This window comes from Vasconcelosia minhoensis LEGE 07310 (genome assembly GCF_015207255.1).
Taxonomy (GTDB): Bacteria; Cyanobacteriota; Cyanobacteriia; order Phormidesmidales; family Phormidesmidaceae; genus Vasconcelosia; species Vasconcelosia minhoensis.
In genome coordinates, this window is sequence record NZ_JADEXG010000005.1 from 1 (window position 1) to 57671 (window position 57671).

Annotated in this window: 50 protein-coding genes and 1 pseudogene; 37 read left to right on the plus strand and 14 right to left on the minus strand. The window is 50.8% G+C overall.

The genetic code is table 11. The features are described from left to right. Positions 1-11: 11 nt before the first annotated feature. Complete coding sequence (locus IQ241_RS03220; protein ID WP_322743561.1) at positions 12-569, minus strand: DUF3038 domain-containing protein; 558 nt, start codon at positions 567-569, stop codon at positions 12-14. Positions 570-684: 115 nt separating this feature from the next. Next, positions 685-1407, minus strand: a complete 723-nt coding sequence (gene nfi / locus IQ241_RS03225; RefSeq protein WP_193904981.1) for a deoxyribonuclease V — start codon at positions 1405-1407, stop codon at positions 685-687. A 259-nt stretch (positions 1408-1666) separates the two neighbouring features. Between nfi and IQ241_RS26115 the strand changes: the two genes are divergently transcribed. Then, positions 1667-2476 carry a lipase family protein gene (locus tag IQ241_RS26115; RefSeq protein ID WP_193904982.1) on the plus strand — a complete coding sequence of 270 codons (810 nt, stop codon included), beginning with the start codon at positions 1667-1669 and terminating at the stop codon, positions 2474-2476. Continuing rightward, positions 2442-2789 (plus strand): hypothetical protein, encoded by a 348-nt coding sequence (locus tag IQ241_RS03235; protein ID WP_193904983.1) that lies wholly within the window; start codon positions 2442-2444, stop codon positions 2787-2789. The genes IQ241_RS26115 and IQ241_RS03235 overlap by 35 nt, the downstream gene beginning before the upstream one ends. Here the strand turns inward: IQ241_RS03235 and IQ241_RS03240 are convergent. Beyond that, the gene (locus IQ241_RS03240) at positions 2786-3880 is read right to left on the minus strand and encodes a polysaccharide biosynthesis/export family protein (protein WP_193904984.1); all 1095 of its coding nucleotides are present in this window, start codon (positions 3878-3880) and stop codon (positions 2786-2788) included. The two genes, IQ241_RS03235 and IQ241_RS03240, sit on opposite strands and share 4 nt — an antisense overlap. A gap of 791 nt (positions 3881-4671) precedes the next feature. Here IQ241_RS03240 and IQ241_RS03245 point away from each other — a divergent pair. The 18 genes from IQ241_RS03245 to IQ241_RS03330 all read left to right on the plus strand — a co-directional run bounded on the left by IQ241_RS03245 (position 4672) and on the right by IQ241_RS03330 (position 26796). Next, positions 4672-5811, plus strand: coding sequence for a glycosyltransferase (locus IQ241_RS03245; RefSeq protein ID WP_193904985.1), 1140 nt, complete (start codon positions 4672-4674; stop codon positions 5809-5811). A 54-nt stretch (positions 5812-5865) separates the two neighbouring features. Beyond that, the gene (locus IQ241_RS03250) at positions 5866-8091 is read left to right on the plus strand and encodes a GumC family protein (RefSeq protein ID WP_193904986.1); all 2226 of its coding nucleotides are present in this window, start codon (positions 5866-5868) and stop codon (positions 8089-8091) included. A gap of 80 nt (positions 8092-8171) precedes the next feature. Beyond that, positions 8172-9107, plus strand: coding sequence for a heterocyst development glycosyltransferase HepC (gene hepC / locus IQ241_RS03255; protein ID WP_193904987.1), 936 nt, complete (start codon positions 8172-8174; stop codon positions 9105-9107). Between the two features lie 440 nt (positions 9108-9547). Next, entirely contained in the window at positions 9548-10318 is a 771-nt protein-coding gene (locus IQ241_RS03260; protein WP_193904988.1) for a sulfotransferase family 2 domain-containing protein, read from the plus strand. A gap of 46 nt (positions 10319-10364) precedes the next feature. Then, on the plus strand, positions 10365-11801 hold the full coding sequence (locus IQ241_RS03265; protein WP_193904989.1) for an MOP flippase family protein: 1437 nt from the start codon (positions 10365-10367) through the stop codon (positions 11799-11801). Positions 11802-11827: 26 nt separating this feature from the next. Beyond that, positions 11828-12421, plus strand: a complete 594-nt coding sequence (locus IQ241_RS03270) for an acyltransferase (RefSeq protein ID WP_193904990.1) — start codon at positions 11828-11830, stop codon at positions 12419-12421. 163 nt (positions 12422-12584) lie between these two features. Beyond that, positions 12585-13505: a sulfotransferase family protein gene (locus tag IQ241_RS03275; RefSeq protein ID WP_228021334.1), complete on the plus strand. Its 921-nt coding sequence runs from the start codon at positions 12585-12587 to the stop codon at positions 13503-13505. Positions 13506-13571: 66 nt separating this feature from the next. Then, positions 13572-14513, plus strand: a complete 942-nt coding sequence (locus IQ241_RS03280) for a glycosyltransferase family 2 protein (RefSeq protein WP_193904992.1) — start codon at positions 13572-13574, stop codon at positions 14511-14513. Next, on the plus strand, positions 14510-15601 hold the full coding sequence (locus IQ241_RS03285) for an agl cluster protein AglQ (RefSeq protein WP_193904993.1): 1092 nt from the start codon (positions 14510-14512) through the stop codon (positions 15599-15601). The genes IQ241_RS03280 and IQ241_RS03285 overlap by 4 nt, the downstream gene beginning before the upstream one ends. 123 nt (positions 15602-15724) lie before the next feature. Continuing rightward, on the plus strand, positions 15725-16642 hold the full coding sequence (locus IQ241_RS03290; protein ID WP_193904994.1) for a glycosyltransferase: 918 nt from the start codon (positions 15725-15727) through the stop codon (positions 16640-16642). Between the two features lie 154 nt (positions 16643-16796). Next, positions 16797-17771, plus strand: coding sequence for a glycosyltransferase family 2 protein (locus tag IQ241_RS03295; protein WP_193904995.1), 975 nt, complete (start codon positions 16797-16799; stop codon positions 17769-17771). A 2-nt stretch (positions 17772-17773) separates the two neighbouring features. Then, positions 17774-18724, plus strand: a complete 951-nt coding sequence (locus IQ241_RS03300) for a glycosyltransferase family 2 protein (protein WP_228021335.1) — start codon at positions 17774-17776, stop codon at positions 18722-18724. 94 nt (positions 18725-18818) lie between these two features. Next, complete coding sequence (locus IQ241_RS03305) at positions 18819-20279, plus strand: O-antigen ligase domain-containing protein (RefSeq protein ID WP_228021336.1); 1461 nt, start codon at positions 18819-18821, stop codon at positions 20277-20279. 101 nt (positions 20280-20380) lie between these two features. Further along, complete coding sequence (locus IQ241_RS03310) at positions 20381-21682, plus strand: hypothetical protein (protein ID WP_193904996.1); 1302 nt, start codon at positions 20381-20383, stop codon at positions 21680-21682. A 117-nt stretch (positions 21683-21799) separates the two neighbouring features. Beyond that, entirely contained in the window at positions 21800-22963 is a 1164-nt protein-coding gene (locus tag IQ241_RS03315) for a glycosyltransferase (protein WP_193904997.1), read from the plus strand. Continuing rightward, a complete protein-coding gene (locus IQ241_RS26120; protein WP_193904998.1) occupies positions 22963-24027 on the plus strand; it encodes a glycosyltransferase family 4 protein in 1065 nt (354 codons plus the stop codon). The genes IQ241_RS03315 and IQ241_RS26120 overlap by 1 nt, the downstream gene beginning before the upstream one ends. Positions 24028-24158: 131 nt before the next feature. Continuing rightward, positions 24159-25298, plus strand: coding sequence for a glycosyltransferase (locus IQ241_RS03325; protein ID WP_193904999.1), 1140 nt, complete (start codon positions 24159-24161; stop codon positions 25296-25298). Between the two features lie 31 nt (positions 25299-25329). Next, complete coding sequence (locus IQ241_RS03330) at positions 25330-26796, plus strand: hypothetical protein (RefSeq protein WP_193905000.1); 1467 nt, start codon at positions 25330-25332, stop codon at positions 26794-26796. Positions 26797-26859: 63 nt separating this feature from the next. Here IQ241_RS03330 and IQ241_RS03335 read toward each other — a convergent pair whose 3' ends face one another. Beyond that, complete coding sequence (locus tag IQ241_RS03335; protein WP_193905001.1) at positions 26860-27768, minus strand: glycosyltransferase family 1 protein; 909 nt, start codon at positions 27766-27768, stop codon at positions 26860-26862. An 818-nt stretch (positions 27769-28586) separates the two neighbouring features. On the opposite strand from IQ241_RS03335, the gene IQ241_RS03340 reads away from it, so the two are divergent. Beyond that, the gene (locus tag IQ241_RS03340) at positions 28587-30470 is read left to right on the plus strand and encodes a hypothetical protein (protein WP_193905002.1); all 1884 of its coding nucleotides are present in this window, start codon (positions 28587-28589) and stop codon (positions 30468-30470) included. Between the two features lie 80 nt (positions 30471-30550). Here IQ241_RS03340 and IQ241_RS03345 read toward each other — a convergent pair whose 3' ends face one another. Together IQ241_RS03345 and IQ241_RS03350 are read right to left on the minus strand one after the other, a co-directional pair. Beyond that, positions 30551-31192 carry a cysteine hydrolase family protein gene (locus IQ241_RS03345; RefSeq protein WP_193905003.1) on the minus strand — a complete coding sequence of 214 codons (642 nt, stop codon included), beginning with the start codon at positions 31190-31192 and terminating at the stop codon, positions 30551-30553. A 529-nt stretch (positions 31193-31721) separates the two neighbouring features. After that, positions 31722-32129, minus strand: a pseudogene (locus tag IQ241_RS03350) (cysteine hydrolase family protein); the annotation flags it as partial. 127 nt (positions 32130-32256) lie between these two features. Here IQ241_RS03350 and IQ241_RS03355 point away from each other — a divergent pair. The 3 genes from IQ241_RS03355 to IQ241_RS03365 all read left to right on the plus strand — a co-directional run bounded on the left by IQ241_RS03355 (position 32257) and on the right by IQ241_RS03365 (position 34660). Further along, positions 32257-32454, plus strand: coding sequence for a hypothetical protein (locus IQ241_RS03355; protein WP_193905004.1), 198 nt, complete (start codon positions 32257-32259; stop codon positions 32452-32454). Positions 32455-32600: 146 nt separating this feature from the next. Beyond that, entirely contained in the window at positions 32601-32792 is a 192-nt protein-coding gene (locus IQ241_RS03360; protein WP_193905005.1) for a hypothetical protein, read from the plus strand. Between the two features lie 278 nt (positions 32793-33070). After that, positions 33071-34660, plus strand: a complete 1590-nt coding sequence (locus tag IQ241_RS03365) for a BamA/TamA family outer membrane protein (RefSeq protein ID WP_228021337.1) — start codon at positions 33071-33073, stop codon at positions 34658-34660. Between the two features lie 48 nt (positions 34661-34708). Here the strand turns inward: IQ241_RS03365 and IQ241_RS25360 are convergent, their stop codons facing one another. Next, positions 34709-34930 (minus strand): HAMP domain-containing sensor histidine kinase, encoded by a 222-nt coding sequence (locus IQ241_RS25360; protein WP_322743566.1) that lies wholly within the window; start codon positions 34928-34930, stop codon positions 34709-34711. A 9-nt stretch (positions 34931-34939) separates the two neighbouring features. Next, positions 34940-35476, minus strand: a complete 537-nt coding sequence (locus IQ241_RS03370) for a histidine kinase dimerization/phospho-acceptor domain-containing protein (RefSeq protein WP_228021339.1) — start codon at positions 35474-35476, stop codon at positions 34940-34942. On the opposite strand from IQ241_RS03370, the gene IQ241_RS03375 reads away from it, so the two are divergent. Both IQ241_RS03375 and IQ241_RS03380 read left to right on the plus strand, forming a co-directional pair. Next, the gene (locus IQ241_RS03375) at positions 35453-35818 is read left to right on the plus strand and encodes a response regulator (RefSeq protein ID WP_322743567.1); all 366 of its coding nucleotides are present in this window, start codon (positions 35453-35455) and stop codon (positions 35816-35818) included. The genes IQ241_RS03370 and IQ241_RS03375 overlap by 24 nt on opposite strands. Positions 35819-35964: 146 nt before the next feature. After that, entirely contained in the window at positions 35965-36102 is a 138-nt protein-coding gene (locus tag IQ241_RS03380; RefSeq protein ID WP_193905008.1) for a hypothetical protein, read from the plus strand. Positions 36103-36321: 219 nt separating this feature from the next. Here IQ241_RS03380 and IQ241_RS03385 read toward each other — a convergent pair whose 3' ends face one another. Then, positions 36322-37617 (minus strand): phospholipase D-like domain-containing protein, encoded by a 1296-nt coding sequence (locus IQ241_RS03385; RefSeq protein ID WP_193905009.1) that lies wholly within the window; start codon positions 37615-37617, stop codon positions 36322-36324. Between the two features lie 554 nt (positions 37618-38171). Between IQ241_RS03385 and IQ241_RS03390 the strand changes: the two genes are divergently transcribed. The 7 genes from IQ241_RS03390 (at position 38172) to IQ241_RS03420 (ending at position 46364) form a co-directional block, all read left to right on the plus strand. Continuing rightward, the gene (locus IQ241_RS03390) at positions 38172-39779 is read left to right on the plus strand and encodes a metallophosphoesterase family protein (RefSeq protein WP_193905010.1); all 1608 of its coding nucleotides are present in this window, start codon (positions 38172-38174) and stop codon (positions 39777-39779) included. Positions 39780-40019: 240 nt separating this feature from the next. After that, positions 40020-41171 (plus strand): ABC transporter ATP-binding protein, encoded by a 1152-nt coding sequence (locus IQ241_RS03395; RefSeq protein WP_228021340.1) that lies wholly within the window; start codon positions 40020-40022, stop codon positions 41169-41171. Further along, a complete protein-coding gene (locus IQ241_RS03400) occupies positions 41168-41857 on the plus strand; it encodes an ABC transporter permease (protein WP_322743562.1) in 690 nt (229 codons plus the stop codon). The genes IQ241_RS03395 and IQ241_RS03400 overlap by 4 nt, the downstream gene beginning before the upstream one ends. Positions 41858-41871: 14 nt before the next feature. After that, the gene (locus IQ241_RS03405; protein ID WP_193905011.1) at positions 41872-42957 is read left to right on the plus strand and encodes an ABC transporter permease; all 1086 of its coding nucleotides are present in this window, start codon (positions 41872-41874) and stop codon (positions 42955-42957) included. A 55-nt stretch (positions 42958-43012) separates the two neighbouring features. Further along, positions 43013-43924, plus strand: a complete 912-nt coding sequence (locus tag IQ241_RS03410; protein ID WP_228021341.1) for a glycine betaine ABC transporter substrate-binding protein — start codon at positions 43013-43015, stop codon at positions 43922-43924. A gap of 39 nt (positions 43925-43963) precedes the next feature. Continuing rightward, entirely contained in the window at positions 43964-45931 is a 1968-nt protein-coding gene (gene glsA, locus IQ241_RS03415; protein WP_193905012.1) for a glutaminase A, read from the plus strand. Positions 45932-45989: 58 nt separating this feature from the next. Next, on the plus strand, positions 45990-46364 hold the full coding sequence (locus IQ241_RS03420; RefSeq protein ID WP_193905013.1) for a DUF2237 family protein: 375 nt from the start codon (positions 45990-45992) through the stop codon (positions 46362-46364). A 4-nt stretch (positions 46365-46368) separates the two neighbouring features. On the opposite strand, the gene IQ241_RS03425 is transcribed toward IQ241_RS03420, so the two are convergent. Continuing rightward, positions 46369-47007 carry a DUF4347 domain-containing protein gene (locus IQ241_RS03425; RefSeq protein WP_193905014.1) on the minus strand — a complete coding sequence of 213 codons (639 nt, stop codon included), beginning with the start codon at positions 47005-47007 and terminating at the stop codon, positions 46369-46371. Positions 47008-47571: 564 nt separating this feature from the next. Here IQ241_RS03425 and IQ241_RS03430 point away from each other — a divergent pair. From IQ241_RS03430 to IQ241_RS03440, 3 genes are all read left to right on the plus strand, one after another. Beyond that, positions 47572-47838 carry an AbrB/MazE/SpoVT family DNA-binding domain-containing protein gene (locus IQ241_RS03430; protein ID WP_228021343.1) on the plus strand — a complete coding sequence of 89 codons (267 nt, stop codon included), beginning with the start codon at positions 47572-47574 and terminating at the stop codon, positions 47836-47838. Then, positions 47831-48214, plus strand: coding sequence for a type II toxin-antitoxin system VapC family toxin (locus tag IQ241_RS03435; RefSeq protein ID WP_193905015.1), 384 nt, complete (start codon positions 47831-47833; stop codon positions 48212-48214). The genes IQ241_RS03430 and IQ241_RS03435 overlap by 8 nt, the downstream gene beginning before the upstream one ends. Positions 48215-48287: 73 nt before the next feature. Continuing rightward, entirely contained in the window at positions 48288-48725 is a 438-nt protein-coding gene (locus IQ241_RS03440) for a 2TM domain-containing protein (RefSeq protein ID WP_193905016.1), read from the plus strand. Positions 48726-48732: 7 nt separating this feature from the next. On the opposite strand, the gene ygfZ is transcribed toward IQ241_RS03440, so the two are convergent. Then, positions 48733-49689 (minus strand): CAF17-like 4Fe-4S cluster assembly/insertion protein YgfZ, encoded by a 957-nt coding sequence (gene ygfZ / locus IQ241_RS03445; RefSeq protein ID WP_193905017.1) that lies wholly within the window; start codon positions 49687-49689, stop codon positions 48733-48735. A 157-nt stretch (positions 49690-49846) separates the two neighbouring features. Between ygfZ and IQ241_RS03450 the strand changes: the two genes are divergently transcribed. After that, positions 49847-50530 (plus strand): DUF1028 domain-containing protein, encoded by a 684-nt coding sequence (locus tag IQ241_RS03450; RefSeq protein ID WP_193905018.1) that lies wholly within the window; start codon positions 49847-49849, stop codon positions 50528-50530. Between the two features lie 7 nt (positions 50531-50537). On the opposite strand, the gene IQ241_RS03455 is transcribed toward IQ241_RS03450, so the two are convergent. The 3 genes from IQ241_RS03455 to IQ241_RS03465 form a co-directional block, all read right to left on the minus strand. Next, a complete protein-coding gene (locus IQ241_RS03455) occupies positions 50538-51917 on the minus strand; it encodes a cytochrome P450 (RefSeq protein ID WP_193905019.1) in 1380 nt (459 codons plus the stop codon). Positions 51918-52077: 160 nt separating this feature from the next. Then, positions 52078-53049, minus strand: coding sequence for a response regulator (locus tag IQ241_RS03460; protein WP_193905020.1), 972 nt, complete (start codon positions 53047-53049; stop codon positions 52078-52080). 12 nt (positions 53050-53061) lie between these two features. Further along, positions 53062-57369 (minus strand): PAS domain S-box protein, encoded by a 4308-nt coding sequence (locus IQ241_RS03465; protein ID WP_193905021.1) that lies wholly within the window; start codon positions 57367-57369, stop codon positions 53062-53064. Positions 57370-57671 lie beyond the last annotated feature (302 nt).

Below are 57671 nucleotides of genomic sequence, written 5' to 3' on the forward strand. Positions count from 1 at the left end.
CCACCACCCCATCACCCCGCCCGGTCCACCAAACTCAACCACAGCCGCCTCACTCCGCCTGGACTGCTGTAAAAGAGCAGGTCGATTAGCAGCTGCAGCGCTAGCTGAGCCAATTCTGTCGGTTCAGGCGTTTTGGCAGCGGGCAAAGCGGAGTCATCGACCATCCGCTCTAAATAGGTATTGCTAAAGTTATCTAGATAGTCGCCCAGGACGGCGGCTCGGTGAGGCGGCTGTCCCTGTTCCGTCAGCTGCTCCAGGCGGGCAACGGCCTGGCGAATCAGACCGTGGTGCGCCGTGGCTAGCCGACAGGTAATCAGCACCAGGGCTCTGGCTTCGTCCACGTCGAGCTTTTTGCGACCCTGCCCCTTACGCAGCGGGCTGGACTGGCGCAGCCGCCACAGGCTAACCCGATCGGGCAGCAGGCTGTCGAGCTGCAGTTCCTGAGCTGCGGCTAAAATCGCTTCCGAACCAATGCCGACCAGCGCCTCTAAGGCCAGCAGCACCAGATCGAGCTGGGCTTTGATACTGCTCAGCTGGGCCGGGGGTCGATCGGTCCGGGAAGAATCCACAGTGAAACTCAGCGCAGGGTTAGGCCAATTCTGCCATAGCTGGCAATAGATTTATCGATCTTGATAGGAGCTTCATAGGAATGCCCTAACGGAATGGCCTTCACGCATGCACAGTTTAAAACAGACTCTTTTGCTCTAAGACTGGCTCGGTAGCCGCTGCGATCGCGGGCATCGCTCGCCGCCGAGAGGCCAGCCGATCGGCGAGTCGGGTGGTTTCCGGCAGGCGATACTTTGGCGTGCACTGCAAGACATAGCGGAGCGCCGTTTCTAGACTGATCTGATGGCCCGCTGAGACGTACAGCGGTTTCGTCGCTGACCGGCTGCGCAGCACCGCGCCGATTGTCTCACCCTGGTCGAGCAGCGGCACCCAGGCTCCTTTTTCTTCAGGCAGGTCTGAATGCTGGCCGACCAGCCGCGATTTGGCGACGCCGATGGTGGGCCGTTGCAGAATCAGCCCCAGATGGCAGGCGATACCCAAGCGGCGGGGATGGGCGGTCCCCTGACCGTCGCAGAGGATCAGGTCGGGCTCGGTTTTGAGCTGGGCCAACGCTGCCAAAACGGCTGGAATTTCGCGAAAGGAAAGCAGACCCGGGATGTAGGGAAAGTCCGTTGGGCGGCGAGCTAGCTGATACTCCAGCGGCGCTAGCTGGGGAAAGCTGAGCACGACCACGGCTGCCCGGGTAACCGCGCCGTCTTGCTCGAACCCGACATCAACCCCCGCTACGGTTGACACCGAGTCGAAACGATCTACAGTGACAATCTGCGATCGCAGCTGGTTTTGCAGCGCGATCGCGCTTTGGGCATCGGTCGGCCAGCGGTTAGGAAAGTTAATCTTCACAGGGTCTAACGGGGCAAAAGGTCAGGGTTAGGATTGGGGCATACGGGCCTGCAATCGGCCCAAAACAGGGCAGAACAATGCGGTTAATCACAATTGTGGCAGGGGGACTGACATTCTTGAACCTAGGCTGGGGGCACCCGGTCGTCGTCCAGGCCGCCCGGCCGATTGAAATTGTAGCGTCATCGCCAATGCCAGGCGCTGCCGAGTCTTCTCAGCCCGCTGCATCAGCTGGAATTGTGGCAGCTGAGTTTGCCCCACAGTGGGCAATAGCGCTGGGGCTGCTGCTGGGCGCGGGCGGATTGGCGACCCGGCCTGCCGCCGCGAGGGCACCTCTAAGTTCTACGACGCCCTCTATAGCTACATCCACAGCTACGGCTTTAGTGGCGTCCAAAAGCTGTTCGAGCGGTTTGGCTATCGAATTCTGCCGTCTCCCTACAAGGAGAACGACCTGACGGCTTTAAAAGTGACGCCCGACTACAGCACCCGGCTTGCTCTCAGCCTGGCGAAAATCGCCTATTTAAGCTATCAGGACAAAAAAACTGTGGCAGAGATTGTCCGCCGCTGGGGGATCGATATCAAACATGACTTTCGCTATTTCAACAACCAGGGGCGCGATACTCAGGCCTTCATGTTTCGCAGCGAACAGTTTATGGTGCTGGCCTTTCGCGGCAGTCAGGAACCCCAGGACTGGGTAACCAATTTCAGTACCCAGCTGCGCAGCTTTACCATTCGCCGAGACGGAGCAACAACGCTTTCTTCTTACAAAGGCCGGGTGCATACCGGATTTTTTCTCGCCTGGGCCATTATCGAGCAGTCGGTTCTGCACCAGCTCGATCGCTGGCAGCAGCAGGCGTTCCTTCAGGGTAAATCGCTGCCACCGCTGTACCTCACCGGCCATAGCCTGGGCGGTGCGCTAGCGTCCATGGCCGCCGCGGCTCTCTCTGACAATCAGATCGAGGTGGCCGGGCTGTATACCTTTGGCCAGCCTCGGGTAGGCGATCTCACCTTTACCCGTCAGCTCAGTCAGCATCTCGATGGCAAAGTTTTTCGCTTCGTCAACAATATATGACATCGTGCCCCACGTACCGCCGCCGCTCTCGCTGCTGAACCTCACTCGGTTCTATGGGCACTTCGGCAAAATCAAGTATTTCAACGCTCGGGGCATGATCGTGGCCAACTACCGGCTCACAGCCCGTTTGTTGGACGCGGCGGCAATCGGTTTTATCAAAGGACTCTTTGACCCGGGCCTCGACCTGATTAACGATCATCGTATGGAATATTACATCAGCCATCTGAATATGGCCCTGCGACAAGAGCTCGAAGACCTGGCCAGCCAAATGCTAGACACGGCTACAGGCACTAGTCCCAGCCGCCGGCGCTAAAAAATACTGAACAGTCGCAAGATACCGAACAGGGGCGAGAGCACGGCCCCGGTCGTATCTGAGGCTCGGGCTAGGCCGGAGCGATTGACCACGACGGCGTCATTTGGCCGCAGGGGCGGATTGTTTTCTTCATTGACTCCGGCCGCCAGGTCAACCTCGATGGTGCGCTGAGTGGCTGTCCCGTCGGGATTGAGGCGAACCAATTCTACCGTCCCGGTTCTCGCCCGATTGGTAAATCCTCCAGCCGCCAAAAGCGCCTGATTTAAGGGTGTGTTCGGCGGCACCTCAACCGCGCCCGGCGACTCGACTTCGCCAACCACGTTGATGCTGATCACATCTGGAGAGAAGCTAGCCGAAGCCAGGGCTGCCGTTTCGCTGGCCTCCAGCGCCGTGGCGGTCGGGATGACCACTGTGTCGCCATCTCGCAGGGCTAAATCCTGGCTGAGATCGCCGGTCTTGAGCAGCTCCCACAGGTTGACGTCAATCAGCTGGGCCGCTCCCGGGCGGTTGGGCTGAGTGCGAAACACCTGAATCTCCCGAATATTGGCCGACTGGGTGATCCCACCCGCTAGTTGCACCACGTCGGTGACGGTGGCCGGGCCGGGCTCTTCAGTACTGTTGAGCTCGTAGGAGCCGGGCCGGTGAACTTCGCCCGCGATCGCAATTCTCACCGGACGAGCTTCCAATAGGCTCAGCGTGACTACCGGCCGCTTGACATAAACCGAATAGCGCTGGGTAATCTCTTCCTTGGCCTGCTGCACAGTCATCCCCCCCACCGCCACCGGGCCAATCACCGGCGGATTGATATGCCCGTCGGCAAGGACCTGGTATTCGCCGCTGTAGTCGGGAATGCCGAGCAGGTTGATGCTGATGCGATCGCCAGTCCCTAAGACATATCCCTGGTCATTGAAAACAGGCGTCAGGGGTGACGTCTGAGCTTCCGCATTGGCTGCGGGAATCGCAGGAACATCCGGAGATAGCCCACCGTTCTCATCTATTTCGGAATCTATCCCAGAGCTGCTGCCTGGGTTGATTTCGGGAAGTTGCGCCTGAGCCGGATAGGCCAACAGCAAGCCTGCCCCACTGACCAAGGCAAAAACACTTAGATATTTGTAGTTAAGATCACTAAAAAATCGGACGAACCGCATAGTCACAAAGCCGAATGAAGACGAAAATAAAGGGAAGCAGCTGAGGTAAAAGGCTAGCGATGACAGTAAGTAGCCCCTGGAATCTAGATAAGATAACGCTCTCTATACTCCTATAGAGGACGTTAATCATTTTGCCTTGTTCCTCATATATACAATATTAGCGAGAAGCGTTAGCCGCGAAATGAACTGTAGTCGCAGATACCTACTTTTTGAATCGATATGAAGTAGATTGAAGTAGGTTTAGGACGGTACGTTTAGCTACAAAAGCTCACACAGCTTTGATTAAGCTGAGCACTTGGACCGTAAAAAAACTTTGCATATTTCTTAAAAAGCTAAAAATTATACATTTAAATAAGGGCTATGTCAAGTCAACAGGGTTAGAAATATCAAAAACAAGCATAATTCAGCCGTTTTTATTAAAAGTCTACTAAACTCCGTGAAGTATATTTTTCGCTCGCTTTACGAAAACTTTATAATTATTAAGCGATATTACTGCTAAAAATGGCGTTATAAAGTCGTCTGTAGTTCAGAAGCTCGTTACTGACGATGTCTTAAATTGGATGTCTTGAATACGACATTTTTCACTAGGCTAGCGAAAAACATTGGATTCGAAGGCGCTCAGGTATCTATCAATTTGAGTATAATTTCAAGGATTTAGCGCATTCGATTATACGAGTCCAAGCTACGGCAGCAGGCTGTAGTTTCATATACAGAGATGGACAAAAAGGTTTGCTATGAAGATAGCTTTAGTGCATGATTATTTAACCCAAAGAGGCGGGGCAGAGCGTGTATTCGAACTGCTTTGCAAGCGTTTTCCAGAAGCCGATATATTTACTTCCCTATATGCCCCGGAAAGTACCATTGATCTCAGCAATCGCGCTGTTCAGACCACCCGGCTACAGAGCCTCCCAGGCGCATCGAAGTATTTTAGACTGCTGGCCCCGTTTTACTTTCAGGCGTTTCAGGCGCTAGACCTGCAAGATTACGACCTGATTCTCAGTAGTACATCCGCTTTTGCCAAGGCGGTGCGGTCTCGCCGGGATGCCAAGCACATCTGCTTTTGTCACAATACAACCCGCTTCCTCTGGGACACTCGCACCTATTTGCGGGAGTACGGCACTTACCGCCTTCTGTATCCGGCTATTGAGAAGGTGTTTAGCCTGCTCAGAGATCAGGATTTGCAGTTTGGTCAAACCCCTGACCTTTATATTGCTAACTCGACGACGGTGGCCAAGCGGATTCGCCGAATCTATGGGAAAGACGCGATCGCGATTAACTACCCGATCGACAGCCGCCGCTTTACCTTCTCGGATCAAAAGGAAGGGTTTTACCTGGTGTCGGCTCGCTTACTGAGTTACAAGCGGGTAGACATCATTGTGGAAGCCTTCAACTGGTTGGGGTTACCCCTGATCGTCATCGGCGACGGCCCTGAACGCAAGCAGCTTGAGTCTAGAGCTCTGGGGAACATTCGCTTCCTCGGCCATGTCAGCGATACGATGCGAGCGCAGCTGATGGCCAAAGCCAGCTTCGTGCTGGTGGCAGCCCTGGAAGATTACGGCCTGGTGCCGATTGAAGCAAACGCCAGCGGCACGCCGGTCATCGCCTACGGGGCCGGAGGCGTGCTAGACACTCAAATTCCGAGACAGACGGGGTTGTTCTTCATGCGACAAACGCCAGAAGATTTGCAGGCAGCAGTCCTTGAGGCTAGTCAGATGATCTGGGATCACGCCAAAATTCGAGACCACGCGCTCAGCAATTTTAGCGAATCCGTATTTTTTGACAAAGTCGATCAGACGGTCAAAGCGGCCTGTGGCGGAGTCTTCTACGGGAACACGTCAGAGCGCGAAAAAGTCAACCATTTAATCAGTTTGTAGCAGAGCCGCCCAGCCTACTTCAAACTGCCAGCTATGGGTTAAGTAGAACAAACTATGATTTCGTCCAATATTGATAAAACAACAGAGCCAGAATTAGGTTACGGTCAGCTGCTCGCGGTTCTAGTCCGACGGGGGAGCTGGTTACTAGGCGTGCTGGCAGTTACTCTGGCAGCAGCGATTGTTTTTACCCTGAGAGAAGAGCCGACCTATGAAAGCTCAATGCAGCTGCTGGTAGAGCCCAACTATCAGGGAGAACAAGACCCAGACGACCAGTTAAATCGCAGGCCAGATCGCAAGTCAGAGCAGGATTACGCAACTCAGATTAATCTGATGCGCAGCTCACAGTTTACGGAACAGGCCGTAGCCCAGCTGAAACCCCGATACCCCGATCTGACAGCGAGGGAGGCCCAGAATTCGCTAACGCTGCGTCAGGTGGCTGAAGACGACGTCGATACTCAGATTTTTGAGCTGACCTATGTCAGCGAGGATCCGGTCAAGTCGAAGGCATTTCTCGATACGCTCCAGGGGATCTACCAGGACTACAATCTTCAGCAGCAGGAGCTCAGGCTCTCTAAAGGCGTCAGCTTCATCAACAGTCAGCTGCAGGCCGCTCGTGAAGACGTCACTCAAACCCAGACTGAGCTAGAGCAGTTCCGCCAGAACCAAAACCTGATTGATCCCCAGCAGCAGGCGATTGCCCTGACCAATGCACTAAACCAAATTGAAGAGCAGCAGCAGGACATTCGGTCTGAATATTCTGGGGTTCAGGCCCGCTATCAGGCCTTGCAGCAGCAGGTTAGCCTGAATCCGGGGGCGGCCCTGATGGCAGCCCGGCTGAGTCAGTCTTCGCGCTACCAAACCCTGCTGAATGAGCTACAGGCAACCGAGCTGGAGCTGGCACAGCTGCGCTCGGTCTACACCGATGCTGACCCCAAAGTTCAAACCCTGCTCGACCAGCGACAAAATCAGCTAAACCTCTTACAGCAGCAGGTTTCCGAGGTTTTAGGAGATATTCCGGCTGACCTCGACACGTCACCCGAAAGACTTTTGGAACAGGGGCAGCTCAGCCAGGTTGATCTAGAGATCGTTAACAACCTGGCTGCGGCAGAAGCGGATCTCGTCAGCCTAGAAGCTCGGCAGCAGAGCCTGGCTGCCTCCTCCCAGGATCTGCGGGGGCAGCTAAATCAGTTTCCCAGCCTGATTGCCCAATACGATCGCTTGCAGCCCGAGTTAGAAATCGGACGGACGGTGGTTGAAAAACTTTTAGAAGCGCAGCAGGCACTCAGAGCCCAGCTGAGCCGGGGCGGTTTTAGCTGGCAGGTGGTGGAGTTTCCGAATTTAGGCCGAAAGACTGGTCCTAATCCTAAGCAGAATCTGCTTTTGGGCGCTATTGTTGGAATCTTTCTAGGCGCGATCGCGGCTTTTATTCGTGAGGCAATTGATGGTGTCGTTCACACCTCCGATGAACTAAAACAGCAAACGGCTCTACCGCTGCTGGGAATTGTGCCGAGCCTGCCGTCAGCCAGAGCGGGCCATTTCCCTATCGGCCTATCCCTGTTCTCTGGCCAGAATGGCGCCAATCAAGTTCAAGCCTACAGCTGGCAGCCCTTTCAGAATGCTCTCGATTTAATATACAAAAATATTCAGTTTCTCAACCCGCTGTCTGCTGTTAAATCTCTGACGATCACCTCAGCCCTCGAAGGTGAAGGCAAAACCACTCTAGCGGTGGGGTTAGCCCTCAGCGCCGCTCGTGCCAACCAGCGAGTGCTGGTGATTGATGCCGACCTGCGTCGGCCCTGCCTGCATCGTTATCTCAGCCTGCCTAACGAGCAGGGGCTGGCAGAGAGTTTAGAGAGCAGTTCTATCAGTCCCAATCCGGTTGAGGTGACGCTGCTCGGCTCAAATTTCGACGTCTTGACCGCAGGCAGCGTGTCGTCAGAGCCGGTCAGGCTGCTGAACTCCCAGCGGATGCAGACGCTGATGACGACTTTCGTCGCTCATTATGATCTGGTCATACTCGACACGCCACCAGTTCTAGGCGTGGTCGATGCGGTTCAGGTCGCCTCCTTGACCAGTGGCACCATTCTAATCGGGCGACTCGACCGGGTCACTCAGGATGAGCTCAACCAGGCCGCCGAGGCCCTGAGCCGACTTAACGTTCTAGGAATTGTTGCAAATGGTTCTAAAAAACGCTCGAATCAGTACACCTACCTGCCTGAACGCAACGGCAACACGCCAACGCTGGGGCTTTTAGCCGCTAGCAGTCCAAGCAGAAACTAGTAAAAATAGGATTCAGGATTCTCTAAGTTTTCTAGGTTTAAATTTTCACTTATTGATTACCAATCAGGGCTTATCCTCTCATGACCAAATCTCACCTCCTCTTGACCACATCTAGAATTTCTCTTTTAGAAACTCTCGAAGCCGACAGCGGTCAACGTTCTATTCCTAACTATACGCTCAAGTGGAAGGCCCGGCGGCTCTGGGTGAGCTGCAAATTGAACGAAACTGTTCGCGTTCCAGCGCTTAAGAGCAAACAGTGGCTTCAAGACTGTCTCAATCGGTCTTTTATTCAGGCCGTTTACATTGACTTGAGTGCTGGTGAAGCTGAACTTAAACAGTGGGCAGAGTCCTGCCATCAGGCTAATCTGCAGGCTTTTGTGCGGCTACCTACGCTGTCGAAATTGCCTCAAAAGCAATGGCCGCTAAAGTGGGTACTGAAGCGATCCAGCGACTGGCTGGTAGCAGCTCTGTTACTGCTGCTCTTGAGCCCGCTAATGCTTATTTTAGGGTTTCTTGTTCGGTTTACCTCCTCAGGTCCAATATTTTACCGACAGTGGCGAGTAGGCCATCGGGGCAAGCTTTTCCAAATCATCAAGTTTCGAACTATGAAAGCCGATGCTGAAAAGCTCCATAATCAGGTCATGGCAAACCAGCCAGGACTCCATAAGTGTAAGGACGATCCCCGAATTACCCAGATAGGACGCTGGATGCGAAAATTTAGCTTGGACGAGCTTCCACAGCTCTTGAATGTACTGCGCGGTGAGATGAGTTTAGTAGGGCCAAGACCCTGGGCGCTGTATGATGCCGTACGGATTGAACCAGAGCTACAAGGTCGGTTAAATGCAGTACCGGGGATTACAGGGGCATGGCAGGTGACAACGCGATCTCATAACTGCGATTTGGCATCTGTAAACCGAATGGACTTAGATTATCTTCATCAATGGACTTTTCGAAAAGATTTAAAGTTCCTATTGCTGACGGCACCCAAAGTTTTTACGGGGTTTGGGGCTTACTAAATCGGCTACCGATTGATGTTTTAGCTAGATAAACTCTTTCACTAGTTTCAATATGAACCAGCAAGTCACTGGGACTGCACATTTTCAAAGTTTAGATAAAGCTCTAAGGGATCATACCAACTTCGAAGATTCACAAACTTGGAGCCAAAATACTACAGTGAGTCAAACGCTTAAAACAGGAATTTTCGTTCGTAAGTACCAATTCCGGTTGCAAACCTGACATATTAAGTGCATCCCAATCTTGTAAGTCTAGGATTGAGACAGGCTTTCAATACCCTTGATTTGAATATGTTAAGCCCCAGAATATTTATGCTTATTGCAAAACTGGGATGCACTCAACTTACTCCTAAGATTCAACGAACATGAGATAAGAAAACGAACATGAGACAAGAAATTGAAGGCTTTTGATTCCTGTTCTAAAAACGCGACTTAGGATAAAGATGAATCTACAATCAATTAGTGATAAAGCCAAAAAACTTTTAGTCTTAAACAAACCACACATATTTTTTATGCGCATTCCAAAAACAGGAAGTACCTCTATCGATCTTGCAATAAGCCGGCATTATCCTGCAAATTCTTATGAAATAGATTCATTAAAATCCTTGCAAGCGACTGAAGCAATGCATTACGGTGAAAACATAGATTTCAATCAGTGTCTACAGTTACGAGAAGCATTAGCTGCTTATGCTATGTCAAAAGACATAAAATACATTTCCGGACACGTACCATATTTGAAGGCTCTTGCAGAGGCTCACCAAGAAAAATACGTATACGTAACTCTATTAAGGGACCCTGTTAAGCGGTTGATTTCGAAGTATTTTTTTAATTTTCAGAAGTCTGACAATCACTGCAGTATCGACATAAGTTTGTCAGAATATCTCGACTCAGAAAAAGGTATTCAGTCAGGTTGCGAATACATTAAGTATCTTAAAGGAATATCGAAAGCAAATAGCTACTCTCTTGAATCTGAAATTTCAATAGCGAAAAATAATTTGTCTAAGTTTAATGTCGTGGGCACTTTGGAAAATCTTGAAAAATTTGTTTCAGACTTTTATGGAAAAACCGGCATTCAATTAAAAATCCCTCACAAAAATGCAAGAGAAGGAGCTAATGCAAAACCACAGCTAGATAAAACTACCTTAAAGAATATAGAGAGTGTATGTCGGCCAGACATTGAATTATATGAGTACTTAACTCACATCAAAGGCTGATTATACAAAATAGAGCAGTGTTCTTCATTTAAGCAAGATTTCATACATGAGTTTACGACAGAAAGCAATTCGAGGAGCAATGTGGTCTGCAGTAGAGAAATGGGGCGCTCAGCTTGCTTCAACGGCTGTCTTTCTAATTTTAGCTCGACTACTGGGTGCTGAGGCGTTTGGGCTAGTGGCTCTCGCAAATGTATTTTTAGCCTTTATGCAAATCTTCTTAGACCAAGGATTTGCTCAAGCAATTATTCAAAAAGAGGAACTAAACCCAGAGCATTTGGACACAGCCTTCTGGACGAGCGTGCTGACGAGTATTCTGTTTGTTCTAGCGATGTTTACTGGAGCTGGATTTGTCGCGGATTTCTATGATGAGCCAGACCTAGCGCCGATTATTCGATGGATGTCGATTAGCTTCTTTTTTGGAGGAATGAGTAGCGTTCAGTCAGCCATACTGAAGCGGAACATGCTGTTTAAAGCTTTTGCGACTCGTTCTATAATTGCAACGGTGGCTTGTGGTATAGCTGGAGTGTGTGCGGCAGTATTAGGTTTGGGAGTGTGGAGTTTAGTTGTTAAAGAACTTGTCTTTGGCTCGTCTGGAGCTATTTTGCTCTGGAGTATTAGTGACTGGCGTCCTAGACTTCGTTTTTCTGCCTCACACTTTAGAGAACTATTTTCTTTTGGCATTAATATTATTGGCTTTAACTTCCTAAACTTCTTCAATAGACGATCAGATGATATGTTAATCGGATATTTCTTGGGACCAGTGTCGCTAGGCTACTACAGTGTTGCCTATCGCTTGCTTCTCATTATGATAGATCTTTTAACAAGAGTTACCTCGCAAGTGGCGCTGCCAGTTTTTTCAAGAATGCAGAGAGAACCGGCCAAAATGCGCAGCGCATTTTACCAAGTTACTAAGCTCACTAGTCTTGTTTCATTTCCAGCATTTCTAGGAATGGCAGTGCTTGCTCCAGAAATTGTATACTGCCTTTTTGGAGAACAGTGGATGCCAAGCGTACCTGTAATGAGGATTTTAGCTTTTATAGGTATTCTACAATCTGTTTCTCAGTTCAGTGGAACTATACTATTGGCCTCGGGTAACCCTTCTCGGAGACTGGCAATACAGTTCTTGAATGCCTCATGTAATGTACTGACTTTTATCTTTGTAGTTCGTTGGGGTATTGTGGCTGTAGCACTAGGCTACGTATTACGTGGATATATCCTATCGCCAATACCTCTAATTGTTATTAGAAATATAATTAAGATAAGCCTGACAAAGTACTACTCACAGTATGCACTGCCATTGTTTTCATCGGCAATAATGGTTACGACAATCTTTGGGGTCAAGAGTTTATTGAGTCATACACTAAACTCATACGCAGAGCTAACAATCCTTGCACCTCTCAGCATTCTGACGTATACGATTATAGTTCTTCTGATATCACCAGATCTTCTCGGCCAAATTAAAAGACTTATTATTTCAGCCTAAATCAACTGAGAGTTGGAGGCGAATGCATGAAACAGATTGATACATGGAAAAGTTTTATAAAGAGGAAATTAGCGAAAAATATTGCAAAATATTGCACCTATGGAGAATCTATTATCTTAATGGAAAAAAATGAGCATTTAAAAGAACGACTTAAGTTCTGTGGCAGGGGTGTTGTCATCAACGGACAAGTGACGGTTGTTTGTCCAGAGAATATTGTTATTAAGGATAACGTCCACATAGGAGAAAACTCTTATTTAGATGGCAGAGGAAGTATTGAAATCGGCGAAAACACTCATATAAGTCGGAACTTCGTTGTTCATTCATCAAGCCATAATTACAACGGTACAAAATTGCCTTACGATGACACTTATGTGCTTAAGCCTATTAAAATTGATAGAAATGTTTGGGTTGGAACGCATGTTGTTTTAGTTCCTGGGGTTTCAATAGGTGAAGGAGCAATTATAGGAGCAGGTACAGTAGTCACCAAGGAAGTTCCGGAATTCAATATCTTGGGTAGTCAACCTGCCAGAACTCTAAAGCTTCGTAATATTGAGCATTATAGACAGACCGACTTTTTGAAAAGATATGGTGGCGTTTCCGGCAGAGACATCAACTTATAAACCGCGTCCATGTTGAGACCCAAAGTTTTCGATGACATGACCGAAGAACTGAAAGCCTTATCTGGAGGCTGCTTCAAGCTAATCCTAAAAACCGCAGTTTTCAAGTTGGACGAGGTATAGTTCAAATGATTTTGAACAATAGTAGATTAAGGAGCTTGTTAGTTTGATTAAACTACCATTCATGAGAAGAACAGTAAGCCAGCGATTTTACGATTCACCTAATTCTATCGAGGGTAGAATATTTGTGGTCGGTTGTCCTAGATCTGGGACAACTCTATTGCAGAGATTGATAAGTAATCATCCTGAAATCACGTCATTCCCGGAAAGCAAGTTTTATCAAAGATTAGTTGACTCAAAATCTCAAAGAGCGAGATACGGTATAGTTTCGAAGCGCGCTAGAGAAACGGTGAGTTCTTTCTTAGAATTAATTGAGAGTGAAGAGCTGTTATATCTGTTTCCTAGCAGAATAGCTTTTGTTTCTGAGTATTCAAGCGCTTTTGTTAAGGTCCTAGATATTCTGTCTATTCAAAGCGGAAGTTCATATTGGCTTGAAAAGACACCTGCTCATTTGCATTATATCGACCTAATTAAAAAGCTTGTTCATAAAGCGAAGTTTGTTCATATTGTCAGGGAACCACTTGATGTTGTTGCTTCGCTTTATGAAGTTAATCTAAAATATCCTGAATTGTGGTGGGGTTCAGCAGATATTGACCGATGTATAGAGCGATGGCTACATGATGTTGAAATAACAAAGCGCTATTCGATTCTAGGGCAAGATCTTTATATTACTTACGAGGAACTTACGCAGCAAACAGAGGCTACTCTTGAAAACGTCTGTAAATTTATAGGAGTTGAGTTTACGAGTGAAATGCTTACTTTGAAAAATGAAGAGACAATTAAACTGGTTAGGAAAAGCGAAGCTTGGAAGGCCAGAACAAATCAGCCAATAGCATATACAAAGCATGAAAAATTCAACCGTATCTTTAATGACCACCAAAAAGAAAGAATTTGTGATAGCCTTTTAATGGCCGATCTATCTTTTTTGCCGGAAAGCTATAAAACTAATATTGTCAGTTATTTTTAAATTTAATATTTCATCTGTATATAATAAATTTCTTCGATAACTTTGATCCATTTTAGAGGTATATATATGACCGGAAAGAAGCGGCATGAGGATACTATTTGCGATGAAGGAAATGACTTTCACCCATTGGTCTCAGTGATAATCCCTGTTTTCAACGATTTTTCTAGATTGCTTCTGTGCTTAACTTCTTTGAGAAATCAGAGCTATCCGAAAGACTATTATGAAATTATTGTGGTTGACAATAATTCTACAAGTTTTTTTAATCTTTCCCACAGTGAATTTGGAGAAATTAAGTTATGCTTTGAGGCCACTCCTGGCTCATATGCAGCACGTAATAAGGGAATTTCTGTAGCCAAAGGAGATATATTTGCTTTCATCGATTCAGACTGTGTGGCGCAGAAAAGCTGGATAGCGAATGGAGTCGCGGCGTTAGAATCAGCATCAGCCCATTTAGTAGGTGGGCAGGTGACTTTTATTTTATCGCCTCAAAGAACACCGGCGGAAATCTATGATTCGCTAACTAATATGCAGATTGAGCGAAATATCGCAGAAAGGAAAGTCAGCAAGACTGCCAATCTGTTTGTACGCAGAGAGATATTTGACTCAGTTGGCTTGTTTCCACAGCATCTTAAATCCGGCGGAGACGTAGCCTGGACAAAGAAAGCTACAGATTCTGGTCACTTGTTAGCTTACTCAAAAGAAGCTGAGGTATTCCATCCAGCCCGCAAGCTACCACAACTACTGAAAAAGCAATTTCGCGTTGGCAAAGGACAAACTACGATGAGGTTGGCAGAGGGACAAACATTAAAGAAGATTGCTATTGACACAATTTTTTGCTTTAAGTATCCTAGAATTCAATTTTTGACTGACAAAATTGAACCAAAGTATGAAGAAGAGGTCATGTCGAGGCCGTTAGCAATTCTTTTAGTTATCTGGTTATGTAATATTTCGACGGGTCTTGGTAGATTCACTACAATATTAATTAAACTAGTAACTTCACTAAAATGACAAAACTTTACGATATTTTGATAAGAAGCGCTACAGCTGCGCTGCAGCTGCAAAATCAGGAAACAGGTTCTATGCCTGCTGGTCATAATGGCCCCTATTTTGACATTGAGACGCCAGTTCGCAATACCTCACACTGGTTGATTACTTTCCTGCATGCATATTCTTTTTCTCGCAAAAAATCGTTTTTAGCAGCTGCTGAGCGCGCCATAACGTATCTCTGCAGTAGAGATGCCCGTCCAGTAGGTGCAACATTTTGGCATCGTAAAAACTCGGCAAAAGATACGTGTAACGGTCTCATGGGACAAGCTTGGACTATAGAAGCGTTAGTTGAAGCAGCGATACAACTTGAAAGGCCAGAACTTATCAAACTTGCCGAAGAAGTTTTCTTACTGCATCCTTTCGATGACAACCTCGGTCTCTGGCAAAGAGTGAGCGTTGATGGAACTTATTTGGATTTTGACTATACATTCAACCATCAGCTTTGGTTCGCTGCAGCGGGTAGTATGCTTTCCAAGCATGCAAAGAGTGAAGTGGGAGCGCAAATTAAACGTTACATGAGCATAGTTCCGTTTTCATTGGAAGCTCATTCTTCAGGATTAATTCGACACAATAATAGTTGGAATAGGTTTAAAATTACGACCCGCATTATTAAAAGGTTGAAACTACGTCGTTCAGCAAAAATGGTTAAGTATTTGACGCATAAAGAAATAGGTTACCACAGCTTTAACTTATATGCTTTTAGTCTCATTAGAAGTTGCTATCCTAACCATCCATTTTGGGATTCCAGAAAGTTTAGAAGAGTGCTTCAATATATGACTTCGAATAACTACAAAGAGGAAATAGAGAACAATGAGTACGGTTATCCCTATAATCCACCAGGGTTTGAAGTTGCTTTTGCCATGAGTCAATTTGTGCCTAATTCTACGAAGGAGCAAGAATACTGGGTGTCGAGGCAGTTACAGCGGTGCTATGACTTCAAAAAAGATTTAATGTGTTTGATGACGAAGGATCACATGACTGGCTCAGCGAGAATATATGAAGCTACTCGTATATCTGACCTCGCACTGACTCAAAAACCAATCGCTTAGCTGAGTTTTACTGACGCGCTAACAAAGCTTATTGATTGAATTAGGCGAAAATTTGCCTAGTTGAAGTCTGTATTTATTCTTTCTCGAAGAATATGAAATCTATTTCTTACGAAAACTGAATCTATGCATATCACAAGTTCAGCTCTCATAGCAGTCATAGTTCCAGTATATAACGATCCAAAGCGCTTGCGGATTTGTTTGGAAGCTCTTGATAAACAAACCTTGTCCAAAGAACGGTATGAAATTTTAGTAGTTGATAATAATTCATCACAGAGTATTGAAGATGTTGTTAAAAATTTTCGACAAGCTGTGTTATGTCATGAGAAGCGACCGGGTTCTTATTCGGCTAGAAACAAAGGCATTTCTCTTACAAAAGCAAGGCTCCTAGCATTTACTGATTCTGACTGTGTTCCTGAAAGTGATTGGTTGGAAAAGGGGCTCCATTACTTGCTGTCTGCTCCAAATTGTGGTTTTGTTGCCGGCGGCATTGATTTCTTCTTTAATAAACCTAATAAGCCTAATCCTATAGAACTTTACGATAGCCTTTTCTATCTCCAACAAAAAATCTATGTAGAAGAGCAAGGGTGGGGAGCTACAGCTAATTTATTTACTCATAAGCATATTTTCGAAAAAGTAGGCTTTTTTAATGCGAATTTAAAGTCTGGAGGTGATGCAGAGTGGGGAAGAAGAGTTACAGCCGCTGGATACACTGCTGTTTATGCAGAGGATTGTTGTGTATTTCATCCTGCTCGCTCCTCGCTAAAAGAATTGCGTAAAAAGATCCGTAGGACATTAGGCGGAGTACTTGATATTGATTGTATTAGCCAGAATGACCAAATCCTTGAGGCATTTTCACGTAAAGGTAATCTATTATCTCATCTGCGACCACCGCTGCGCTCCTCATTCCGGAAGTCTTTCCAAAATCAAAGTTTGCATAGTCAGCATCAAAAGATTATTATCTTCATGATGGTTTTCTTCCTTCATTATCTCAAAGCATTCGAGGTCTATCAACTTCAATCTGAGAAGTTGACATTCCGCTAAATGTTATCTCCAAATATGCTATTAGCTAATAGAACATAAAAGCTATGAATAGGTAAATTTCACGCCAAAGCCGTCTTATACTACCGAAAAGTAAACCGAAAAGTAAAAAGTATTCTAGCCTCAGCCCTTAACTTATACCTCAGTACGCGTGTCCATGAAAGCCCCTGAAGTTTCTGTGATCATTCCCGCTTATAATGCAGCGTCATACCTTCCTGAAACAATCGAGAGTGTTCTGAAACAAACTTTTCAGGATTTTGAAGTCCTTGTAGTTGACGATGGAAGCGTTGACAAAACTACCGAATGTGTTTCTAGCTTTACTGACAGTCGAATTAAGCTATTTAACCAGGCCAATCAAGGCTGTGCAGCTGCTCGCAATACCGGCCTCGGTGCATCTCAAGGTCGATATGTCGCATTTCTAGACTCCGACGATCTCTGGGAAACAACGAAGCTAGAAAAACAGGTAAAATGCTTAGAGGAAAACTCTGAAATAGGCCTGGTTTATTCTTGGGTCGATTTCTCTGATGCAGATGGAAATCCTACTGGTAAAGTACGAAAAGTTTTTGCTGAAGGGAATGTTTTTAAGCAAATGATTGTTGGTAATTTAATTTCCTGCGGTAGTGTTCCTCTGGTTCGACGTGTATGTTTTGAGGCAGTGGGTCTCTTTGATACTAATTTGTGGACTGCAGAGGACAAAGATATGTGGCTACGAATTTCAGCTCACTATCCTTTCGCATTGATAAAAGAGCCTTTGGTTTACTACCGACAGCATTCCAACAGTAAATCTTCAAAAGGGTTTAGGCGGCGAGAGCAAGATTTCCAAAGAATTATGAGCAAACTTCCTGAATCTTTGCTGGTAGAAGGGTCGTTAGAGTGGAAGAAAGTCTACTCGCAGCAATATCTTTACTTCGCCTGGCGGGCTTATGAAGGGAAATCTTACAGAGAATGTTTCAAATACCTGCTTGATGCGGCTCGTTTCCATCCGCTTTCCCTCTTTTTAAAGGAGTTCATTCACTTATCAAGCCTTTTGTGTGTAAAAACTTTAATGGGGGAAAGCAGCTATAGGAAGCTAAGACGTCTCATTATAGGTTCCTCGAAGCATTGTAATCATTTATTGAAAAGGCAGCTCTAATAATGAAGGTCTCAGTCGTCATCCCGGCCTATAATGCTATGTCCTATCTACCTCAAGCGGTAAATAGCTTACTTCAGCAGACCTTCACAGACTTTGAAGTCCTCATCGTTGATGACGGCAGCTCAGATAATACCGCCGTCTGGGCCTCACGACTCCACGACCCTCGCTTCAAGCTCATCTCTCAACCCAATCAGGGAGCCGGGGCTGCCCGCAACACGGGTGTCAAAAATGCTCAGGGTGACTATGTTGCCTTCCTTGATGCTGACGACTTTTGGGCTCCTACAAAGCTTGCTAAGCAGGTCCAGCGTCTCGATCATCAGCCCGAGGTGGGCTTAGTCCACACTTGGATTACCTATGCAAATCCTGACGGCAGCCTGAGCGATCGCGTCATGAAGACTGCAGGCGAAGGTCATATCTGGACCCAGGTCGTCGTCTACAACCCGCTTCGGTGCGGCAGCACTCCTATGGTCAGACGGGAATGCTTTAAGGAAGTCGGGTATTTTGACCTGAGCCTCAAATATGCTGAAGACTGGGACATGTGGATTCGCATCGCCCGCAAATATGCCTTTGCAGTCATCCACGAACCCCTAACCTATTATCGCCTTCATCCCTTCAATAAATCCAAAAATTATGAAGGGCAGCTCAAAAGCTTTTGCCAAATCCTTGACAAGGCCTTTAAATCGCCCCCACCCCAATCTAGTCATCTCAAAAGCCGCTGCTACGCCAGAGCCCATCTTCACGCTGCTTGGCGCGCCTACTCTTCAAATGCCTACGAGCGGGCCAACACCTTAATGTTTCAAGCCATTGGCTATGACAAGCACCTGCTGCTTCATGGTAACTGCCTACACCTGCTGCTTAAGCTCTCAGCTATTCATCTGCCCCTGTTGAAGCTACCTATCGAGGTTCTAATTTTCCTGAGATACCGTCTGCTCGGAGGAAAAACTCTGTACTAAAGCCGCCTTTAATTCCCGCAACTCACTAGCTCATCTAGCTGTAGCATCGGAGTTATCAATGGAAAATCAGCAGCACCAAGGCTCTCAGCCATGATTGCTCAAAACCTATCTTAAAGCGGTTTACCTACCCATCTGTAAAATTGTGAACAACAGAGAGCGCATACGCCCGAAGTTTATACTGCCTATCCAACTTCAGCCTGCTCTAGAATGGAGCTTGATTTTGGGTTTTGGGCTGCTATGTGCCCTCTGCATATTAGTCGGAGTTTCTGCTCCCCTGCGTATTCTGTTTCCCTCAGGGGCATTATTGATTGGCACTGTTCTCTACAGCCGTCAACCCGTCCTTTATGTAGGCTTTACCTGGTGGCTGTGGTTTTTGTCTCCCTGGGTTCGACGGCTGATTGACTACCAGAGCGGCTGGCAAAATCCCAGCATTGTGCTGCTGGCGCCGCCGCTAGTCACTATGGTCTCTTCCATAACATTGCTCCGTTTTCTTCCCAATGCCCATCGCCATGGGGGACTACCGTTTACCCTTTGCTTTGCCAGCGTCTTCTACGGATTTTTGCTTGGATTGGTTCAGAACTCATTAGCTGGGAGTATCGTTGCATTGTTGAACTGGTTGCCCCCACTGGTGTTTGGTTTTCATCTGTTTGTCAACTGGCATCTGTATCCGGCCTACCGTCAAAACATTCAGCGCACATTTCTCTGGGGCGTACTGGTCATGGGAGCATACGGCGTATGGCAGTACCTCACTTCTCCAGAGTGGGATCGCTTCTGGCTAATCAACGTGGATACCCCCGTATTCGGCGATCCAGAGCCATTAGGTATTCGGGTATGGAGCACAATGAATTCTCCCCAGCCCTTTGCTGCAGTGATGATGGCGGGACTCATTCTGCTGCTGAGCAATCGAGGAAGCTTGAAGTTCATCGCAACTGGGGTCGGGTATCTCGCTTTCCTGCTATCGCTAGCGCGCTCAGGATGGCTGAGTTGGATGGTCGGACTGCTGATTTATATTCCCTCACTTAAGTCACATTTACAGATCCGATTACTCATAACCCTGATGATTATGGCCTTGCTAGTTGTACCCCTGGCCTCAATGGAGCCGCTAGCAAGCGAAATCGCACCCCGTTTGGAGTCACTTTCGCAGACCCGCGAGGACAACAGCTATCAAGCTCGCTTAGAGGGATATAATCAATTGCTCGAAGAAGCAACCACAGAGTTCATTGGCCAGGGTTTGGGCGCTGAAGTAGAAAGCGATAGCTTAGGGAGCCGAGACAGCGGAGTTTTAACGCTGCTGTTTTCTCTGGGCTGGATAGGAACCATTCCGTATATCACGGGGATTTTTCTTATTTTCTCGAAGCTTTTTCAGAGTGCTGAAGCCGGCTTTGATAAATTTACCAGCGCAGCTCGTGCAATTGCTTTTGGAATATTCGCTCAGATTGGCCTTAATGTAGCCATGCTTGGCGCAGTCGGCATGGTACTCTGGGGTTTTTTAGGAATTGCTTTGGCTGCATCACGCTACAATACTCAAATAAAAACCCTTCATTCCCAATCTTAAATTTTGGAATTGTCAAATGTCTAATTAGACCAAATATGCACCTAAGTTAAGTTGCCAACAATCAACGTATCGCATCAAGACAGCCTCACGGTTCTAGTCCTATGCAAACAGTTTTAGCTACTTGGATTCAACGTTATAAGTTTTTACTAATGCTTTTGATAACTGTACTGTTTGCCTGTAATGCTTCTTTACCTAGTCAATCAAAATTTTTGACAGAGCCCGCTAAAAGTGCCAATTCATTTGTTGATTCAGCTGGCGTGGTAGTTCATCTCAACTATAGGAACAGTGCCTACAAGAATTACAATAATGTCATCAAGCCAAGACTGCAAGAATTGGGCATTCGCCACATTCGAGATGGTGTAACGATAGAAGATACGGCAACGCAGCAAAAGTTTATCGGACTGGCATCTGTGGGCATCAAATCTACTCTGGTTATGGATCCTAGGGACCAGCCGAAAGCATCGCTCGCTGTTGATATTGCTAAAGCCATGCCAACTTCGGTTGAAGCTGTTGAAGGTCCCAATGAATGGGATGTTTGGGATGACCTAACTTATAAAGAGCGGCCTTTCCCAGAAGGGGTTCGGATTTTTCAAGCTGAACTCTATGACTCAATCAAAGGGGATTTAGCAACGGCGGAGCTTGATGTTCTCAGTCCGACAGTAGCCTACTGGAATAATGCAAACCAGCTAGGTGAGGTAGACTGTGACTATGGTGCAATGCATAGCTATGCCGGAGGAAATCCACCCGGGACAGACCTGGAGCAGCACTGGATTCCGTCGGCAAAACTAATATGTCCTGCCAAACCTGTGATTGCAACAGAGTCTGGATGGCACAATGCAATTTCTAGCACCTACGGACAACCGGGTGTTTCAGAGGATGCTGCTGGAAAATATGTTCCCCGGTTATTTTTAGAATATTTTAACCGAGGAATTCGGAGAGCCTATATCAACGAGCTAATTAATAGATACCAAAACAGCGGTATGGAAGGTAATTTTGGCCTGTTGCGCTGGGACGGCTCTCCTAAACCAGCATTTATTGCCCTCAAGAACTTTATTGCGCTTATTCGAGATGACGTAGAAGGTGAATTTTCTCCAAGCGCACTCAGCTATTCGATATCTGGAGGAAATTCAGATGTTCACCATACTCTACTACAGAAGCATAATGGAAATTTTTATTTGATTCTTTGGCAAGAAGTTCGAAGTTTCAATTTGTCAAGCAAACGCGATATCTTAGTGACGGCTCAGCCTGTCACAGTAAATCTAGCCTCGACTATCAGGCATGGAAAACTCTACTATCCTCTGCAATCAACTACGCCTGAGGCTGAATATACCAATCCTACATCGATTGACCTAGAGGTGAGCGATGCGCCACTTATACTCGAGCTGTCGCCATCAACAAGTTGAAATAGTAATCGTTTATCCCAGATGTAATCCGTCAGATATCCCTACCAATTATTACTAACAACGAGTGTCGTAATTTAACAGCATAGAATTCGTAATGTCCACCTAAGGAGTAGACCCATGCACAATCGATATATTAGTTTGTTTATTCCTAACCTTGACGGGGGAGGGGCTGAGAGAGTCATGCTGCATCTTGCTGAAGGGTTTGCCAATCGTGGATTTAAAGTAGATCTTGTTGTCGCACAGGCCCAAGGGGCCTATCTCTCAAAGATTCCAGAAACTATACGGCTGGTTAACTTAGATGCAAAACCTCCTATCATCTTATCTAAGACGCTAGCCTTGAAGCAGTATTTAAAAAGGGAACAGCCAGCGTTCTTAATATCAACTCTGGATATTCTCAGCGCTGCAACCTGGGCAAGACGTCTGGCAGGTGAAGATACAAGTACACAAATCATTATGTGTGTGCAGACAAACCTTTCCCAGCAGTTTAATGATCGCCATAGTACGCTGATGCGAAAGTTCAAGTGGTCTGCGGTGCAACATTTCTATCCCTGGGCCGACGCCATTGTTACGGCCTCAGCGGGAATCGCTCACGATCTGGAGAAAAATGCCAGAATTTCAATGCAGCAGATGAATATAATACATAATCCTGTAGTTACACCAGATTTTAATCAAAAAGCCCAGGAAAATGTGGTTCACCCTTGGTTCTCACCAGGTCAACCTCCAGTCTTGCTGGGAGTTGGCCGGATTGTTAAGCAAAAGGACTTTACCACTCTAATAGAGGCTTTTGCCCTCGTTCGTCGTCGTCATCCAGCACGGTTGATGATTTTGGGTGACGTTGACCCGCGTGAGCCTCAGGTCAAACCCGATTTGGAGTTACTGATTGATAAATTTAAGCTAAAAGACGACATCGAGTTTCTGGGATTTGTCGAAAACCCCTATGCTTACATGGCAAAAGCCAATGTTTTTGTTTTATCCTCTATATATGAGGGATTTGGTAACGTGGTAGCGGAAGCGATCGCGACCGGGACACCGGTTGTATCTACTGATTGTGAGAGCGGCCCGGCTGAAATTCTAGACAATGGCCAGTATGGTACGCTTGTCCCAGTTGGTGATTGTAAGGCAATGGCCGATGCCATCGTGAAGACCCTCAATCAACCACTAGATCCTGACCTGCTTAAGCAGCGATCGCAGTCCTTCACCATCGATTGCATCGTTCACCAGTATCTTGAGGTGTTGAATAATTTACGGTCAATTCAACATCCAACCGCTGGAGCTGTATAGTGCGAGTCCTACACATTCTTAACCATATCCGAAAAGTAGGCAATGGTATTGTCAATGTCGCAGTAGATCTAGCTTGCCTTCAAGCTCAAGCCGGGCATCAGGTGAGTATTGTGTCTGGCGGTGGCGAATATGAAACCCTATTGACTCAATACGAGGTTGAGCATTTTTTGCTAAATCAAACCCGAACCTGGCCTAATTTGGCTCGTGCAGCTGTGCAGTATCGGACTATTGTTCGACAGGTGCAGCCGGACATTGTACATGCCCATATGATGACAGGAGTCATATTGGCTCGTGGCTTGAAACTTTGGAGCCAATACGGCTTAGTCGCAACGGTTCACAACGAGTTTCAGGAGAATGCTAAGCTGATGAGGCTGGCCGACCGCGTTATTGCTGTGAGTCAGGCCGTAGCTGAGTCAATGCAGAACCGTAGGATGCCTGCACACAAGTTGCGAGTTGTAACCAACGGCACGATCCAAAGCCCTCGGTTAGGCTTACTGAAAGAATGTAAGCCTGCTTTACTACATCGTCCTGCTATCACAACTGTAGCAGGCATGAATTTACGTAAGGGAATTGCTGAGCTCATTGAAGCTTTTGAGCTCATTGCTTTAGATTTCCCAGAGGCTCATCTTTATCTTGTTGGTCATGGCCCCGATCAAAAAAAATTTCAGAAGCAGGCCCGTCAGACCCGCGTGGCTAACCGTATCCATTTTGAAGGTTTTCAGCCGGACCCTCGGGCTTATTTGCTATCTTCAGATGTGTTCGTTCTAGCTTCTCATCGTGAACCTTTTGGACTTGTTATTTCAGAAGCTCGAGAATCAGGTTGTGCAATTATAGCGAGCAATGTAGATGGAATTCCTGAAGTCTTAGAGCACGGAAGAGCGGGACTGTTAGTTCCGCCAGCAAACAGTTCAGCCCTGGCTACTGCTATTGTAGAGCTACTCGAAAATTCCAACAAACTAAATTATTGGAGAACCCAGGCCCAACAAAACTTGGACTGGCTCAACGTTTCTCGTACCTCTACTGAGACCCTAAATGTGTACCATGAACTAAGGCAAGTGAACTAATAAGAATACAGGCAATTTTTCTAAACCAAGATGCTGATTTTGTTAGCCTGTCTCAGCTGAGGTAAATTGAGGAACTAGGCATGAATAAACTGCTTGTTCAATATTGAGAGAACATCTTATACGACAAAAACATGAAGATCTTGTTTCTGGATCAGAGTGGAAAGCTTGGGGGTGCTGAACTTTGCTTAGCTGACATTACCCAACATTTCAGACAAACAAGCCTGGTAGGAGTCTTTTCTAAAGGCCCTTTCCCTGACTACCTGCGCCAGCTCAATATTCCCGTTAAAATCCTGGCTGACCAAACCTTAAATGTTCAAAAAGCCAGCGGTTTATTGGCAGTATTCAAAAGTCTCAATCGGCTAATTCCCCTAATAACGGCGGTTACCCAGCTCAGCAAAGGCTTCGACCTGGTCTACGCCAATACCCAAAAGGCCCTGGTTGTGGGCGCTATTGCCAGCTTTGTCAACGGTCGCCCCCTCGTTTATCATCTTCACGACATCGTCTCCCCCGATCATTTCAGCTCTACTAACCGCCGCATCATCATCACACTTGCTAACCGGGCTGCACTAATCATTGCCAACTCTCAGGCTAGTCGGGATGCTTTTATTGCCGCTGGAGGACGTGCCGATACTATCCAGATTGTCTATAATGGTTTCCGGCTAGAATCCTATCAGATTAGTGCTCCCCAGCAATCTGTCATCTGCAACAGCTTTGTTCTAAACGATAAATTTGTCATCGGACACTTCAGCCGCCTCGCTCCCTGGAAGGGACAGCACATTCTGATTAAGGCTTTAGCACATTGCTCTGAAAAAGCGGTTGCCCTTATTGTTGGCGATGCTCTGTTTGGCGAAGATGACTATGCTACTTATCTGCACTGCCTCGTCAAGAACCTGAATCTACAGCACCGAGTCCACTTCTTGGGTTTTCGCTCTGACGTACCTGCCCTCATGAAAGCCTGCGACCTGATTGCGCATACCTCTACTGCCCCTGAACCCTTTGGTCGCGTTATCGTTGAGGCTATGCTGTGCAATCGACCAGTCGTTGCTGCTGGTGCTGGCGGTGCCGTAGAACTCATCGAGCAGGGCCGTACTGGTTGGCTTACTCCCCCCAGCGATGTCCCAAAACTCGCTGACATCATTACTACGGTCTACACTCAGCCTGAGATAGCAAGGGCAATCGCCCAAAAAGGGTACTTACAAGCTCAGCAGAGATTCAATCTAGCGAATACTAATGAGAAAATTGAAACTCTTCTATATCAAATAAGGTCTTAGATTGTATGGAAACTATCAACGGTTATCTACAATGCCTCAACTAGAGTTTTACCCAATCTGTCGGAAAGACTATTCTACCCTGCCAAAAATGCTTCTAGCTCTTGGTATAGGCGTTACTTTGATGCATCTAGCTTTTTTAAAACCTTTAATATGGGACCTTGATGGTAACGAGGTCCTCAAGGTTTCCTATTCGCTGGTCACTGACCAAAGCTTCAGCCTACCGCCAGGGTCTGGTGGAATGTTGGGGCCTGATGGACAAAGCTATTCAATTCGATATCTATTACTGCCCATTCTAGTTGCTCCTTTTGTAGCAATCGGGATCCTTATCAGTTCGTGGCTAGGCTTGCCGTGGATTTCTACAACGGGTATTTTTGCAGTTAGCTCAACGGTTTTACTCACAGCCTCTACAACGGTTTTGGTTGCTTTATTGGCCCTGAAGCTCGGCAGTACTAAGCAAGGAGCCTATGTTGCAGCTCTTGGTTTTGCGTTTGGAACTATAGCCTTAACCTATGCTCAGACATTATTTTCCGAACCGCTGCTGGCGTTTCTAATCATTGCCTGTGTTTATTTGGCCTTTGATGAATCCCGGAGTTGGATAGGCTGTAGCTTGCTGGCGATGCTTTCTATTTTGGCCAAACCAGCAGGAATCATCGTTGGCCCAATCATATCTATCTACTTTTTATCAAAACGGTACCAAATTTCTGCTATCTTAGGACCTATCATATTTCCCGCTTTAGGAATCCTTTTATACCTGACCTATAACTACCTAAGGTTTGGCAATCCGTTAATAACAGGGCAGCCCTTATCCGTAGGACTGAGTGCCTTCGAGATGCCCCAGCGTCTGCTTGGATTTCTGTTTGGATTTGGCATGGGTGGCGGCTTGATCTGGTATTGCCCACCTGTAGCAATGGCTGTCGTCGGATTTTTCAAAGCATCAAAAAGCAAACCATTAGAAGCTGCCGTACTGGCAGAGATAGGATTAGGCTTTTTAATGCTACATTCATTCTGGCATTGTTGCGGTTGGGACTGGGGACCCCGGTTTCTAGTGCCCCTGCTCCCCCTGCTTCTTGCCCTGACTGGGCTGATTGACTACAGAAGTCGCAAATGGCTTGTTGCTCTATGTATTGTAGGATTTATAGTTAATGCTCCAACATTGGTTTCATTTTACCAGCGGTATTACTGGGAGCTTGAAGCCACAGGTCATCAGGTCTGGCAACTGAGTCTCTGGACTAACATAGCCGATGCTCCCTTGTCCAACGTCTGGGCAGCGACATTTCGTCAAATTAGTGAAGCCATGGTAACCGACGTGAAAGTTTTTTTGGCAGGAAGTGATTCTGTCACATTAATGCAAATTTTACCCGTGTGGTGGTGGATACTGCCTGCCATTGGAGTGCCTGTATGGTGTGGTGCGACCGTCGCAGGACTACTACTTGCCACAGGTATAGGGGTTTTGTGGAGAGGCTGGCCAAAACTAGAGCCGTCCGCCCCATCGATTTGATCAGCCACCTTTTGTATCCTGAGGACGGAGCCTAAACGCAAAGCTGGCTTTTGCCATGAATAATTATGGATTTAGCTTGCTGGCAATAAATTTACCTACAGCGCTTTCTGAACATTTTTCATCCCACCAGTCTACTGATTTCTGGTGCATTTCTTGTAGAAAGGTCTCGTCCTCAATCTTTTCCAATAGCCTTCCAAGCTCACCCCATTGCTTGATATGGATAACTGGAGACCCATCATAAAACCATCTAGATGGTAAAGCCTCTGTCACAACGATACATCCATATCTTAAAGCTTCAAAAAATCGATATGTCTCGAATGTAGCACCTCGGGGAATCAGGCAAATCTTTGTATTCATCATGTCTTCTGAATACCTCTTTGAGTCCGTATTGTTGGTCGTGTGAAATCCATTTGTTATAGTGAGCTTAATATTAAGGCTGGGGTTCGTAATCATTAGTTTCTGGACACTTTCTAACATTTTTTTTCGCGAAATAATTTTAGGATCCTGAAGCCAGTATTTAAACGACCTTATTGAGTACGTGTGATTGACAAGGCTACCGTCGAAAGAAATATCATAGATGCGCTTGCTGATATCGCGGATGGGTAGTTCGATCTGCTTATAGTAGCCTAGTGGAATGTCATAAATGGGGCCGGATTTGGCCTTTGTTACCGCACTTCTAAAACGAGAGAATCTGTATTTTAATAATCCCGGAAGGCCGATTATACATATCTTTATAAATCGTAGCGTTGTCAGGAGATTTAAATAAGAAGGATTGAATAAGAGATTACATCCAAGCATAGGACTGACACCATAGCATTTAAATATAGCTTTTACCTTATCGAAGTATCGTGGAATACGACTCCACTCATCGTCAAGTACAATTGCAACCACGTTTTCCCCGTACGATGGCAACTGATTTACATCTGTGGTGATATAAAAAACGAGTCCCTTAAGCTTTAGCTCTTTCTCCATTGCCTCAAGCACTCTGCCATAATAAACACAGCTTGGCGATTTACTTTTGGTGGCGTCTAGAGAATTCCACGGAATCGGCCTTTTTCCCTGCTGGTAGAAAAAATATTGATTCGACGGAGAGTGGCATGGTGGCATGATTCTATTGCGCTTATAGGGAGTATGTAGAGCCGATAAAGATGATGACGGGTCGAAGTGAACAGGAACGTGAAACCAGTAAGCGTGGGATGCGTCATACAAAAGGTACCACAAGTGCCGAAAGCTATGAATTGACCCTTCTGAGGTCATTCTCTGCCCCACAGTCACGTTTGAACTAGCCAAGGTAACTAGCGATACAATTGTGCTCACTGTCAGCATCCTTTTACATCAACGATCAGCATGCTCTACTATCGCCGCCGGAATAAGTCTGGCCATCTCTAGCAGCAGACGAAAATGGTGAAACGATTGGTCGTGAGCAACTTCAACTCCGTTACTCCGTGTAGATATCTACATCTAATTTGATATGCGGAAACGACTCACATAAACTTTACGTAAATTTTCCGTTAGCCTCCTAAAGTCTTCAGTGCTACAAATATTATTGTCTGCGACTGTAAATGCTCTGTCCTTCGGACTAATTTACTAAAAGCATCTAGGGGCTCAGAGGGACTCAGTGTTCAATAACTCTAAGACTTTAGCTGAATAGATCAAGCAGCTATTGGATGCTCTTTTGAAGTTAAAAACCAGCTGTGTCTTAAACCTAAAATACAGAAGCAATAAACTTTCGCATTACAGCACTTGGATTATTTTTCTCAGCGAAACACAACGATAACGGATGCAAGACCATGAGCATTTCAACGACTCTCTCATCTAAAAAGGCAAAAAAAGCCAACAATTTTATCGACTCAATTGGTGTTAATATCCACCTACATTACCAAGATAAAGTCTATAGCAAAAAGTACGACGATATCATTAAGCCCAGGTTGATTGAGCTCGGTGTTCGCCATGTCCGTGATGGAGCAATGACCTATGATGGGATCAGTCAAAACACCTTTTACTATCGGCGCGTACGCGATCTAGCTAATCAAGATATTCAGTTCACTTTTATTGCCCCAGCCCTGAAGACAAGTTGGGGTGAGCCGACAAACTACGACCTATTAGACGAAGTATATCAGTGGAGCAATGGCGCAATAGCTGCTTTTGAGGGTACTAATGAGCCTGAATTGCAAAACGTTTCTACATGGGTAGAAGACACACGCAGTGGACAAAAGCAGCTATACCAAAAGGTCAAAAGCGATCCGCTACTAAGCCATATTCCAGTAATTGGGCCATCAGTGACCGTTCTAAATAATGGAATTAACAAGGTTGGTGATCTCTCGCAATGGTTAGACTATGGAAATCTCCACAACTACTTCAGTAGTTATAATCCTGATACTGATGGCTGGGCTTCAAGTATAAAGGGCTATGGAAGCGTCGAATGGAGCCTTTCTGAGGCTGAAAAGGTGAGTGGGAACAAGGCTGTCATGACCACAGAGACGGGTTGGGACAACAGTCTACCATCGGCTAGTGGAAGTCAAGGCATTCCCGAGGATGTAACGGCGAAGTATATCCCTCGTCTGTTTTTAAATCAGTTCAATGAAGGCATTGTTCGAACCATAGCCTATGAGCTGATTGACATTGGAACGAATCCTAAAGTGCGAGACCAAAATCTTGGTCTATTACGAAATGATGGCTCACCAAAGCCAAGCTTTATCGCTCTTAAAAATCTGATTTCCCTCCTCGAAGACCCCGATCCCAACCTAAATTTTACCTCGGAGAAACTAACCTTTGCCCTAGAGGGCGAAATAGAAGGTATTGAGCATACGCTACTTCAAAAGAGCAATGGCGATTTCTATCTGGCCCTGTGGCAGGCTGAGTTGGGCTGGGATGCCAGCAATCAACAGTATCTGAAAGTAACAGATCAGGCAGTAACGCTATCCCTGCAGGATATTCAACAGGCAACGCTGTATCAATTCGATTCACAAGGTAGCGTGAAGACTTCGGCAGGCGCGATCGCAGATAATCAGCTAAAGCTAAGTATTAAAGACACTGTCACAGTTATCAAACTGACACCAGAATCAGCTAGGTCTGCTCCAGTGTTAGCTCAATCATTGCTTTCTCCTGTGAGCTACGAAGCTGAAGGCTTAACACTCAGCGGTGGCTATGTAATTGAATCTCACCGAGGTTCCAAAGCATCCAATGGCCAGTTCATTGCTTTGAGGAAAGGAAATAATGGAGCTGCTGCTGGGTTCTTTCAAGGAGATGCAGGTATCTACGATGTAAAAGTTCATTACTTTGATGAGAATGATGGAGTCTCATCTGCTTCAGTTACAGTAGCAGACAACACAAAGTCTTTCCTGCTCGACAAAGATTTACCTGCTAACTATGCGAGTTCTAAAGCTTTGACTAGTCGCGTCACTCATCAGGACTTAGTCCTCAATCCAGGTGACCGTTTTGAGCTTAAAGGAACGAAGAACAGAGGTGAATATGTTCGATTTGACCGCATCGAGTTTATTCCAGTGGGTCGTCCAGTAGATAGCATTGTGGCAGGTCGCTCAAGTTTGGGTTCAACGTCTAACCAGGCTCTGTTCTCAGGCTTGGATAAAACTGCGTATAGCGGTTTACTTGATTACAAAGGGACTGAGGCTGGCATTGCGTCAGTTTCTACCGACACCGTGAGTCTGTTGTGATGTACAAATTTTCTCCAAGCCTAATGACGTAGGCTGAAGGGTAGCAACGTAATGAGCCGGGAGCGATCGCTCCCGGCTCATTACGTTGCCGAAAACGGTGCCGTTTTAACTTCGGACAGCCCGGCTAAAACTTGGTCAGCCGTGGCCGTCCAGCCGAGTAGCGCATCCTGCGATCGCACCATCGCCAGAGTCGCCTGCTTGAATTCAGGAAAGTAGCTGTCAGTGGCGTCTTCGATTAGCAGGCAGCGGCAGCCCCGGTCGTTGGCCTCCCGCAGCGTAGACTGCACGCAGACTTCCGTGGTGACGCCGGTGATAATGAGGTGCGTAATTGCGTTGGCTTGCAGGATAATCTGCAGCTCGGTTTTATAAAAAGCCCCTTTGCCGGGTTTACGAATGACCGTTTCACTCATGTGGGGTGCAAGCTCGGGCACAATCTTGTTACCGGGTTCGTCCAGCACCAGAATTCGCCCCATCGGTCCTGAGTCCCCAATCCTCAGCTGTCCCCGACCGCGATCGCGCTTTGCCGGATGACAGTCTGACAAATTCGGCTGATGGCCTTCGACAGTTTGGATAATCGGTAGGTTGCGATCTCGAAACGCCTGCTGCAAACGCTGCACCGTCGGCACTATTGCCTGCAGCCGGGACACATCATTGCTAAGGGCCTCGCCAAAGCCGCCAGGCTCTAAAAAGTCTCGCTGCATGTCAATAATCAGCATCGCCATGTGAGGCTCTTCGGGGAACTCGTAGGGATAGGGGAGGGCGGCAATCTAAGGCATAGGCTAGTGGGTTTCTAACTGGCCGGCCATCCGCTGACTGATGGTGGAGCGGTCCCGTCATTTCGCTGGACCCGCAAATTTTTAACGCTGAGCACCGGATGAGAGGCCAGGTCGATTAGTTTATCCACGGTTTGAGGCGGGCGGGCCTGACCTAGCATCATCTCGGCCAGGACCTGATTTGAAAGATCCTGAACCCTTCCCTGCTCGCTGGCCCTTACGTAGAATGGTCACCTCGTCCGCAAACGCCTGAACCTCGCGAAACTTATGGGTAATTAGCAAGATACTCAGCTTCACCTGCTTTGCCTCAGCTTTCAGCAATCCCCGCACCTCATCCGCTTCTCCCGGCGCTAGCACAGAAGTGGGCTCATCGAGAACAGGCAACCAAACCGCTTGGTCATGTCTACCATATCGAGCTGGGGCGGACGGCGGTCAGCAGAAACGGGAGTCGGAGCTGGCGCAGCAGCAATATCCAGAGCTAAGCCTGAATTGCCTCAATAAAGTCGGCTGATTCTGCGATCGCGCCAAAAACGCCGTCCCGCATCGTGATCATCTTCAGCGCGGCCTGATAGTTGCCTTAGTCAGCCGCGCCGGCGCAGTCAGAAAGAACTAGGCATTCGTAGCCGCGATCGTTGGCTTCGCGCTTCGTGGTATGGACGCAGACATCGGTGGTGATGCCGGTCAGAACCAGGTTTTGAATTTGCTTACGGCGCAGCAGCAGGTCTAGGTCGGTGGCATAAAAAGCACCTTTACCCGGCTTGTCAATCACCGTTTCTCCCGGCAGCGGCGCCAGTTCGGGAATAATTTCCCACCCCGGCTCACCCCGCACCAGAATTTTGCCACAGGGACCGGGGTCGCCGATGCCAGCGCCGACCTGCCGCGATCGCCCCAGTTCAACCCCTTGTCAGCTTCATCAGCTATGAGGCTGAAAGCCTAACCTAGGCGGTGGCTATGTTACCCAAACGGGGCAATATTCTACAGCTTCTAAGGGTAAATTTATCTCTGTAGAGAACATGCTAAAGGGAACGGCTGAGGCATTGTTTCAGGGTAAAACAGGGGCTTACAGCGTGAAGGTTCACTACTTTGATGAAAATGACGGTGCTGCATCTGCGTCAGTTACCGTCGGTGGAGAAAAGCAGTCCTTTAAGTTTGATAAAAACCTGCCTGCTGACTTTGCGAGCGCTAAAATCTTGACCAGCCGCGTTGAGTAGTCATTCAAAATAAATTACACAACAGAAAAGTAATAGCCCTTGATATGTCATCGATATTATCAGAATGTTGTGCAATTTTCATTGCATAGGTACTTACCCATCAGGACATAGTCCTCCACCCGAGCGATCGATTCAAAATTGAAGCAATGCGACATCACGGGGAAGCTGCCCGGTTTGACCGGATTGAATTTATCCCAACAGAAAGCACTGTGGCAGGTCGCTCTAGTCTTGGGTCAACCTCCAGCCAGGTATTTACTGGCCTGGCCCAAACCGAGCATAGCGGTCTGCTCGGCACTGAGGTTGGCTTTAGCGCTGATGCGGCCAACACTATAAGCTAGCTGTAATTATGGGTGGCTTCAAAGCTCGGGGAGTAAAGCAGACTTGCAGAGAGTGAGACGCGATCGCGCCTACCCTTTTCGCGTCGTTGCCCATCGGCTCAGCACCATTCGCCATGCCGACCGCATCTATGTGATCAAGTCGCGGTGCGAAGGAATGCCCTGAGGGTGGCTCTAATTCGGCGAATGCGGCATAATTTGAGGCAGCCCCACTGCCCCGACAGACTGCCTCCCCGTCAGCACCTTCTATCCGTCAGGTCCTGAGCTCGGCAATGCTACCTATGGCTCAAAACTTACCCTCACCCTGGCGCTGGCGACGGTTCGGCGGATGCGCGGCGTTGGGTGCTTCATTCGCTGCGATCGCGAGCTGGGGACAGGCCGCCGAGGCCCAGCTGCCCGGTGCCCAAGCGCTGCTGGAGCCAGAGCCCGCTATTTCAATCCAGTCAGGCCCTGGGGAAGTAGAATCATCGTCAGCCAGATTACAGACTGGCCTGAGGGGGCCATCAAGCCGTGGCGCGGTGATTGCGGCTATTCACGTTCGCGATGGCAGTGACGATCGGGTGACTAAGGGCGGAAAGCCCCACGCTGGCATTGTCCAGCTGTTTAACCTCCAGCCTGGAGACGTCTACGGTCCAGCCAAGGCGCAAGCCGACCTGGCGCAAGCTACAGCGTTATCGACATCAGGCCAGGCAACGCTGACGCTTGAACCGGCGGCTGAGCCCGACCAGGTGGTGATGGTAGTCACCGTGGACAAGCCGAATGCCTTCTTCTATGGCTTTGGCAATCTGCCCCGGCCCACGGCTTTGCCAGGCCCCGTCCGGCCCTCTACCGTCCGGACTGCCTCCAATCGGGCCCGAGGAATTGCGATTCGGGCCTACGCCGGGTTTGACCATCTGGGGGGCAACAATCAGCGGCTGACCCTGGGAGCGGTTGGTGGCGCAAATGCTTTGGGAGCCGAGCTAGACTTTCGACAGTTCTACGACAACGGTTCGGGCTATGGTGTTAACTTTGAAAATCGGCGAGGCGTGGAGCCTGAGTTCGACGGCGGCGAAGTTGAGGTAGATACGCCCGGCGGTGACGACCCCTGGGTGCATCGGTTGGGCGGTGGCGCTGAATATTTTCGCCCCCTAGCCCCCGACTTAGAAGCGGCATTGGGCGTTTCCTATCAGCGGGTGTCGGTCCGCGACGATGTTTTTACCTCTGATATTGTTCCTAGCGATGAACTCGGCAATGCGCTAACGGTGAGTGACAGCGGCCAGGATGACCTGCTGACGGTGAATTTCAGCGGCAATTTTGATCGCCGTAACGACCCGCAGCTGCCGACTCAGGGCTTTAGGCTGCTGTTTGGCATGGATCAGTCTATCCCCATCGGCGATGCCGATATTCTCTTTAATCGCCTCAGCGCAAACTATTCCCACTATATTCCCCTCGATCTGTTTGGGTTCACAGCGGGGCCTCGCACGCTGGCGCTCAATCTTCAGGGGGGAACTATCATCGGCGATGCCCCGCCCTACGAATCCTTTAGCCTGGGCGGCTCCAGCTCGGTGCGGGGCTACAGCCTGGGTGAGTTAGGCACCGGGAAAAGCTATCTCCAGGCCACCGCCGAATATCGCTTTCCCGCATTCTCTTTTAACGCCCTGCGTCAAGACGTTGACGTCGGTGGAACGCTGTTTTTTGACTATGCCACCGACCTAGGAACCGGAGACGACGTGATTGGCGAGCCCGCCGAGGCTCGGGATAAGCCTGGGGAGGGTTTCGGCTATGGGCTGGGCATCCGGGCGGTGACTTCGGTAGGCGTGTTCAGAGCAGAATTTGGCATCAGCGATGAAGGCGAGTCTCAATTCACCTTTAGCATTGGCGATCGCTTCTAGGATGTGGTTCTGGAAATAGCCAACCCGCTCTACCAACCCGCCCTGTGATCAAATCAGCAGCGGCGACTTAAGCGGCAGCCAGACGGTAAAGCAAGTCCCCTGCTCAGCAGATTCAATCAGCAGCTCTCCGCTGTGAGCTTCGACAATGCGTTTGACGATGGCCAACCCCATCCCGGTTCCGGCTGCCTTGGTCGTGTAGAAAGGCTGCGTCAGCTGCGGCAAAACATCGGCTGGAATGGGAGCACCGCCGTTCTGAACGGAGATGGAAATCTGTCCGACTTAACCGTCTGCAACCGACCATAGAATCGTCTCTCCGGGTTCGACCGCCTCACAGGCATTGCGAATCAGGTTGATGAACACCTGCTTGAGTTTGTCTCGATCGCCCAAAATCTGCATCGGTGAGGGCGCAGGGACGTATTCAATTTGCCTCCTTTGGGCAGCGGGAGCCGCTTGCAGGGGTACCAGCAGCTCCTGGATTAAAGAATCAACTTCAATTTTAGACAGCTTCAGCATTTGAGGCTTGGAGTAGGACAGAATCTCTTGTAAAAGATGGGTGAGTCGCCTAGCTTCATCTGCTGCCAGGGCTAAGCGAACCCGGGCCGATTGGGGCAGATCGAGCTTCTTGAAATAGTCCAAGCCTAGCTGAACGGTCGTCAGAGGGTTGCGAATTTCGTGGACGATCATCGTGGCTAATTCGCCAATTGCCGCAAGGCGTTCATGCTCAATTAGCTTTGCCTGGGCAGAGCGGAGTTCTATCGTTCGCTGGGTCACCTCAGCCTCTAACAGACCGCGATCGCTGACTCCCCTAATTGGCAAAAATCTGCTGCGGATCGGTCAGGAGTCGATTGCCAACGTAATCAAGTCGTCGCTGACCATCCTATTGTTCGCAAAGGCCTGATGCTGATGGTTAAGTATGAGCCTGGCATGGAGACGGCAGCGGAGGCGAGCAGCGGGGCGGAGGCGATCGCGCAGTTTCACCAGCATCGGCCCGACGTAACGCTGATGGATTTACGCCTGGGTGACATGAATGGCGTGGACGCGATCGCGACGATCCGCCAGGATTTTCCCGATGCCCGAATTGTTATTCTGACTACCTACGATAAGTACCTGAGCATTAAAATTTACATAGAAGAAATTGTCATTCCGAGCATAGCGTAGACGCTTGCGGCTTCCCGCAGGGTGGAATCTCTCAATCACTGACGCTTCTGGGATAGATGCCTCGACAGGCTCGGCATGACATCAGGCTCTCCTTTGTAAAAAATGTGTAATTAATTTTGTTCGACTACTTACCCTCTGGCAATCTGATGGCCATTATTTTGTTCTCAAAGCAGCCGATTCGGCGGGAAACTGCCGAGGTATTTAAGCCCCTGGCGATCAACGCCAAGATGGCCGTATTGCCGTTCGACCCGGGAACGATTTTCACGCCGTCTCTACAGAGATAGGGGCAGACCTGAAATATCTATTTTCCAGACCAGGTGACGCCTATACCTTTATGCTGCTGGGGAGACAAATTTCGCTAGAGTCCAACTGCTTAAAGCTAATTTGGAAGGAATTACTTTGCGTGAAGCTAAGCAACGCCTACAGCTATGGGCTGGTCATCCTGCCGCTGATGGTGCTGTCGTGGTTGATCAAACGGGGGCTTGAGACTCCAATGGCTACAGCTATAGCTGCCAGTAAGCCAGCCGCACTAAATGCCCGAGAACTTTATTTTTTAGCGGACGCTGCTTTAGAGACTGCCGCGTCACCGGTTTGCTATTGGCAAAACCCTGCTCGAAGAATGCCTCCATCCGCTTGACCAGATCCGGCTCGGGGCTGGCAAAGTTGAGCTCGTCGTTTTGGTAAAAGCTGCGCGGATCGACGTTGGCGCTACCTAGGCTAATCCAGGCATCGTCCACCAGCAGCATCTTGGCGTGGAGCATACTAGGCTGATATTCGTGCAGTGCCACCCCCCGGGCCAGCAGGTCTGGGTATCGCAGCTGCGATACCCAGCGAATGTAGGGCTTATCGTTGATCGCGCCCATGGTCAGAATGCGCACGTCTACGCCTCGCTGAACTGCCTGGCTGAGGCTCTTCCGCAGGTTTTCGTCGGGCAGCAGATAGGGACTGGCAATCCAAACCCGCTGCTGGGCCGCCAGCACCCACATTTCAAACAGGGCGCGGATGGGCGAATTGCGATAGCTGGGGTACTCGCCGGTGGTGATCAAAATCGGTCCCGACTGCGGCAAATCGTGGGTTAAGTCTGGGGCGGGTGTGCCAGAGCTAGCGAAGTCAGCCGCGCCGCCAGCATCGAGCCAGTGCTGAATAAAAAAGCCGTGCAGGGTCGAGACCACGTCGCCCTGGAGCCGCACTTCAAAGTCAAACCAGGGCGTACCGTCGCCCACACCCGCGCCGTCCCACATATCAGAAACGCCCGCGCCGCCAATCAGCGCCTGCTGCTGGTCGATTAGCAGCAGCTTGCAGTGGCTGCGACGCAGATAGTCAATTGGGGAACGCCAGCTGGGCGGATTGAACAAATGGACTTCGATCCCACCCCGGCGCAGATACTGCCAGTAGGCCGACGGCATCTTGCGGACGCCGTAGCTGTCGGCGACGAACTGCACCTTGATGCCCGCCTGAGCCTGGCGGATCAGGGCCTCGGCAAAGTCTTCGGCCCGCTGGCCGGGCGTCATGATGTAGGTTTCAAACTGGATAATCCGCTGGGCAGCCGCGATCGCATCCAACCTTGCCGCAAAGATCTCCTCCGCCTTGAGCCAGACCTGGGTTACCGCACCGCTGCTCTGCAGCGAGTCTGACAGGCTAGCAATGACTGGCAAAAACCGAGCCGACGTCGGGTCAGGTAAATTAGAAAGCCGATAATTTGGCCGTCGCCGAAAGGCGCCTCGAAGGTATAGCAGGAGCAGGAGGCCAGCCAGTAGGACGGCTAAAACAGCCAGCGTTATGGACCAAAATAAGGGCACTGTCGGAGTCGCTGTAAAGGCTTTTAGCTACAGAGATTGGTAGCCTTGCCCATCCTACCCAACCCTGAAGGGCCTTTTCGCATTGAATTGCTTCGCTCTGCTCTATTTGCCTATGCCTGTCCTAAGCGCTCTGCCGCAGTCTGTAGGGCTCCAGGTCACTTGGCAGCTTCGGCCAACCTCTGATTCTTGGCTCAAGATTTGGCATTTCTTGTCTACAGTGGAGGCAGTACCAATACCTTTCCTGATGGCGAATCTGCTGAATCAGTCGATGAGAGCAGCAAGGACAGGTGTTGGTGTTATGGATAGCTCTGGCCATTTTAGAGGGTTCCTTATTGTTTTCTTAAAGATGAGACGGCTTATATGTTAGGTGTAAGCAAAGTTAGCGGTTTATGGTTCCATCTTGGGTTATAAAGCGCTATTGAGCTTAACCTTAAGCAGGTTGACCGCTCAGGCTTCAGCCCCTGACTTTCAGCCCCTATTTCTAAAGTACCCAGAAGGAAAACTTAACCTCGGGTACAGAAAATGTTTAAAAGCTGTCGTGTACGCTCTAGACCATGCGTTTTGTTTCTGACCCACCGATCACCGTAAAAATCGACCGCATGAAAGAGCGGATCTGCTGGCAGCATCCACTTATGTTGCAGCAGCAGATTGACCAAACCCGGCTGGCGTTCGAGTCCGACCCCTTTACGCCGGAGCTAGCCGACGGCTCATTTTCTTTTCTGGCATTTGGCGATAGCGGCTCTGGCAATCATCGTGGCGACAATCCCCAGCGGCGGGTCGCCGAATACCTAGGCCAGCATAGTCAGGACTGCCAGTTTGTACTGCACACGGGTGACGTGGTGTATCTGGTCGGTTCCAGCGAGCAGTATCCCGATAATTTCATTAAGCCCTACCGGGAGTATATTGCCGGCGGCGAGCGCCCCGACCAGATTGCCTACGATCAGATGGTTTTTGAGCTGCCTTTTCTGCCGACGCTAGGCAACCATGACTACTACGATTTACCCTTTATCTACGGCATGTTGGCCCAACTTGCCCTGCCCCTACGCCGCCTGTTCAACCGCCAGATCGACATAGATGTGGGCTGGCACGGCTCCCGCAAGGGCGATGCCTATGCCCGCGCTTTTCTAGACTATCTACAGCCCCTGAATGAGTCTCAGCTACGTCAGCACCTGGACCAGCATTATACGGTTCAAACTCCGACCGGGCGGTGTATCCGCTATGTTACCGGTCATTTTACTCGGCTGCCCAATCGCTACTATATGTTTCGGCGTCAGGGCATCGACTTTTTTGCCCTCGATACCAACACCTTCAATGCACCGCAGCCCTTGCCTAGCACGCCCGCTGGCCAGCGGCAGCGGCAGGAACTCAAAACCCGGCGAGAGGAGCTAGCCCAGCAAAAGCAGGCGCTGCTGGCCGAGGCAGCGCTCCCGAATATGCCTGATAGAGATGATATGAATCGTTCCGAGGACGCCACCCGGGTTGATGATATCTACGTCAAAATTGAGCAGATCAATGAGCAGCTGCGCGATATCGAGAAGCAGCTGACCGCTTCGAGTACGACCAGCACAACCGATTTTGAGCAGCTCGACTGGCTGCGGCATCGGCTGGTCGATTCCTGGCAGGATCCCGCCGTCAGGGGGCGGGTACTCTATTTTCATCACCCACCCTATGTGACCGAGGCGACTAAGTGGGATCAGGGCCAGACGTTGGCGGTGCGATCTCGCCTACGTGAAGTCCTCGACCGGGTTAAGTCCGAAGTGGATGAGAAGGCCCAGGGTCGAGCCCTGATCGATTTGGTGCTATGCGGCCATGCCCACTGCTTCGAACATATCCGCACGGGCGATACCGGCCACGGCGACGCCAATATCGACTGGCTAATCTGCGGCGGCAGCGGCTTTAGCCTGCGGCGACAGCGGCCCGAAGGCCCCAAATTGGAGGAGTCGGGACAGGTTATAGCAGAGTCAAAGCAGTTTATTGGGCGCAGCGGTCAGGGATCAAACAAGCGACGCCCCTATTCGGCCCTGCGGATCGACGTTGAGCCCGGGACGCCGCCTCGGTTCACAGTGCGGCCCTTTGTGGCTGAGCAGCAGCGGCGGCGCTGGAGCACCTACGAGATAGAGCCGATTCAGCTCAATCCTTCCCAAGCGAGCCTGTCTCCATGAGGGATGAGGAGGCGACTCGCCAGCCCAGGCGCGACCCGCCGCGACCGTTCATCCTGGTATAGGCTGGGCCGTAGAATGGCCGGAAAGCGGTAAGGATTTATAATGACGCTTATAGGCCAATTGAAGTGCCTGCTGTACCGGATCAAGTCTCAGCTTTCTGGTTTTTAAATCACAGACTTTGGGCTGCACCGCCATTCGCTGAAACTATCCGCTGAGCAATCTCCCCCTTGAGGACCCCCGATGACCGCTGCGATGCCAATGATTCAGTTCAATAACGTCACAAAGGTCTATCCGGGGGCGCCCCAGCCCTCGGTAAAGAATCTGACCATTTCGGTGCCCGAGGGTGAAACCTGTGTCGTGATTGGACCGTCTGGCTGCGGCAAAACCACGACAATGAAAATGGTGAATCGGCTGATTGAGCCGACTGAGGGCGAAATTTTAGTCGGCGGGCGCGACATTATGAAGCAGTCGTCGGTTGACCTGCGCCGGGGGATGGGCTACGTCATTCAGCAAATTGGGTTATTTCCCCATTTTACAATTCGAGACAATGTGGCCACCGTGCCCAATATGCTGGGCTGGAAAAAGGAGCGCACCTACCAGCGGATCGACGAGCTGCTGGAAGTGGTGGGTTTGGATCCGGTGCAGTTTCGCGATCGCTATCCCAGCCAGCTCTCCGGCGGTCAGCGGCAGCGGGTTGGCGTAGCCCGGGCGCTAGCCGCCGATCCGCCGGTGATGCTGATGGATGAGCCCTTTGGCGCAATCGACCCGATTACCCGCGATCGCCTGCAAAACGAATTTCTGCGGCTGCAAAAGCGGATGAAGAAAACCATTATGTTCGTCACCCACGACATCGACGAAGCGCTGAAGATGGGCACGCTAGTCTGCATTTTGCAGGTCGGCGGCGTGTTACAGCAGCTCGACAGTCCCTCTCATATTCTTTCGGCTCCGGCAAATAAGTTTGTGGCTGACTTTGTCGGGTCTGACCGCGGCTTGAAGAAACTCACTCTGGTGCGGGTCAGCGAAGTGATGAATACGGAGCTGGTAGTCGGTCGGCACGACCAGTCTGCCGATGAGCTAGCCGCTCGGATGCGCCAGCGGGGCGAAGACAGCCTCTTTATCGTGGACGAGATGGAGCACCTGATCGGCTATGTCAACTTAGAAGACGCTCAGACTCAGCCTGGACAGCGGGCTAGCGCCATTTTGCAGCATCCCATCGCCGTGACCGAGGCCGAGGCCACGATGAAAGATGCGTTCTCTCAAATGCTGAGTAATGGCATCCGCTATCTGCCCGTGCTGGATGGTCAGAAGCGGCTGGTCGGCATGGTCACCGCTGACGACGCTCAGCGCCTAATTGAGAAAAAGCAGCCCGCTCTATCGAGGTCAGCATCGTGACTGCCCTACTCCAGGATCTGGCTAATTTTTTCATCAGCTTCAAGGATGGTCTGCTCTATTTTTTGCCTCAGACGGGCCGCCCTGATCGGGTCGCAGAATTTCTCTGGGGTCATCTGCTGATCACCTTTGTCACGCTCTTTTTCGCGATCTTGATCAGCGTTCCCATGGGCGTTTTGATCACTCGTGTGCGCTTCCTTTACGATCCGGTGATTAAGCTGGCTGGGATGCTCTACACCGTACCGAGCCTGGCCATGTTCGGCATTCTCATCCCAATTGTGGGAATTGGCTTTACGCCGGCGGTGATTGCGCTCACCCTCTATTCCCTGCTGGCGATTATCCGCAACACGGCCGTAGGCATTGATGGCGTAGACCCGGCAATTATCGAAGCGGCTCGCGGCATGGGCATGACGGCGCGGGGAATTTTACTTCAGGTGGAGCTACCGCTGGCGCTGCCGGTGATTTTTGCCGGCATTCGCATTGCCGCTGTCTCGACTATCAGTCTGGCGACGATCGCGTCTTTTTTTGGTTCAGACAGCCTCGGCAAGCTGATTTTTGAGGGCATTTCTGCCGGTGGCACCCGTAACGATAAGGTCATGGCGGGAGCCATTGGCGCGGCCCTTTTGGCTATCCTCTTTGACCAGGTGATCAGTCGAGTGGAACGAGCGCTTCCCGGCTCTAGAGCTTAGGAGGAGGAGACCCCATGCTGCAAGACATTGCCACCTATCTGCTAGAAAACTCGCAGGACTTTACCACTGCCCTCAGCCAGCATTTACAGATTACCTTTATTGCCCTGGGCATCTCCATCCTCGTTGGCCTGCTGTTTGGCATTATTGGTACCCGAATAGCCTGGCTGCGCGGCTTTTTGCTTGGCGTCGGCAAGATTGGTAACACGATTCCTAGCCTGGCCGTTCTGGCTTTGGCGCTGCCGCTGTTGGGGATTGGCCGACCGCCTACCCTGCTAGCGCTCACCTTTATCGGCACGCTGCCGATCTTGATCAACACCCTAATCGGCATTGAACAGGTCGATCCCGATATTAAAGAATCGGCCCGGGGGATGGGGATGAAGGACCTGCAAATTCTATTTCAGGTAGAGCTGCCGATTGCGGTTTCGGTGATTATGGCCGGGGTCCGCACCGCTGCGGTAGTGGTGGTGGCCGGGGCGACGCTGGCCGGGTTTATCGGCGGCGGCGGGCTGGGCGATCTGATCCTGCGCGGACATGCCCTCAATCAGGATCAGATTATGCTGTCAGGGGCAATTCCAGCGACGCTGCTGGCCTTCTACTTTGAGGAAACCTTTGGCCGCTTGGAGAACTGGATGACCCCTAAGGGGCTAAAGGTAGGTCAGGTGACCCGTCAGACCGGCGGCCTGATTGGGCTGCTGGCAGCAGTGACGGTACTGCCGCTGATCTTTGGCGTAATGCTACCTTGGGAAACGGTGGCTGGCTCCGGCGGCGCGAGCATCCTCACAGGACTGCATGCGGAGTATCGCAGCATTGGCCTGCCGGTGCTGCTGCTGGGTTTGATTGCGGCCCTTTGGCCCCGCCGGGGCGAAAGCGGCAATGCCTGGCCGATTACGATTGCCACCTTTGTGGCGGCCCTGCTGGCTTTTATCTGGCTGGTGTTTGGCCTAGTAACGCGGCTGCCGGGGATAGATTCTGCCGGGATTTTGGCGCTGCTAGTAGCCGTTGTGGGATTAGCAGTGATTACCGGCGCAGAACTGGTCCTGAGCTATCGCAAAGGTCAGACTGACCGCGACACCGTGCAGCTCCAGCAGGCGGCGTCTTGACTGGCTTACCGCGATCGCACAATTTTCAATTTCAACTGACTAAGGAACCCAATTTATGAAAACTATGCTGAAGCGTCGAGTCTTTTTAAGCGCGCTATTTGTGACGTCACTGGGCGCGATCTCGGCCTGCTCCGGTGGCGGCAGCGGTGAGACCATTCGGGTCGGGGCGAAGGACTTCACCGAGCAGTACATTCTCGGCAATATGTACCAGATGGTGCTGGAAGACGCCGGGTTTGACGCCACCTATACCTCCATCGGCGGCAGCAGCGAAAATCATCAGGCGCTGCTGTCGGGCGAAATCGACGTCTACCCTGAATATGTCGGCACGGCGCTACTGACTCACCTGGGCGGGACGTTTGACTCCAGCATGACTGCGGAAAGCGTTTATGACACCGTTAAGGAGCAGTATGCCGAAGAATTCAACCTGGCTATCTTAGAACCGACGTCCTTCAGCAATTCCTACGTCTTTGCCATGACTCAGGACGAGGCCAGCAGTACGGGGATTAGTACTATCAGCGAGCTCTCTCAACAGGCAGGCGACCTGACCCTGGGGACGACTCAGGAGTTTACCCAGCGCGATGACGGTATCCCGGGGCTGAAAGAAGCCTACGGCGGCTTCAATTTTGAGGATGTCAAGGCGTTAGATCCCGGCCTGCTCTATTCCGGCATCGAAGACGGCAGCATCGACGTGACCACCGGCTTCGGCACCGACGGGCAGATTGCGGCCTATGACCTAGTGGTTTTAGAAGATGACAAAAACTTCTTTCCGCCCTACCCGGCCGTTCCCGTGGTAAGGCAGGAGGTGCTCGACGCCAACCCCGATATCGCCGAACCGCTCAACCGGGTTTCAGCTGCCCTCGACTCTGAAACCATGAGCGCCCTGAATTGGGAGGTCGCTGGCAACGGTCGCGAAGCCGATGAGGTCGCCCGCGAGTTTCTAGAAGCGCAGGGCCTGATTGGTAACTAACTGTCCGAAGTCGATTAGTCCCAGACGGTAGGCTGAGAGATGCTGAGTGCGAAGCGGTTTTCTCACCTGTCTGACAGCCTCCAGCCGCTGCTGACAGATATCTACGATTGCTATCGGAACCTGACCGAGGGTAGCTGTCCCGCTGATCTGCCCGCGATCGCGCATCCCCATGCCTTTGCGATCAGTCTGGTCGATCACAATGGTCGCACCTACAGCATCGGGGAAACCGATGTGGCATTTCCGATCCAGTCGATTGCCAAGCCCTTTGTCTACGGTCTGGCGTTAGAACATTGGGGCGAGGCCGTGCTCAACAAGGTCGGCGTTGAACCCACCGGGGAGCCATTTAATTCGCTGCTGGAGCCGAATAGCATCACGGCCCGGCAGTACAATCCGATGGTAAATGCGGGCGCGATCGCGACCACTAGCCTGATCCCCGGTGAGACCCTGGCTCAGCGGCAGGCCCTTCTACATCGGCTATTTCAGAAATATATGGGCCATCCGGTCGAGGTCAACCAGTCGCTGCTGAACTGGCGGCAGCAGCAGGATCATCTCAACCGCGCGATCGCCCATATGCTGTTCAACTTTGGCCTGCTGACGGGCGAGGTCAGCGACATTCTCAGCCTTTACTTCTATCAATGCTCCCTCAGCGTCACCTGTCAGGATCTGGCGATGATGGCCGCGACTCTGGCCAATGGCGGAACTCATCCCATTAGCGGGGAGCAGGCGCTTGCCCCTGGCTACGTGCAGCAGGTACTCAGCATTATGTATACCTGTGGGCTGTACGACTTTTCAGGCCAGTGGGCCTACCGGGTGGGCATTCCGGCCAAGAGCGGCCTGTCTGGTGCGATTCTGGCGGTCGTGCCGCAGTGCCTGGGGATTGCTGTCTTCTCGCCGCCGCTGGGCGTTCACCAAAAAAGCCTGCGCGGTGTAAAGGTGCTGGAGGCGCTGGCCGAGAGACTGCGGCTGCACATTTTTGACCTCGGGGCTCAGAACATCGCGGGCGAGCTTGACTGCTCTCCCCCCTGTAGCGTGACGCCCGATCCCTCGGCCCAGCTGCCCGCTCGCCAGATCGATAGCTACCTGGCCGACCTCTACCAGCAGTATCTGCCGCTGCGGACCGGTTCCGTCTATGTTAGCGAGCCCGACCTGCTCCAGCTTGATCCCGATGGGTTTGGCATTAGCCTAGTCACAGTCGAAGGTCAGATCTATTCCGTCGGCGACTCGCAGGTCCCGTTCTTAATTCAGTCCATTTCCAAAGTCTTTTCCTACGGGCTAGCCCTAGAAGACCACGGGCGCGACTATGTATTAACCAAGGTCGATGTTGAGCCCAGCGGCGATACCTACAATTCCATCATCAAGCTAGAGGCCAACTCAAAACGGCCCTATAACCCCATGGTGAATACGGGCGCGATCGCGACTACCAGCCTGATCCAGGGCACCAGCCCGGCGGTGCGGCTACAGCGAATTTTAGCCATGTATCGCCGCTACATTGGCCATCGCGTTTTTGTCGATACGCCAACGCTGGTTTCTGAGCAGGTGATGGGCGATCGCAACTGGGCGATCGCCTACCTGCTGCGCCACTTCGACATGCTCAGCGGCGACCTCAAGCAGACTTTGGACCTTTATTTGCAGCAGTGCTCTGTCCTCATTACCTGCCAGGACCTGGCCGTCATGGGAGCCACTTTGGCGAATCAGGGGATCAATCCGCTAACCAGCGAACGGGCGATTCAGTCTGGCTATGTGCAGGACTTGCTCAGCGTGATGAATACCTGCGGCATGTATGACTATGCGGGTGAATGGGTCTACCAGGTCGGCTTCCCAGCCAAGAGCGGCGTTGGCGGCGGCATCATCGGCGTCGTTCCGGGCCGTATGGGGATCGCGGTATTTTCGCCCCGGCTGGACTCACGGGGAAACAGCGTGCGGGGAATCCAGGTCTGCAAAGCGCTTTCCCAGCGGCTGGGGCTGCATCTCTTTGCGTCTGGCGCCAATAATCTACCTTTGGCGTAAAACAACCTGGTATATCCCCCCATTAAAAGTAGTTAAGGTGTTGTTCCAGAGGAAAGAGATGGCTGAAGCTAACAGTGCCAAAAACGTTTTAGGATCGGAGCTCCAGGCTTGCTGCACCGATCCGATGACCGGCTTCTATCGAGACGGCAGCTGCCACACTGGGCCGCAGGATAGAGGGTCCCATGTGGTCTGCGCCCGTGTTACCGAAGCCTTTCTCAGCTATACCAAGGCCCAGGGTAACGACCTCAGCACGCCGAGACCGGAGTTCAACTTTCCGGGACTCAAGCCCGGCGACGGCTGGTGTCTCTGCGCTGCCCGTTGGAAAGAGGCTCTGGATGACGGTGTTGCCCCGCCCGTTGTCCTAGCGGCTACCCATGAGGCCGCCTTGAAGACTGTCTCGCTAGACGATCTCAAGGCCAACGCAGCAGAGTAACGTCCTATAGAACACTGGTGTAGGCTTCTCTAATCGGAACGGGGAAGACAATTTCGGCCGTGATCTGGCCGGTGGTATATTCGAGCTGCCAGTCTCCGCCAAGACTGGCGCTGCCCGTACGCCTGGCCGAGGCGGCGATCTGGGCTCCCGTCAGCGCATGCAGCAGTTTGATAAACCGAGCACCGGTCCGCCCAGCGGCGACCTGACAGCCATACAGCAGCAGATTGGTCGCTTCGCTAGCCCGCCTCCAGCTGCGGAGAAGCTCTGCGTAGCGCTCTAGCGTGGCCAGATTCAGCTGACTGCTGCCCAGGTTCAGCGCACCGGGAAAGCCGTTGCAGATGATGTGGATGCTGGAAAAATGCGATCGCTGCTGCAGATGTTCGGTAATTTGCACAATGCCATCTCGCTCTGGGTCAAGCAAGATCACTTCAGTGTCGGGCTCAATGCTGGATACCAGAGTCGGGTAGTCATCTACCTGGGGATCAACAAAAACAATCTGGCGGGTTGTACCTTCCGAAAGATTGTCTGGTAGACCGTCTGGCGGCAGAGCAGACCGTTTGATGGGCTGATTCGAAGCGGCCTGGCTTGAATCGGTTTGCCTTAAGTCGATAGCGGCGATGGGGATAAAGTGGGGGGATTGCACTCGTAGATACCTCTGAAGGTCGTCAGTTAGGAAGGTTGGAGCGCGCATAGTCCAGGGGGCAATAACCCTTTGGGTATGGCTGGCGCTAGTGCTAGCGCTAGGGCGGAGCCTCTCCTCAGGAGAATCGCGTCTCTGCTCAAGTTGTCTACTGGCCTCGTCTACTGGCCTATCCGGTCGGGCCTATGCTTCAGCTCCGAACCTTAGACAGGGGTTCTTTAGAAGAATACGTCGCAGCTCAGCAAACGGATTTGATTCAGGCAAATAGGCAAATATTTGGAGTTAGCTCTCACGCGCTAGCTCTAGCGAGAGCTTTGTCAGGCTTGCGCAAACTGCATTAGCCTAATTTTTAGGCGCTGCGCAAATTCTCAAAAGCCGCTGTAGGCCAATTTTTCAAGCGGAAGCCCCGATTGAACCGAAAATCTACCTTTGGAAATAGCTGTTTTTGAGGGGTGACGTCTGGCAGCAGCGTTTTCGAGCATTGTCAATTGTCAAAATTTTGATAGGGTTAGACGCTGATAGCTTACCCAAAAAATATGTCATTTTTGTTAAACTGTCACTACAGCTATGAGTGACAGAAAAATATTCATGGGCTATTCCGAAATAATGACAAAAATAAACGATGGTGGCAGAGTAGTGATTCCTGTCGAATACAGAAAAGCGTTGGGAATTGATGTTGGCGATGAGATGCTGATGTTCTTAGAAGATGAGGAAATCCGGCTCGTGCCCCGTCGGGTAACCCTTAAACGCGCTCAGCAGCTGGTCAAGCGATATGCTAAATCTCGTTCGCTCAGTGACGAGCTGATTCAAGACCGGCGTGCGTCCAATGAGTAAGTACGTGCTGGATGCGTCTGCCATCCTGGCTTTTCTCAACGAAGAACCCGGCAGTGAGCGGGTTGCCCAGGTGATTGAAGGGGCGTCTGTCAGCACAGTGAATTTAAGCGAAGTGATCACCAAGCTGATCGATACTGAAATGCCAGAGGATGAGATTGCTTTGGTAATGGATTATCTTGCTGTCCAGATCCAAGTCTATGACCCTGAGGATGCCTGGCATACGGCAAGGCTTCGCGCTGCGACTCGAAACCAGGGACTTTCACTGGGCGACCGGGCCTGTTTGGGTCTGGCTCAAAAGCTGGGACATACCGCTTTGACCGCTGATAGAGCCTGGGGAGAACTGGCAATCGATATACCAGTAGAGCTGCTCCGCTAAGCCTTTTTATGCTTCTTGATCAATATTCAACTTATTGCATATAATAAGGCAGCGTCATTGGACAACTCTAGCCATGGATAGTGTTTCTCAACCGACTAATAAGACCTATTCTTCCGAAGTAGCTCAACAGATTTTGCAGCGGGCGCTGGCTCGGCAGTCGGCTGGAGACTTCAGCTACGACCAGCTTCAAGAAATGGCGGCTGAGCTGAGCATTTCTCCTAGCCTCCTGCAGCAGGCAGAGCAAGACTGGCAGACGCAGCAGGCCCAGCAAAATGCGATCGCGGCCAAACAGACTAAGCGGCGACGCTGGCTGAAGCAGCAGCTGATCACTTATGCTGCCGTCAATACCTTCTTGATTGGCTTGAACATTATTATTGAAGGAACCGTCACCTGGGCAATTTATCCGCTGTTGGGCTGGGGCCTATCCCTGCTGCTCAGCCCCTACAAAAGCTGTCAGGGTACCCAACAGACAGGCAAAAGCTGCATTCAGTCTACAAAGCTGACATCTTAGCAGTAACCTACGGCGTCGCTGCTTTGGCTAAATATTCGTGGGACAGGTAGGGCACAGCGACAACCTCAGCCGTCGCCGCTCCAGCCTGTACCGCTAGCCCGGCTCCCCCTGCCTTTGTGCGCAGATAGCCCAGGCCGACCGCGCCCTCATCGGTGGCGATCGCGCTGGTAACGCGCCCGACTCGCTCTCCGGCCTGCTCAATCACAATACCCGGCTCGACCAGGCCGCTCAGCTTTAATCCCCACAGGCGTTTTTTCACCCCCTGGTAGGTATTCAGCCGGGCAATCGTTTCCTGGCCAATATAGCAGCCCTTCTCAAAGGAGATCGCGTGCCACAGCCCGGCTTCCAGCGGATTGTCTTCCTCAGTCAGCTCATGGCCAGGCAGCGGGCGTCCCTGCTGAATCCGCAGCTGCTCCCAACTGGCCTCAGACTGCGGCTCTAGGCCTGCTGTGAGGAGGGCTTGCCAGACCACTTCAGCCTGCTGGCTGGGGCCAATCAATGTATAGCCTGGTAAAGCTAAACCGCTATCGGCCGCAATTAGCAGCGAGGTATTAGCTAGCTCTGCTGGCCTGTGATCCCAGCGGGAAAAGCTATCTATAGGAACCCCTAGCTTTTCTAGTACTGCGGCGCTCCCTTTGCCTACCAGCGTAAAAGCAAAGGTTTCTGCGGTAATGTCCGCGAGCTGTACTTTGTCGGCAAAAAAGATATAGCGATCCATCCATTCCACTAGCTGCCCGGCCATCTCCGGCGAGGTCAGCAGCAGTACAGACGCTTCCTCTACATAGGCCGTCACCAGGTCAAGCGTTCGCGCTGTAGAAGTGACGAAGACGGTCTCGCCGCCCTGCCCCGGCTGGAGCCGCTGAAAGTCCTGCGTGGTCTGGTTGTGCAAAAACCTGATGCGGTCGGCGTCTGAGACCCGGATACGGCCCCAGCGGCTGCGGTCGAAGAGGGCGATTTTGGGCATAGATCTAGGTTCGGGCTACTGTGCCATCTTAGCGATTTGGGGGAGCGAGCCAGAATAGTGAGAAAAATAGTTTGGCAGAATGATATCTACTTAACAATTTATTCTGGGAAGATTAACTATTATTGCAGTTTTAAACCATCGAGTACTGTCGGCCCCTATGACTTTCTCCATTGTTGCCTGGGACCCTAGCACCCACATGACCGGCGTCGCCGTCGCGACTAAGCACCTCGCCGTTGGCGCGCTGGTTCCCCATGCCAGAGCGGGGGTAGGCGCGATCGCAACTCAGGCGCAGACCAATCCGCTGCTCGGTATTCTGGGTCTAAAGCTACTCGAAAACCACCGCCACCTTCAAGTCAACGAGCTGCTCGACACGCTGCTCAGCAAAGAGAAAGAAAAGGAAGACCGGCAGCTACACATCGTCGATCGCTATGGCAATACGGCCGCTTGGACGGGCTATAACTGTATCGACTGGGCAGGCCACCGCACCTATCAGAATTTTTCGGTGGCGGGCAATATGCTCGTTAGCGAAGCGCCGCTAACTGCGATGGCTGAAGCCTTCAACAGTGCTACCCACCTGCCATTTTGTGAACGACTCGTCCAAGCCTTGGAAGCGGGCGACACTACCGGCGGCGACAAACGCGGTCGGCAGTCGGCTGCGCTCTACGTCGTTCACGAAGACGACTATCCCCATCTGGACCTGCGGGTCGATCATCACCCCGATCCAATTGCGACCCTGCGGCTGCTCTACGACGAGGCTCAAAAGGACTACTATCGCAGCTTCCGACAGGCAATGCCGTCCCGGCGAGGGCTGCCGATGTCGCTGTCGCAGATGGCCCTTTAGAAGGACTCTAGTTTCTGACTGGTGGCTGCGGGCTTGAGGCTTGGTGGTCGCTTTTGAGTACCAGCTGCACTCCCCTGGCGGGTGCGAGCGTCACGCCCCGCCGCCGAGGCCGCTCAGGACGGCTATCGGCCAGCTCGAATTCGCCCTGGGTGAGCAGCGTCGCCAGCACCAGCTTCATTTCATACAGCGCTAACGCCTCACCGACGCAGCGGCGTGCTCCATTGCCAAACGGGATAAATTCGTACTGCGAATATTTGCGCTCTAAAAAGCGCTCGGGCCGGAATTCCTGGGGATCGCGATAGAGGTCGGGCCGCTGATGGGTTAGATAGATGCAGCCGGTGAAGATGGTTCCAGCGTCGAAGGGCACACCCATAACCACAACGGGTTCCTGAGCCACTCTGGGGAAGGTCAGCATCGCTACCGGAGAGCGCCGCAGCGTTTCCTGACAGACGGCCGTTAGGTAGGGGAGTCGAGCGATCTCTACCGGGTCGGGCTTACTGCCCAGGGTAGCTAGCTCCGCCAGTAGTTTGGCCCGAACCTCTGGCTGGCGGTGGCTCCAGTACAGCGACCAGGCCATTGCCGTTGCCGTGGTCTCGTGGCCCGCAAAAAGCAGCGTCATCAGCTCGTCCCGTAGCTCCTGATCGCTGAGCCGCTGCCCGGTTTCATCCTGGGCCGACATCAGCAGGGAAAGCATATCAGTGCGGCTAGGGTCGGGATGGCTGCGGCGATCGCGAATCTCAGCATAAAGTAGCTGGTCAATCTGCTGCCGCAGCCGCAGAAATCGCCCCCAGGGACTCCAGCCACCCAGGTCCTGCTGCATCCAGCTAAAAAACAGCATGGCCGAGGTCAGCGGCGAGCCAAAGCGGTCGGCGGTTTCGGTCAGCAGCTGCCGAATGCGCGCTGCCCGCTCGCCCTCATGCAGGCCAAAGACGACCTCGAAAATGACCCTGAGCGATATCGCCTGAGTCATCTGTCGCGCTGAAAAAGGCTTACCCATTGGCAGCCGCTCAGCCGCTTTCGCCGCCAGGTAGCAGATCAGCTCGCCATAGGCGCTCAACCGCTCACCGTGAAAGGGGGGCAAAACCAGCTGCCGCCGCGAGCGATGGCGCTGACCGCTGAGCATAAGGATGGAGTTAGCACCGACAACCGGCTCTAGCAGTGAACTCAGATCGCCAGGGGCAGAGAGCTGCTTGCGATCGCGGCTAAGAATATCCTGGATTGCTTTGGGATGGCTGGTCACGACCAGCTTTTCACCAAATCCAATTGCGTCTCCGCCAAAGAAGTCAGGAGACCGTTTGAAGTTTTGCTCTAGAAACGTAACAGGGTCAAAGATCCACTGTAGCCGCTGTATGAGCATGGGCAGCTCAGCCTGCTTGACAGGTCTCATTGAGCTTCTCCTGGGGTGGCGAATATCGGTTTTGAGGCCATCTTTATTTTAAGAGAAACACTGGGTTAGCTTCCTCTAAAAGGATGAAACTTCAAACGCAGAATCCTCATATTGAAATTAGCAAGCCTGTTTAGAGCATAGCCCTGGTCCTATACAGGCGTTATTGGGTGGCTGCGTCTGCCGCAATCACCGACCGATTGCGTCCTTTCTCCTTTGCCTGATAGAGGGCCTGGTCCGCAGCTGTAATGATTTCTTTAGGCGATGACCCAGGAGAGGGAATCAGGCTAGCCACACCCAGACTTATCGTCACGCGGTCACTGACGCTAGACTGGCTATGGGGGATCTTAAAAGCGCTGAGGTTGCGTTGAATCATCTCAGCCACTTGTAAGGCCCCTGGAGCAGAAGTGTTGGGCAGAATCACAGCGAATTCCTCGCCGCCATAGCGGGCGACCAGATCCGCCGGGCGGGTAGCTGCTAAACTGAATGCTTCGGCAACCGTCTTCAGACACAGGTCGCCAACCTGGTGGCCATAGGTGTCGTTATAGACCTTAAAGAAATCAACATCTCCTAGAATTAAAGTCAGAGGGTTCTGCTCCCGACTCAGACGCTGCCATTCTTGCTGTAGATACTGATCAAACCGGCGACGATTGGCCACCTGCGTCAAGCTATCAATGGTTGCCACCCGATAGAGTTCCTGATTGGCTTGTTGTAGTACCTGATTTGACTCTGCTAGCGCTTGGGCCAGCTGAGCCTCCCGGAGAACCCGTCGCATCCGTTGGCGCAGCACCGGCCAGTGAATTGGCTTGATCACATAGTCAACGGCTCCCACTTCAAAGGCTTGATCCACTGAGGCTTGGTCCTCTAGACCCGTAATCATCAAGAGTGGTATGTTTCCACTCCCCGGTAGGCTTTGCAGCTGTTTACAGTAGGTAAAGCCGTCCATTATCGGCATCATGGCATCTACCAAGATGAGACTGGGTCGCAGACGCTGGTAGGCCTCCAATCCCTGTTCCCCATCGTTGACAGCCTCTACCCGGTAGCCTTCTTGCTGAATCATCTGACTCAGTTTCAGCCGCATATAGCGGTCATCATCAATCACTAGGATCAGCGGAGGCTCGTTATCACTGTGCATTGTTAAATATCTCTATGGTCTGATCATGCTGCGACTCGTCTGGAGGGCAGCCTTGACACGCTCGTACTCAGTCTCGACCTGATGAGTCAGCTGACCCGCTGCCTCAGTCATTACCCCCGACCGACCTAAATCTTCCAGACCTTTGCAGAGGTTAGCCAGAAGAACGGCTCCCTGGTCGGCGCTACTGGATTTAAGCGTATGGGCAGCCTGACGCAGGGCTGCTGAATCCTGCTGGCTGACAGCCACAGTCATGGCTTGCAGCAGCTTAGGAGTCTCCTCAAGGTAACAGTCAACGAGTTCTCCGACCAGAGTGGCACCATTGTCACCAAGTAGGGTTTGCAGGTCCTGTCGGACTTGCTCATCAATCGCTGGAACGTCGGCAGATAGAGGCTTTTGATTCGGCTTTTGCGCTGGGCAAGGAGCCCTACAGCAGGGTTGGCACTGCTGTAGGGCCAGCTTTAAGCTCTCTAGCTTGATGGGTTTGCTGATATAGTCGGCCATTCCGGCAGCTAAGCATTCCTCCCGAGCCCCCTGCAGAGCATTGGCAGTCATGGCAATTAGCCGGGGCCGGTGCTCTGAGGGCCATTCCTGGCAAATGCGGCGACCGGCCTCTAACCCATCCATTTCGGGCATCTGCACATCCATCAGGATGACATCGTAGGGCTGGTGGTGTAGCGCCGCTAAGACTTCGCGGCCATTGGCTGCCAGATCGGCACGATATCCTAATTTTTCTAAGAAGAGCAGGGCAAGTTTTTGATTCACCAAGTGGTCTTCAGCGAGCAAAATCCTTAAAGGAAGTTGTTGAGCGAGAGGCTCATCTGTCGCATAAACTGAAGCAGATATAGGGGCAGGTTTAAGCTGAACTGGCTGCCCTTTTAAAGCCGCTGTCAGGACATTGTAAAGCTGTGACTGTTTAATCGGCTTGCTGAGAAAAGCTGCAAAATCGACATTGGCTTTCTGAAGAAGAGTCTGATCGGGCCGCCCCATCGAAGATAGGATCATCAGGGGCAACATCTGACAGCTAGGCAAACGGCGGATTTGGGTGGCTAAGGTGACGCCATCCATTTCAGGCATCTGCATATCGAGGATTGCCAAGTCAAACCTTTCTGCCTTTCGCAGCCACTCCAGAGCTTCAGCGCCTGAGGCCACCGCATAGGGAATCATCTCCCAAGCGTGAGTTTGCAACGTCAATATTTTGCGGTTGGTGGCGCTATCGTCGACGATGAGCACTCGTTTGCCAGCGAGCCAAGAATGATTGTCTGGATGACGAGCCTCCAGCAGCCCGACAGCCGGTTCTACCTGGATGGTACAGAAAAAGGTGGAACCTTTTCCCAGTTCACTCTCTACCCACATCCTGCCGCCCATCATCTCACTGAGGCGTTTACTAATCGCCAGTCCTAAACCGGTGCCACCGTATTTGCGAGTCGTTGAAGCATCCACCTGAGAGAATGACTGGAACAGGCGATCCATGCGCTCGGCGGGAATGCCAATGCCCGTGTCTTTGACAGCAAACTGAATTTCATAGGCACGGGGCTGGCTACCGAGGCACGGTTGAGCCGTAACAATCGCCGAGACTTCTCCCTCAGGGGTGAACTTAATTGCATTTGAGAGCAAATTGACTAGAACCTGCCGCACTCGGGTCACGTCTCCGATGACAGAATCCGGAACATGAGGCTCGATTAAGCCGGTCAGCTCAATGCCCTTTTCAATCGCTTTCGGGGCTAGCAGGTTAAGTGACTCTTCTAAGCAGGCTCGCAGGTCAAAGGGCTGGTGTTCTAGCTCTAGCCGATCAGACTCGATTTTGGAGAAGTCCAGAATATCATTGATGATGGTGAGCAGGGCATTGCCACTGATCCGAATAGTTTCGGCAAGGTCTCGCTGCTCTAGGGATAGGTCTGTGTCGAGGAGCAAACCGGTCATCCCAAGCACCCCATTCATCGGGGTGCGGATTTCATGGCTCATGGTAGCCAGAAATGCACTTTTGGCTCTAGTGGCGGCTTCTGCGGCTTCTTTGGCCTGTTTTAGAGCTACTTCGGACTGCTTGCGCTCGCTGATATCCCGGGAGTTGACGACAATAGCTTGCACTGCCGGGTTCTGGAGCAGATTATTGCCAGTCGATTCTAAGTAGCGCCAAGTGCCATTCTGATGCCGAAAGCGGAACTCTATTTGCAGAATGTTACCAGATGATTGCACGAGTTCCTGAAAGACAGCCAAAACCTGTGCCTTGTCATCGGGATGAATCGACTCAAAAACGTTCTGGCCGACTAAATCCTCTGGCAGATACCCTAAGACTGCCTCCAGAGATGGACTTTCGTAGAGTATAGTGCCATCGCCTGACAGCAGAGTAATAATGTCACTGCTGTTTTGGATCAGAGAACGGAATTTGGCTTCATTGACGCGAAGCCTGTCTTCCGACTGCTTCTGAGCACTGATGTCGCGGATTATCTTTGAAGCGCCAATGACCTGGCCACTTTGATCTTTAATCGGGGAGACGGTCAGAGAAACATCAATCAGAGTGCCATCTTTGCGTCTTCGCACGGTTTCATAATGGTCGATGCGCTCCCCTCGTTGTTTTTTTTTAAGTATATGAGGTTCCTGATCGGAATAGTCGGGTGGGTGCAAAAGCTCAATCGATCGACCTATGATCTCGGCAGCCCTGTAGCCAAACAGCCGTTCTGCCCCCGCATTCCAGCTTAGAATTTTGTTATTTAGAGACTTACTGATAATGGCATCGCCTGATGACTCGACGATAGCAACCAATTGAGAACGAGCCTCCTCAGCTTTTCTTCGCTCAGTAATATCTATCACTGTTCCTTCGTATCCTAACGCGTTACCATTGTCATCTCGGATCATCCGAACATTTTCAGAAATCCAGATCACACTGCCATCTTGCCGATAGACCTGGGATTCAAAATTTTCAGCCCTCCCCTGCTCCTGAATCAGGCGCTGGAACTCACTGCGGCGGTTTGGATCGACATAGAGTTGAGATTCAATACTGTTAACAGCAGCAATGAGTTCCGTTGGCGAGCTATACCCGTAGATGTGTGCCAATCTAGGATTTGCCGTCAGGAAACGTCCATCGAGTGTAGATTGAAGGATTCCTTCCGTCGCATTTTCAACAATGCTGCGATATTTTTGCTCCGTTAGCTGAAACGCTGTTTCGGCCTGCGTACGCTCGGTGATATCACGGTAGGTGGTGACAATTCCCGCGATACTGGGCTGGCTGATTAAGTTGTTGGCAATGACTTCAAAATCTCGCCAGGACTGCTCAGTGTGCCGTAAGCGAAACTCGGTAACAATGTTAGTCGCTGGATTTTGGAGTACCTCTCTCAGCAGCTGCTCCAGCCGGGAAAGGTCGTCAGGATGCACAAACGCGCTGACTGGCTTTCCAACAAAGTCCTCAGGCTGATATCCTAGGATAGGCTGAATCGAGGCACTGGTGTGACTGACCATGGCATCAGCTGTCATGATCGTCAGCACGTTTGATGAATTTTGCACCAGGACCCGATACCGTTCTTCACTCTGACGCAGCGCTGCTGCCTGGGCAGTCTTGGTGTAGATCCACTGATCAAAGAGGGATGCGGCTAGCGCCAGGGCCAGAATAAGCAAGGTGGTGACGACCGTTCCAAAGGCTAGCGCGGGGGTGCCCATGGCATCGGATACGGCCTGCTGAGCCGTTAACGCCTGATTCAAAGGCAAGGGCTGATAGCTGACGGCGGCCATGCCGGTATAGTGCATGCCGGCAATGGCAAAGCCCATAATGATGGCGCTGCCGATTTTTTTGGCGCTGCCGATCAGCGAAGTTTCCTGGCGTAGATGAAAGGCTAACCGTAGCGCCACCCCAGAGACGAGGATGGCTATCCCGACTGAGAGGGCGACAACGCTTAGACCGTAGTGGGCAATCGCGGGCACCTGCATCGCGACCATACCGATGTAGTGCATCGAGGCAATCCCGGTTCCCATAAATAGGCTGCCTAAGCCTAACTTCAACCATCCCAGCTTCTGTCTGCTGACCAGAAACAGCGCCAATCCAGAAGCGAGCACGGCTGCCACAATAGAGAGCAGCACCGTAGGCATGTCATAGGCCATGGGAATCGGCAAACGATAGGCCAGCATCGCCACAAAATGCATGGACCAGATGCCAATGCCCATCGCGACTGCACCGCCCGTCAGCCAGACCTTCTGAGCGGTGCCCTGATTGACACTGACGCGTCCGGCCAAATTCAAAGCGGTATAAGACGCCAGAATTGCGATACTAATTGACAGGATGACCAGCCCCACATCATAGGTGGCTGCTAGCCAGACGACATTCTGGTTCATGAGATAGCTTCCCTCTAGAGATTAGCGGTTGCAAATTTTGGGACCTTTGTACACCACACCGCGTTTCCGCGCTTAGTACACCCAATTTGATTCACAAAAGCGCTACTAGCAGTCGTATTTCCGATTATCTACTGACTTATTCCGAGAACGGCTGACCTGGACATTGAACTTAAAAAATCTTTCCTAAGCCGAGACGCGGCTGCCTTGAGCCCGCCTAGCAGCGATAGTGACAGATGCAGGCCATCGAGTTCGCAGAAGTTATATTTTTCCTCTGGACGGGGGCCATGGTAGTCGCTGCCGCC

Excerpts from the sequence above, each read along its gene's own strand:
- IQ241_RS03235 (WP_193904983.1), top strand. The coding sequence starts at position 2,442 with ATGGCAAAGTTTTTCGCTTCGTCAACAATATATGACATCGTGCCCCAC.
- IQ241_RS03245 (WP_193904985.1), top strand. The coding sequence starts at position 4,672 with ATGAAGATAGCTTTAGTGCATGATTATTTAACCCAAAGAGGCGGGGCA.
- IQ241_RS03250 (WP_193904986.1), top strand. The coding sequence starts at position 5,866 with ATGATTTCGTCCAATATTGATAAAACAACAGAGCCAGAATTAGGTTAC.
- hepC (WP_193904987.1), top strand. The coding sequence starts at position 8,172 with ATGACCAAATCTCACCTCCTCTTGACCACATCTAGAATTTCTCTTTTA.
- IQ241_RS03260 (WP_193904988.1), top strand. The coding sequence starts at position 9,548 with ATGAATCTACAATCAATTAGTGATAAAGCCAAAAAACTTTTAGTCTTA.
- IQ241_RS03265 (WP_193904989.1), top strand. The coding sequence starts at position 10,365 with ATGAGTTTACGACAGAAAGCAATTCGAGGAGCAATGTGGTCTGCAGTA.
- IQ241_RS03270 (WP_193904990.1), top strand. The coding sequence starts at position 11,828 with ATGAAACAGATTGATACATGGAAAAGTTTTATAAAGAGGAAATTAGCG.
- IQ241_RS03280 (WP_193904992.1), top strand. The coding sequence starts at position 13,572 with ATGACCGGAAAGAAGCGGCATGAGGATACTATTTGCGATGAAGGAAAT.
- IQ241_RS03285 (WP_193904993.1), top strand. The coding sequence starts at position 14,510 with ATGACAAAACTTTACGATATTTTGATAAGAAGCGCTACAGCTGCGCTG.
- IQ241_RS03290 (WP_193904994.1), top strand. The coding sequence starts at position 15,725 with ATGCATATCACAAGTTCAGCTCTCATAGCAGTCATAGTTCCAGTATAT.
- IQ241_RS03295 (WP_193904995.1), top strand. The coding sequence starts at position 16,797 with ATGAAAGCCCCTGAAGTTTCTGTGATCATTCCCGCTTATAATGCAGCG.
- IQ241_RS03300 (WP_228021335.1), top strand. The coding sequence starts at position 17,774 with ATGAAGGTCTCAGTCGTCATCCCGGCCTATAATGCTATGTCCTATCTA.
- IQ241_RS03310 (WP_193904996.1), top strand. The coding sequence starts at position 20,381 with ATGCAAACAGTTTTAGCTACTTGGATTCAACGTTATAAGTTTTTACTA.
- IQ241_RS03315 (WP_193904997.1), top strand. The coding sequence starts at position 21,800 with ATGCACAATCGATATATTAGTTTGTTTATTCCTAACCTTGACGGGGGA.
- IQ241_RS03325 (WP_193904999.1), top strand. The coding sequence starts at position 24,159 with ATGAAGATCTTGTTTCTGGATCAGAGTGGAAAGCTTGGGGGTGCTGAA.
- IQ241_RS03330 (WP_193905000.1), top strand. The coding sequence starts at position 25,330 with ATGCCTCAACTAGAGTTTTACCCAATCTGTCGGAAAGACTATTCTACC.
- IQ241_RS03335 (WP_193905001.1), bottom strand. The coding sequence starts at position 27,768 with ATGGAGAAAGAGCTAAAGCTTAAGGGACTCGTTTTTTATATCACCACA.
- IQ241_RS03340 (WP_193905002.1), top strand. The coding sequence starts at position 28,587 with ATGAGCATTTCAACGACTCTCTCATCTAAAAAGGCAAAAAAAGCCAAC.
- IQ241_RS03345 (WP_193905003.1), bottom strand. The coding sequence starts at position 31,192 with ATGGCGATGCTGATTATTGACATGCAGCGAGACTTTTTAGAGCCTGGC.
- IQ241_RS03355 (WP_193905004.1), top strand. The coding sequence starts at position 32,257 with ATGCTAAAGGGAACGGCTGAGGCATTGTTTCAGGGTAAAACAGGGGCT.
- IQ241_RS03360 (WP_193905005.1), top strand. The coding sequence starts at position 32,601 with ATGCGACATCACGGGGAAGCTGCCCGGTTTGACCGGATTGAATTTATC.
- IQ241_RS03365 (WP_228021337.1), top strand. The coding sequence starts at position 33,071 with ATGGCTCAAAACTTACCCTCACCCTGGCGCTGGCGACGGTTCGGCGGA.
- IQ241_RS03380 (WP_193905008.1), top strand. The coding sequence starts at position 35,965 with ATGGCCATTATTTTGTTCTCAAAGCAGCCGATTCGGCGGGAAACTGCC.
- IQ241_RS03390 (WP_193905010.1), top strand. The coding sequence starts at position 38,172 with ATGCGTTTTGTTTCTGACCCACCGATCACCGTAAAAATCGACCGCATG.
- IQ241_RS03395 (WP_228021340.1), top strand. The coding sequence starts at position 40,020 with ATGACCGCTGCGATGCCAATGATTCAGTTCAATAACGTCACAAAGGTC.
- IQ241_RS03405 (WP_193905011.1), top strand. The coding sequence starts at position 41,872 with ATGCTGCAAGACATTGCCACCTATCTGCTAGAAAACTCGCAGGACTTT.
- IQ241_RS03410 (WP_228021341.1), top strand. The coding sequence starts at position 43,013 with ATGAAAACTATGCTGAAGCGTCGAGTCTTTTTAAGCGCGCTATTTGTG.
- glsA (WP_193905012.1), top strand. The coding sequence starts at position 43,964 with ATGCTGAGTGCGAAGCGGTTTTCTCACCTGTCTGACAGCCTCCAGCCG.
- IQ241_RS03420 (WP_193905013.1), top strand. The coding sequence starts at position 45,990 with ATGGCTGAAGCTAACAGTGCCAAAAACGTTTTAGGATCGGAGCTCCAG.
- IQ241_RS03430 (WP_228021343.1), top strand. The coding sequence starts at position 47,572 with ATGAGTGACAGAAAAATATTCATGGGCTATTCCGAAATAATGACAAAA.
- IQ241_RS03435 (WP_193905015.1), top strand. The coding sequence starts at position 47,831 with ATGAGTAAGTACGTGCTGGATGCGTCTGCCATCCTGGCTTTTCTCAAC.
- IQ241_RS03440 (WP_193905016.1), top strand. The coding sequence starts at position 48,288 with ATGGATAGTGTTTCTCAACCGACTAATAAGACCTATTCTTCCGAAGTA.
- ygfZ (WP_193905017.1), bottom strand. The coding sequence starts at position 49,689 with ATGCCCAAAATCGCCCTCTTCGACCGCAGCCGCTGGGGCCGTATCCGG.
- IQ241_RS03450 (WP_193905018.1), top strand. The coding sequence starts at position 49,847 with ATGACTTTCTCCATTGTTGCCTGGGACCCTAGCACCCACATGACCGGC.
- IQ241_RS03455 (WP_193905019.1), bottom strand. The coding sequence starts at position 51,917 with ATGAGACCTGTCAAGCAGGCTGAGCTGCCCATGCTCATACAGCGGCTA.
- IQ241_RS03460 (WP_193905020.1), bottom strand. The coding sequence starts at position 53,049 with ATGCACAGTGATAACGAGCCTCCGCTGATCCTAGTGATTGATGATGAC.
- IQ241_RS03465 (WP_193905021.1), bottom strand. The coding sequence starts at position 57,369 with ATGAACCAGAATGTCGTCTGGCTAGCAGCCACCTATGATGTGGGGCTG.